The sequence below is a fragment of the Hydrogenophaga sp. genome (assembly GCF_031426985.1).
Classification (GTDB): Bacteria; Pseudomonadota; Gammaproteobacteria; order Burkholderiales; family Burkholderiaceae_C; genus Hydrogenophaga.
On sequence record NZ_JASJOY010000015.1, the window covers coordinates 1 to 55046 of the forward strand.

A 55046-nucleotide genomic window follows, 5' to 3' on the forward strand; every position below is an offset into this window, starting at 1 on the left:
AGAAGATGGAAGAGAGCGGCAAGGAATTCCTGTGCATCAAGACCACGCTGCTGGCGTCCATGCAAGGCTACGCGCCGTCCACCGCCATCGAATTCGGCCGCAAGGTGCTGTTCTCGGATGTGCGCCCGAACTTCGCCGAGCTCGAGAGCCACGTGAAAGGCAAGAAGTGAAACACCCCCTGCGCCGCTTCGCGTCTTCCCCCTCTCCTGCGGGAGGGGGACGCACCCTGTGGCCTGGCGAAGCCAGTTCCACGGTGGGTTCGGAACACCCCCCTGCGCCGCTGCGCGGCTCCCCCCCTCTGCTTCGCGAGGGAGGGCGCACCCAGTGGCCTGGCGAAGCCAGTTCCACGGGTGCTCTAGATGGCGCGCCACCGCTGCAGCTTGTTGTGCAGTACGTTCTTTCATCGATGCGCCGGACTATGCGCCTGAGGGGCCGTTGTTCCAGGGCACCGCGGAACCGGCTTTGCCGGGCCGCCAGTGCCGCCCCCTTGAGGGGGACGCGCGCAGCGCGGCAGGGGTGGGGAGGTTCATATGGCCGGTGATGGAAAAAAACTGCAGCCCATCATCGTCAAGCGCATCAAGAAGGGTGGGCACGCGGCGCACGGGGGCGCCTGGAAGATCGCCTACGCCGACTTCGTGACGGCCATGATGGCGTTCTTCCTGCTGATGTGGCTGCTGGGGTCCACCTCCAAGGGAGAACTCCAGGGCATCGCGTCGTATTTCGCCAGTCCGGCCAAGGTCTCGCTCATGGGCGGCGACGGCACCGGCAACAGCGATTCCATCCTGCCCGGTGGCGGGCGGGACCTGTCCAAATCGGCCGGTCAGGTCGATGGCGGCGACGCCGAGCGCGCGGCCAAGCTCATGGGCGCGCAGATGGCGCGCGCCGAACTCGCCCGACAGGACGCCGTGCGCATCGACGCGCTGCACGCCAAGATCAAGGATGTGATCGCCAACAACCCGGTGCTCAAGGACTTTGGCAAACAGATCCGGATCGACCGCACGCCCGACGGTCTGCAGATCCAGATCGTGGACGACCAGAGCCGCGCCATGTTCGACGTCGGCAGTGCACTGGTCAAACCCTATATGCGCGACATCCTGCGCGCCATCGGCGGCGCCATGAGCGATGTGGAGAACCGCATCGCGCTCTCGGGCCACACCGACGCCACGCCCTACGGCAGTGGCGACCGGGGCTACAGCAACTGGGAACTCTCCAGCGACCGGGCCAACGCCTCGCGCCGCGAGCTGGTGGCCGGTGGCCTGCCCGACGACAAGCTGGTGCGGGTCGAGGGGCTGGCGTCGAGCCGGCTGCTGGAAGCGCAGAACCCCGGCGCCCCGATCAACCGGCGCATCAGCATCCTGGTGCTCACGCGGGAGGCCGAGCAGCGCCTGATGCCCGCAGCGCTGGGCAGCGGCGGGGCGGTGGATCTCTCCGATCCCCCGCCCACCGAGGCCGCTCCCGCGACGGCGCCTGCGACGGCGCCCGCCGAAACCGCGCCGGCCGCGCAAGCCCCCAGCCAGGGCCGGCTTCAGAAATCGGCCGAAGTGACGAAATCCCATGCAGACGCGGGCGCGTGAGTGCCGCCCGCACCATTTTTTTTGATTCCCACCAGCGCCCCCGGAGGCATCCATGGCCACCCCGATGAAATTCCTGATCGTTGACGACTTCTCCACCATGCGCCGCATCGTGCGCAACCTGCTCAAGGAGATCGGCCATGCCGATGCCGACGAGGCCGAGGACGGCGTGATGGCGCTCAACAAGCTGCGCAATGGCACCTTCCATTTCGTGGTCAGCGACATCAACATGCCCAACATGAACGGCTTCCAGCTGCTGGCCGAGATCAAGAAGGACGAAACCCTCAAGCACCTGCCGGTGCTGATGGTGACGGCCGAGGCCCGCAAGGAAGACATCGTGCAGGCCGCCCAGGGCGGTGCGGCGGGCTACATCGTCAAGCCTTTCACCAAGGCGACGCTGGAAGACAAGCTCACCAATATCTTCAAAAAAATGGGTCTCTGATCCAGCCAAAGGGAGTGCAGCATGGATCAGAACGAAGCCCAACCGGGCCCCGCCAGCGACCTGATGTTCCAGCAACTGGGCACCATCACGCGCCAGCTGCATGACGCCCTCAAGGAGCTGGGCTACGCCGACAAGCTCAAAGGCACGGTCGAGCAACTGCCCGACGCGCAGAGCCGCCTGTCCTACATCGCCCGGCTGACGGGCGAGGCCGCCGAAAAAGTGCTCAACCATGTGGACGGCGCCAAGACCGAGCAGGCCCAGATCGTCCAGCGCGGTCGCCAGCTCAGCGACACCATCACCCGCGTGCCCGGCCTGGCCAAGGCCATGCCCGAGTTGCTGGAGTGGTCGCAGGACGTGGTGGCCCAGGCCGAACAGACCGACACGCGCCTGACCGAGATCATGCTGGCGCAGGATTTTCACGACCTCACCGGCCAGGTCATCAGCCGCGTGGTGCAGCTGGCCGGCACGATAGAAGAGCAGCTGCTGAGCCTGCTGCTGCAGTCCGCGCCCACAGGTACGCCGGGGCAGGACAAGGCCTTCGAGATGAAACCGCTGCAGGGCCCGGTCGTCGACCCCGAAGGCCGCACCGACGTGGTGAGCGGACAGAAAGACGTGGACGATCTTCTGGCGAGTTTGGGCTTTTAGCCGAGACTCTGGCCCACCCCCGCGCCGCCTTCGGCGTCACCCCCTCAAGGGGGCCATGCGAGTGGCCCGGCAAAGCCGGTTCCACCGCATGCTGGGCTCAGGCACTTCGCGCCGGCGGCGGGCGCAATTCCGCAGAACGCGCCGGGACTGCGACCCTCGCTCCGGTTGGCTTTTCTGCTCTCTGATAAGCGCGGTTCTGCACCGCCTTTTCTCCCCTTCATTTCGGGGCCCGACTTCCACAATCTGACTCAAGTTTCACCGAGTCAGACCGATGTCGTCCTCCGCCCAAGACAAGAACCTGCCAGCCACCGCGCAGCGCATGAAAAAGGCGCGCGAGGAAGGCAACATCGCGCGTTCCAAGGACCTGGGCAACCTCGCGGTGCTCGGCGGCGGTGCGGTGGTGCTCATGGCGCTGCTGCCCGCGGGCTTCGAGCAGCTGCTCACCGGCCTGCGCCAGCAGCTGCGCTTTGACCTGCAGACCCTGAGCCAGCCGGCCATGATGGCCGAGCGCCTGAGCGGCGCCGCCGCGCAGTGGATGCTGCTGGCCCTGCCGCTGGGCCTGCTGGTGCTGGCCATCGCGCTGGGCGTGGCCTTCGCCTCCGGCGGCTGGGCGCTGAGCACCAAGCCGCTGATGCCCGACCTCAACCGCATCAACCCGCTCAGCGGCATCGGCCGCCTGTTCAGCAAACAGCAGCTGGTGGAAACGCTCAAGCTGGTGTTCATGACCGGCATCGTCGGCCTGGTTGGCTGGCAGTTCCTCAGCGGCCATTTCCAGGCCTTCGGTTCGCTGCTGGTGCAGCCGCTCGAAGGCGGCCTGGGCCAGCTCGGGCAGTGGCTGATGGCCGGGGTTGGGGTGCTGCTGCTGGTGGTCACCGTGTTCGCGATGATCGATTTCCCGATCCAGAAATTCCTGCACGCCCAGCGGCTGAAGATGTCGCTCGAAGAGGTCAAGCGCGAGCACAAAGAGTCCGAAGGCGACCCGCACATGAGGGGCCGGCGCCGCCAGCGCCAGCGCGAGCTGGCCCAGCGCAACAGCGTGTCCGCCGTGCCGCGCGCCGACCTGGTGGTGATGAACCCGACCCACTACGCCGTGGCCCTGAAGTACGACGACGCCACCATGGCCGCCCCGCGCGTGATCGCCAAGGGCGCCGACCTGGTGGCGCTGAAGATCCGCGACGTGGCCAAGGCCAGCGACGTGCCGGTGCTGCAGTCGCCCATGCTGGCCCGCGCGCTCTACGCCCACACCGAGATCGACGGCGAGATCCCCTCGGCCCTGTACACCGCCGTGGCCCAGGTGCTGGCCTATGTCTACCAGGTCAAGGCCGCCCTGGCCGGCCGCGGCGCCATGCCCGGCCAGATGCCCACGCCTGAGGTGCCGCCCGAACTCGATCCGCACTGGACGCCACCCGCCACCGCAGCCTGAACACCATGAACGCGCAACTCAAGATCCTTCAGCAATGGTTCGGCCGCTACGCGCCCTGGGCCAACGGCCTGGCCGCGCCGCTGCTGGTCATCACCATCCTCTCGATGATGGTGCTGCCCCTGGCGCCCTGGGTGCTCGACACCTTCTTCACCCTCAACATCGCCATCGCCCTGGTGGTGATGATGGTGGCGGCCTACATGCGCCGCCCGCTGGACTTCTCGGTCTTCCCCACCGTGCTGCTGCTGACCACGCTGCTGCGCCTGTCGCTCAACGTCGGCTCCACCCGCGTGGTGCTGCTCGAAGGCCACACCGGGGCCGGCGCCGCCGGCGCCGTGATCGAGGCCTTCGGCCACTTCCTGATCGGCGGCAACTTCGCGGTCGGCCTGATCGTGTTCGCCATCCTGGTGGTGATCAACTTCGTGGTGATCACCAAGGGCTCCGAGCGCATTGCCGAGGTGAGCGCGCGCTTCACGCTGGACGCCATGCCCGGCAAGCAGATGGCCATCGACGCCGACCTCAACGCCGGCCTGATCGACGAGAAGGAAGCCAAGCGCCGCCGTGCCGAAGTGGGCGAAGAGGCCGAGTTCTTCGGCTCCATGGACGGTGCCAGCAAGTTCGTGCGCGGCGACGCCATCGCCGGCATCCTGATCCTGTTCATCAACATCATCGGTGGCTTCGCCATCGGGGTGCTGCAGCACGGCCTGTCGGTCGGGCAGGCGGCCGACAGCTACATCCTGCTGGCCGTGGGTGACGCGCTGGTGGCGCAGATCCCGGGCCTGCTGATCTCGGTGGCCGCGGCCATGGTGGTCTCGCGCGTGGGCAAGGACGAAGACCTGGGCGTGCAGGTGGTCGAGCAGATGTTCCTGTCCAGCAAGGTCATGGGCATCACCGCGGGGGTGATGGGCCTGCTGGGCATCGTGCCGGGCATGCCGCACACCGTCTTTCTGGTCTTCGCGGCGCTTTTCGGCGCCCTGGCCTGGTGGCGCCTGCAGCAAGAACGCCGGCCGCCGCCCGCGCCCGAAGCCCCGGCGCCCGCCAGCGACGGCGAAGCCAGCTGGGACGACCTGCAGCCGGTCGACCTGCTGGGTCTGGAACTGGGCTACCGCCTGATCGCCATGGTGGACAAGGCGCGCCAGGGCGACCTGCTCACCCGCATCAAGGGCGTGCGCAAGAAGTTCGCGCAGGAAGTGGGCTTTCTGCCGCCGGCCGTGCACGTGCGCGACAACCTGGAACTCAAGCCCAGCGGCTACCGCATCACGCTGCGGGGCGTGGTGGTGGGCGAGGGCGAGGTGTTCCCCGGCATGTTCCTGGCCATCGACCCCGGTGGCATCGGAACGCCGCTGATCGGTACCCCCACCAAGGACCCCGCTTTTGGCCTGCCCGCGCACTGGATCGAAGACAAGCAAAGGGAACACGCGCAAATGGCCGGTTTTACGGTGGTTGATTCCGAGACTGTGCTGGCGACGCATCTTTCACACTTGATGCAAGTCCAGGCCGCCAAGTTGCTGAGCCGGACGGAGACCCAGGACCTGGTCGAACACGTGACCCGCCTGGCCCCGAAACTGATCGAAGAAGTCGTGCCCAAGATGATCTCCATCGCCGCGTTCCAGAAAGTGCTGCAGCTGCTGCTGGAAGAGTCGGTGAACGTGCGCGACATCCGCACCATCATCGAAGCCATCGCCGAGCACGCCACCGCCACCACCGACCCGGCCGAGCTGGCCCGCCGCGTGCGCACCGCGCTGTCGCCGGCCATCGTGCAGCAGATCTACGGCCCGGTGAAAGAACTCGAAGTCATCGCCATCGAACCCGGTCTGGAGCGTCTGCTGATGCAGGCCCTGACCGGCGCCAACGGCACCGCGCTGGACCCCGGCGTGGCCGAGATGCTCAGCAAGTCGGCCACCGACATCGCCAACAAGCAGGAAGAAAAGGGCGTGCCCGCCTGCCTGCTGGTGCCCGACGCCATCCGCTCGTCCATGGCGCGCCTGCTGCGCCGTGCCGCGCCCCGCCTGCAGGTGCTCGCCCACAGCGAAATCCCTGAAACCCATCTCATCCGTATCGGCCCGATCCTTGGGGAACTTGCATCATGAACATCCAGCGATTCACCGCACCGACCTCGCGCGAAGCCATGGCCAAGGCCCGTCACGTTTTTGGTGACACGGCCGTGATCCTGTCCAGCCGGTCGACCGAAGAGGGATTCGAGGTGATGGCCGCGGCCGAAGAGAGCCTGGCCCAGGTGGCCCAGCCGGTGGCCCGCCCGATGCCGATCCGCACCCGCGCCACCCCCGGCCGCGAGGCGCTGCAGCTCGAAGACGACACGGTGCAAGGCGACACCGAGCAGATGGCCATGAGCACGCTGTCGTTCCAGGAATACGTGCGCGAACGCATGCTGCGCAAGCGCCGCGCATCGCTGAACGGCGACACCGACGCGGCCGACCTGCCCACGCAAGCCGCCGCCTCCGCTGCCCCGGCCGCGCCCGCCGCGCCGCGCGCCCAGCCCGCCGAAGCGCGCCGGCCGCAGCAGCAGGCCCGTGCCGAACAGATCCAGGTGCCGGTGCAGCGTTTCAACGCGCCGGCCCCCATCCGCACCCGCGCCGCCCAGCCCGCCTGGGAAGACTCGGTGCCGACCCAGCCGCCCGTGGTGCACCACGACGGCACCAACGTGGCGGTCGAACTCTCGGCGCTCAAGGAGATGATCGAGGAGCGCTTCAACACCCTGGCCTGGTTGGGCTCGTCCAAGCAGAACCCGATCCAGTCCAACCTGATGCTCAAGCTGATCCGCTCGGGCTACTCGCCGGCCATGTCGCGCGCCGTGCTCGAACGCGTGCCCACCGACAGCGGCGCCCCCGAAGCCGTGCGCTGGGTCATGGACGTGCTCAACCGCAACCTCAAGGTCGCCGCCCCCGGCGCCAGCCTGTGCGACGAAGGCGGCGTGATCGCCCTGATCGGCGCCACCGGCGTGGGCAAGACCACCACCGCCGCCAAGCTGGCCGCCCAGTGCGTCAAGCAGTACGGCGCCGGCAGCGTCGGCCTGATCACGCTGGACACCTACCGCGTCTCGGGCTACGAACAGCTGCGCGCCTACGGCCGCATGCTGGGTGTGGTGGCCCACCTGGCGCACGACCGCGCCGCGCTCAAGGACCTGCTGAACCTGCTGGCCAACAAGCGCATGGTCATCATCGACACCGCCGGCCTGGGCCAGCGCGACCAGCGCATCCAGGACATGCTCGACGTGCTGGACATGCCCAAGGTCAAGAAGTGCCTGGTGCTCAACGCCGGCGCGCACGGCGACACGCTGGACGAGGTGCTCACCTCCTTCAAGGCCAGCGCGCTGCACGGCGTGGTGCTCTCCAAGGTGGACGAGGCCGTCAAGCTCGGCCCCGCCATCGACGCCCTGATCCGCCACCAGGCGGTGCTGCGCGGCGTGGCCAACGGCCAGCGCGTGCCCGAAGACTGGCAGAACCCCGACGCCGCCGCCCTGGTGCGCGTGTCCATGGGCAGCGAAGGCAAGTCCGCCTACGACCCCCTGGCCACCGACATGGGCTTTTACTTCTCGCAAGCCTCCACGCGCGGCATCGACCTGGGAGCCTCCCATGTTTGAGGTCGGACACGACCAGGCCGCCGGCCTGCGCGCCGAGCCGCCCAGCGCCGGCACCGCCCTCATGCCCGTGGCCGCCCCGGCCCAGCCGGCGCGCGCCTACGAATGGCTGTGCACCCTGGCCGCGCACCTCACGTCCATGGGGCGCGACGTGGTCATCGTGGACGGCAGCGCCCCCGAAGCCAACCCCGGGCGCGAACGCAACGGCAGCCACCTGGGCCTGCTGCACACGCTGCAGGACCCGTCCATCGCCGGCCTGGGCACGGCGCCCGACGGCCACGAATGGCTGGTCATGCCCGCCGCCCTGGGCCTGCAGCACCTGCAGCAGACCGCCCGCAACGCCGGTGCCGGTGTCGCGCTCTCGCGCCTGCTCTCGCCTTTTTCGCCCGACGCCCTGGTGCTGCTGTTCGCCCCCGCGCCGGCGCTGACCGTCTTGCTCGCGGGCCTGACCGCCCGCGCCCTGGTGCCGGTGCTGCCGCAGGCCCAGGCCACGCTGGACGCCTATGGCGCGCTCAAGCTGCTGCACCAGGCCGGCCTGACGCCGGTGCTGGCTCCGCTGCAGACCGGCGCCGGTGCCGACGCGGCCCTGCAACCGGTGGTCGACAGCGTGGCCGACTGCGCCGAACGCCACCTGGGCCTGCCGGTGCAGGTCTGGCCCACCCACACCTGGGGTCTGCGCGTGCTCGACAGCGCGCTCACCCGCCACCACACCCCCACACGACAGCCGGGCCTGCGCCCCGCCGTCCAGGACGGCCGCCACACCGCTGCGACCGCCCAAACGCTCTGGAGTTGACGACGATGTACACCGCCAAAGGCACCCTCAACCGGGACGACCAGCTGCGCAAATACAGCCCGCTGGTGCGGCGTCTGGCCCACCACATGATCGCCAAGCTGCCGCCCAGCGTGGAGCTGGACGACCTGATCCAGGTCGGCATGATCGGCCTGACCGAAGCCATCGCGCGTTTCGAACCCGCGCAAGGCGTGCAGTTCGAGACCTTTGCCAGCCAGCGCATCCGCGGCGCCATGATCGACGAGCTGCGCGAAGGCGACTGGATGAGCCGCGGCTCCCGCAAGAGCCAGAAAGACATCGAACAGGCCGTGCACCGCCTGCAGCAGAAGCTGCACCGCGCGCCGATGGAAAGCGAGATCGCCAAGGAGCTGGGCATGAACCTGGCCGACTACCAGCACCTGCTGGCCAAGGTGCGCGGCACCCAGCTGGTGTACCTGGAAGACATCAGCGGCCACGGCGACGACGACGACGGCTTCCTGGACCGCCACATGGGCGACACCGAAGCCGACCCCTCGGCCGTGCTCGGCGACCAGCGCATGCGCATGGCCCTGGTGGCCGCCATCAAGGTGCTGCCCGACCGCGAACAGCAGATCATGTCGATGTACTACGAGCACGACATGAACCTGAAAGAAATCGCCGCCGTGCTGGGCGTGACCGAATCGCGCATCTGCCAGCTGCACAGCCAGTCCATCGCCCGCCTGCGCGCCAAGCTGCGCGAACACTGAACGCGGACCGTTCCCCAGAAGTCACGAGGCCACCCCAGCGGTGGCCTTTTTCATGCGGCGGTCGCCGCCCGATCGCAGGACAGGACAGGGATTCGCCGGAACGCTGCCGCGCGCGCAACGGGGCGACGTTCGGGCGTGCGGGCACCGCCGCGCCGCGGCAACGCAGCCGCAGGAAACGGAGAGGGGAGGGAGAGGGGAAAGGAAGGGACCTGCCGCTCAGGCGCGCAGGTAGCCTTGACCGGCGCCGCCGGTGCTGCCGTAGGCACGGCCGGCCATGGCGCCGTAGGTGGGCTGGGCCGTCTGGGGGAGGATGCTCTTGACCGCGCGCTGGCTTTGCGCCTGGGTGCGCAACACGGCCTGGCGCAGCTGGCCAAAACGCTGGGCGGCCTGCTGCATGTCGGTGCGCAGGGTGCCGGGCACCGCGAACTCGGCCGTTCGGGGGGCGTTCTGCAACACGCCCTGCACCTGGGCGCTGGCGCGTTCCACACCGGCCGCATCGCCGGCCAGCAACGCGACTTCAAGGCCATCCAGCCCGGTCTGCAGGGCAGCGATCCAGGGGTGGGGCTTGGGGGCGTTGGGTCTCATGGGGGGGCCTCGGTGTGGGTTGGGCCGATGGGCGGTGTTCAGCCGCGGCTGCCGCTGAGCATTTCGGCCGCGTTGGACAACATCTTGTCGGCGATGGCTTCGGCGTTGACCTGGAAGCTGCCATCGGCGATGGCGGCCTTCATGGCCTCGACCTTGTCGGCGTTGAACACGTCGCTGCTGCTGCCACCGGTGCCGGAAACGGCCTGGCTGGTGGCGGCGGACAGCGTGACGGTCACGCCAGCGCTGGGCTGGGGTTTGGCTGCTGCGCCGGCCGCTGCGGCGGCTTCAGCGCCCGCGGTGGGGCGCTGTTCGGCCGCCCTTTGCGGGCCACCGGCGACGGAACCGATGTACGAATCCGGTGAAGAATCGACTTTCATTTCACTCTCCAGGCCCCGTAGTTGGGGCGTTGTGAAAAGGCTATCGACACATCAGAGGGGTGACTTGAGCCCTTTTTTGTGGAGTGTTTCACGAAAGCGCCCCTGCATAGGGTCGTCAGAGGTCGATTTCGACTGTCTGGGCGTCGCGGACCAGGCCGTTGACCACTTTGCCACCTGGCAGGCGCACCCGGGTGGGCTGGCCTTCGATGCCCGGGCCCATGGCCTCGCCGGTCACCACGACCTGAAAGCCGGTGCCGGCGCTGCTGACCTTGACCAGGGCGCCGGCGGCAAAGGCCGGGGCGGCACGCACCATGTTCTGGCGCAGCGCCTGACCGGGCTGCAAGCTGTAGGCGGCCTGGCGGCCGACCCACAGCGCCGGACTGGCCAGCACACTGGCCGTTTGCGCGGCCCAGTCGATTTCGGCCATTTCGGCATCGTCTTGCGTGAGGGTGGCGCCGCTGGCCACCGGGTGCTTGAGCACCCAGGCCTGGCCCCAGGCCTTGACGGTGACCGGCACGAACACGTTCCAGCGGGTCGGACCGTCCACGCAACGCAGTCCGATGCGGCTGCGGCCCCACAGGCGGGTGCCGGCGGGCAGGTGGGGTTCCACCTTGTTGCAGGGCGCCAGGCGCAGGCGCGTGTCCAGCGTGCCCACCACCACTTCGGGGCGCAGCGGCGACTGGCCTGCGGGCGCGAGCGAACCGCCATTCAGTGAAGGGGCCACGAAGTCGCGCGCCAGCTGTTCCAGGCTGCCCAGCCCGGCGGTCTGGGTGCGGCCGGTCACGGGCCAGACCATCAGCGCACAGAGCACCAGGGTGGCCAGTGCCCAGGCGCTGGGCGGCGGGGGGGCGTGCAGGCGGCGCATGACGCGCAGGGTGGGGGTGGACATGGCGGTTCGGTCGGTGGGTTGGGGGCGTTTGCAGGAAGGGTCAACGGAGGTCCCAGGGCTGCGACATGCCGGTCACTGTAGGGGGCGGGGTCGCAGCACAAAGCAGGGAAATGCCCGCAAAAGCGGCGCTTGTTCCGGCCATTGGCGAGCCTCAAGTTTTTCCATACTTGTCCCCACACCGGTGAAAGCCCGCGCTTTTGCCGCCCCAACCACCCCTGCCAGGAGCCGACCATGCTGGACCAGTTGACCGCCGGACTGAACTTCCAGTCGAACGCGCTGCTGCTGCGTTCGCAGCGCCAGCAGGTGCTGGCCAGCAACATCGCCAACGCCGACACGCCGGGCTACATCGCCCGCGACTTCGACTTCGCGCAGGCGCTCAAGACCGCCGCCGGCGGCGTGCCGCGCTCGGCCGTGAGCACCACCGACGCGCGCCACCTGCGCCTGGGCCAGACCGACCCGCTGAACCCCGAGCTGGCCTACGCCGTGCAGACCTCACCGTCGCAGGACGGCAACTCGGTGGACCTGGACCGCGAGCGCGCCAACTTCGTGGACAACAGCATCCGCTACGAGTCCACGCTGCGGTTCATCAACGGGCACGTCAAGACGATGCTGTCCGCGATCAGCGGTCAGTGACGGTGCATTGAGAGGAGACCACCATGTCCATGTTTTCCATCTTCGGTGTCTCGGGCAGTGCCATCAGCTCGCAGGCGCAGCGCCTGAACGTGGTGGCCTCGAACCTGGCCAACGCCGACGCCGTGGCCGGCCCCGATGGCCAGAGCTACAAGGCGCGCCAGGTCGTGTTCCAGACCGTGCCGCTGAACGACCCGGGCAGCGCCGGCGTGAAGGTGCAGACCATCACCGAAAGCCAGTTGCCCGGCAAGCGCGTGCACAACCCCGGCCACCCCAATGCCGACGCCGAGGGCTACGTGACCCATTCCAACGTGAACCCGGTGGAGGAGATGGTCAACATGATCTCGGCCTCGCGCTCCTACCAGAACAACGTCGAGGTCATGAACACGGCCAAGACCCTGCTGATGAAAACGCTCCAGATGGGGCAATGAACCTCGCCTTGAAAGGGACTGAACCATGACCATGCTCGCCAGCCCGCTGGACCTCGGCAACCTCGGCACCACCGTGGGCAGCTCCACGGCCACCAAGACCAACAACGCGACGGACGCCCAGGCCTCGCAGGACCGGTTCCTCAAGCTGCTGGTCGCGCAGCTGAACAACCAGGACCCGCTCAACCCGATGGACAACGCGCAGATGACCACGCAGATGGCGCAGATCAACACGGTCAGCGGCATCCAGCAGCTCAACGACACGCTCAAGAGCATGGCCGACCAGTACAGCGCCATGCAGGCCATGCAGGGCACGGCGCTGATCGGTCGCCACGCCGTGGTGGACGGCAGCAGCCTCTACATCGACGGCGACGCCGCCCAGGGCGCGCTGGAACTGGACGCCGCGGCGACGAATGTGGTCGTGGACATCGTGGGCACCAACGGCGCCGTGATCGACAGCGTCGAGCTGGGCGCCCTCAAGGCCGGCCAGCACGCCTTCGGCTGGGACGCCACCGGCGTGGACACCAGCACCGTCAAGGGCTTTGCCATCCGCGCCACCGACAGCAGCGGTGCGGTCACCGCCACGCCCAAGTCGCTGGTGCCGGTCTCGGCCGTCAGCTTCCAGGACGGCGCCATGAAGCTGCAGCTGGCCAACGGCCAGCGCCTGGCCTACGACCAGGTCGACGCTTTCATGTGACGCCACCGCCACCCCCCGTTTCTGCAACCGCTCCCCCCATTCATTCTTCGAGGACAGCACCATGGCATTCCAGCAAGGACTCTCCGGCATCAACAGCGCCAGCCGCAACCTGGACGTGATCGGCCACAACGTCGCCAACGCTTCCACCGTTGGCATGAAAGCCTCGCGCGCCGAATTCGCCGAGCTCTACGCCAGCTCCATCAACGCCTCCGGAGGCGTCAACTCCGGCATCGGCGTGACGGTGGCCAAGGTCACGCAGCTGTTCACCCAGGGCAACGTCACCGTCACCGGCAACGACCTGGACGTGGCCATCAACGGCAGCGGCTTCTACGAACTGACCATGCCCAACGGCGGCATGGCCTACAGCCGCGCCGGCATGTTCAAGCTCAACAACGAGGGCGAGATCGTCAACAACCAGGGCTCCCAGCTCATGGGCTACCCCACGGACGAGTTCGGGACCCGCCTGAGCTTCACCACGCAGCCGCTGAGCCTGCCCACCGGCGGCCCCATCCCGGCGCGCAACACCAGCGAGATCACGGCCGAGTTCAACCTCGACGCGCGTGCCCCCATCGCCGCCACGGCCGTGCCGCCCACGCCGCTGTCGACCTACGGCACCTCGGTCATCGCCTACGACCCGCAGGGCCTGGAAATTCCGGTCGGTCTGGCGTTCCAGAAGACGGGCAACAACCAGTGGAACGTCTACACCAGCGTCAACGGCAGCGACCCGGCCGCGTCCACACCCTTCACCATCAACTTCCTGTCCGACGGCACGCTGGACCCGGCCACCACCATCCCGCCGCTGACCCTGACTTCGCCCAACGACCCGGCCGTGACCTTCCCGGTGGACATGTCGTTCGGCTCAGCCACCCAGTTCGGCATCGACTACGCGGTGACCAACCTCACGCAGGACGGCTACCGCCCCGGTGAACTCACCAGCCTGAAGATCGACGAGAGCGGTGTCATCACCGCCAGCTACTCCAACGGCCAGACCCGCGCGGCCGGCCAGATCGCGCTGGTGAACTTCCGCAACGTGCAGGGCCTGCAGCCCACCGGCAGCGGCAACTGGGAAGCCAACTACGCCACCGGCGAACCGGTGCGCGGCGCGCCGGGCGAAGGCAAGTTCGGCAGTCTGCGCGCCGGTGCGCTGGAAGATTCGAACATCGACATGACCGCCGAGCTGGTGGCCATGATGTCCGCGCAGCGCGCCTACCAGGCCAACGCGCAGACCATCAAGACGCAGGACCAGGTGCTGAGCACCATGCTGAACATGCGATGACCCCCGCCGCGCTGCGCGCGACCCCCTGTCAGGGGGCGGCACTGGCGGCCCGGCAAAGCCGGTTCCGCGGTGCCCCTGGACGAAGACACCTCGCGCGTCGCAACACCGGCTCCGTTACCGCCCTCTCTTTCACCCACCCTTCGGATCGCCCACCATGGACCGCCTGATCTACACCGCGATGACCGGCGCCAACGCGGCGCAGCACCGCCAGCAGTTGTTGTCGAACAACCTGGCGAACGCGTCCACGCCGGGCTTTCGCGCCGAGCTGGCCACCTTCCGGGCGGTGCCGGTGCGCGGCGACGGCGCCAGCTCGCGGGTGTTCGCGCTTGAAGCCACGGCCGGCCATTCGGACGCGCCCGGCCCGGTCACCAACACCGGCCGCAACCTCGACGTGGCGGTGCGCGGCGGCAGCTACCTGAGCGTGCAGGGTCTGGATGGCACCGAGGCCTACACCCGCGCCGGCGCGCTGGAAGTCAGCCCCGACGGCACCCTGGTCAACGCCCAGGGCCTGCCCATGCTCAGCGACGGGGGGCCGCTCACCGTGCCGTCCGGCGCGCAGGTGGAAGTCGGCGAAGACGGCACCGTCACCGCCCGCGTGCCCGGCCAGCCGGGCCAGGCGCTGGGCAAGCTCAAGCTGGTCACGCCCGACGACGAGAACCGTCTGCTGCGCGGCGCCGACGGGCTGTTCCGCGCGGCCGCGGGCGACACCCTCGACGCCGACGCCACGGCCCGCGTGCAGAGCGGTGCGCTCGAAGGCAGCAACGTGAACCCCATCGAAGCCATGGTTGGAATGATCGCCGTGGCGCGCCAGTTCGAGGTGCAGATGCGCATGCTGCAGAACGGCGAGAAGAACGACCAGACCGCAGCCCAGCTGCTCAGCCTGAATGGCTGATTTCCTTTCTGACCGGAGCACACCATGATCAATTCGCTGTGGATTTCCAAGACCGGCATGCAGGCCCAGCAAACCCAGCTGGACGTGATTTCCAACAACCTGGCCAACGTGTCCACCAACGGCTTCAAGCGCGCCAACGCGGTGTTTGAAGACCTGATGTACCAGAACCTGCGCCAGGTGGGGGCCAACAGCTCCGAGCAGAGCGAGCTGCCCACCGGCCTGCAGCTGGGCCTGGGCGTGCGCACCGTGGCCACCAGCCGCTCGTTCACGCAGGGCAGCCTGCAGCAGTCGGGCAACAACCTCGACCTGGCCATCAACGGCAGCGGTTTCCTGCAGGTCACCATGCCCGATGGCACCGTGGGCTACACCCGCGACGGCAGCCTGCAGCTCGACGCCCAGGGCCGCATGGTCACCAGCAGCGGTTACCCGCTCACGGCGGGCATCACCATCCCGGCCGAAGCGCAGAGCGTCACCGTGTCGGCCGATGGCGTGGTCTCGGCCAAGATGCCGGGCCAGGCCACCCCGCAGCAGGTGGGCAACATCGAACTGGCCAACTTCGTCAACCCGGCCGGCCTGGAGCCACGCGGCCAGAACCTGTTCAGCGAAAGCCTGGCCTCGGGCAACCCCATCAACGGCGCGCCCGGCAGCGCGGGCATGGGCAACCTGATGCAGGGTTTTGTCGAAACCTCCAACGTCAATGTGGTGCAGGAACTGGTGACCATGATCCAGACCCAGCGCGCTTACGAGATGAACTCCAAGGCCATCACCACCTCGGACCAGATGCTGCAGCGGTTGAGCCAGCTGTGATCCCCCCGCGCCGCAAGGATGAGTTCCCCCCCGCGCCGCCTTCGGCGTCACCCCCCAGGGGGCGGCGCTGGTGGCCCGGCGGAGCCGGTTCCACGGCGCCCTGGAACAAGGCACTTCAGGCACCGCAGCTGTCCCGTTCGTTGTGGCCTTGGCGCCAGCATTCACCAGGAAATGCCATGAAACGCACCCTTCTTTCTTCCTCCGCCGTGCTGGCCCTGGGCCTGTCGCTCGGGGGCTGCGCCACCTTGCGCAACAGCCCCGAGGTGGACGTGGCGCCCAGCCGCCCGGTGCACTACCGCGCCGAACCGGCGGCGCCCGCCGTCACGGGCAGCCTGTTCAGCCCGGTGGCCTACCGCCCGGCGTTTGAAGACCCGCGCGCGCGCCTGCCCGGCGACTCGCTGACCATCCAGATCACCGAGAACATCACGGCCAGCCAGAAGTCGTCGTCGACCATCGACCGCGCGGGCGATGTGTCGTCGTCCGTGGCGGCCGCGCCGTTCATGAAGGCGGCCCAGCTGGCCAAGCTCGACGCCACGGCCTCGTCCAGCAACACCTTCAGCGGCAAGGGCGGCACCGAAAGCGCCAACAAGTTCGAAGGGTCGATCACCGCCACCGTCATGGAGGTGCTGCCCAACGGCCACCTGCTGGTGGCCGGCGAAAAGCAGATCGGCGTGAACGAAAACGTGGACGTGCTGCGCTTCTCGGGCACGGTGGACCCGCGCAACATCCGCCCCGGCAATGTGGTGGCCTCGACCCAGGTGGCCAACGCGCGCATTGCATCCAGGAACCAGGGTGCGCAAGGTGAAGTGCAAGCAATAGGCTGGCTGGCACGGTTCTTTTTGAGCGTTATGCCCTTCTAAAGTTTTTTAACCTTGGGGGCATGAAGTTCCAACGCTCGGTGTTCCCCATGCCAGCCCCCTCACAACGCACCCTGTTCGTGGCCCGTGCCACGCGCGCCCACAGCCTGCGCCGCGCCCTGTGGTGGCTGCTGCTGGCGGCCGGCGGCCTGGTGTGGCTGGGGGTTCCGCTCGATGCGCAGGCCGTACGCATCAAGGAGATCGCCGCGGTCCAGGGCGTGCGCAGCAACCAGCTCACCGGCTACGGCCTGGTGGTGGGCCTGGACGGCACCGGTGACCAGACCACCCAGATGCCCTACACCGCCCAGAGCATGCAGAACTACCTGCAGCAGCTGGGCCTGAACCTGCCGGCCGGCGCGGCCATGCAGCTCAAGAACGTGGCGGCCGTGCTGGTCACCGCACAGCTGCCGGCCTTTGCCCAGCCCGGCCAGACCATCGACGCCACCGTCTCCTCCATTGGCAACGCCAAGTCGCTGCGCGGCGGCACGCTCATCACCGCCCCGCTCAAGGGCGCGGATGGTCAGATTTACGCGCTGGCCCAGGGCAACCTGCTGGTCGGCGGCGCGGGTGCGTCGGCCGGCGGCAGCAAGGTGCAGATCAACCACCTCAGCGCCGGCCGCATCCCGGGCGGCGCGCAGGTCGAACGCAGCGTGCCCACGCCGTTCGCGCTGGGCGAGACCATCGACCTGGGCCTGCAGTCCAGCGACTTCCAGACCGCGCGCCGCGTGTCCGACGCCATCAACCTGCAGATGGGCGAGGGCACGGCCTCGGCCATCGACGGCCGCGTGGTCCGCCTGCGCGCCCCGCAGAACCCCGACGCCCGCGTGCGCTTCCTGGCCCAGGTCGAGGACCTGGAGATCACCACCACCGCCCCGGCGGCCAAGGTCATCATCAATTCGCGCACCGGCTCCATCGTCATGAACCAGGCCGTCACCCTGGGCGCCTGCGCCGTGGCGCACGGCAACCTGTCGGTCAGCATCAGTTCCACGCCAGTGGTCAGCCAGCCCAACCCGCTGTCGGGCGGGCAGACCGTGCAGGCCGAGAAGGCCGACATTTCGATCGCCAAGGACAAGGGCGAGCTGATCAACGTCGAGGCCGCGCCCAAGCTGGCCGACGTGGTGCGCGTGCTCAACGCCCTGGGCGCCACGCCGCAGGACCTGCTGGCCATCCTGCAGGCGATCAAGGCCGCTGGCGCGTTGAACGCCGAGTTGGAGGTGATATGAACCACCCCCGTCGCTTGCTCACTGCGTGTAGCCGCTCCGCCCCTCAAGGGGCAGCAGCTGCGGCCCGGCAAAGCCGGTTCCGCGCTGCTCTGGAACGGTCGGCCTTCGCGCCGGACGCGTCCGTGGTGTCGGTCTGCCGCATGCGTTGCACCGTCAGCGGCATGCTGCGCGTGGAAGCCTCGACCCAGCGACGCCGTGCCAGTGCCAAGGCCGGGAGGCTGCTGTGAGCAGCAGCACGCAGTCGCTGTCGTTCCAGGGCCTGGCGGCCGATCCGTCGGCGCTCAATGCGCTGCGCTTCGGTGCGGGCGGCGGCAACGACAAGGCCGCGCTCAAGGAAGCGGCCAAGCAGTTCGAGTCGCTGTTCATGCGCGAGCTCATCAAGAGCATGCGCGAGGCGACCAGCAAGTCCGGCCTGATGGACAACGAAGGCAGCGACATGGGCACCGACCTGCTGGACCAGCAGTTCGCGGTGCAGCTCTCGGGCCTGCCCGGTGGGCTGTCCGAAGCCATCGAACGGCAACTGGGCCGCCAGATGGGCGGTGCCAGCGCCGCCCCTGCGGGCAGTGGCATCGGGTCCACCAGCGGTGCCACCCACGCCACGCCCAGCACGGTCAGCCGCGCCAGCACCGGCTCGCGCCAGGCCGGTTTTGTGAGCCAGCACACGCAGGCCGCCGAGGTGGTGGCGCGCGAGTCGGGCATTCCCGCCAGCTACATGATCGGCCAGGCCGGCCACGAGACCGGCTGGGGCAAGAGCGAGATCCGCCACCGCGACGGCTCGAATGCGTTCAACCTGTTCGGCATCAAGGCTACCAGCAGCTGGAAAGGCAAGGTCGCCGAGGTGGTGACCACCGAATACGTCAACGGCGTGCCGCGCAAGCAGGTCGCCAAGTTTCGCGCCTACGACTCGTACGCCGACTCGTTCCGCGACTACGCCAAGCTCATCGGCAACAGCCCGCGCTACGACAAGGCGATGGACCAGATCGGTTCGGTGCACGGCTTTGCCACCGGGCTGCAGAAGGCCGGTTACGCCACCGACCCGCAGTACGCCGCCAAGCTCAGCCGCGCCATCAACACCACGCTGCAGCTGCAGAGGGCACAGACATGACCGCCGCTCTGAACATCGGCGCGCGCGCCCTGAACGCCAACCTCGCGGCGTTGCAGGTCATCGGGCACAACATCGCCAACGTCAACACCGAGGGTTATTCGCGCCAGTCGGTGGAGATGATGTCCTCGGGCTACCAGGTCCTGGGCGGCAACTACTTCGGCAAGGGTGCCGAGATCGACACCGTCAGCCGCGCGCACAGCGCCTACCTCACGCGTGAAGCGCAGCTGGCCGGCTCGCTGGCCGCGGCCGACGGTGAGCGCTATACGCGCCTGCAGCAGCTCGAAACCCTGTTCCCCACCGGCGAAGACGGCCTGGGCGTCGCGCTCAACGACATGCTCAACGCCTGGTCCGACATCGCGTCCTCGCCCACCGACCTGTCGGCCCGCGTGGTCGCGCTGGCCGAAGGCGAGCAGATGGCCGCCCGCCTGCGCGACACCGCCGGCCAGCTCGACAGCCTGGCCCACAGCGGCGGCGAGCAGGCCCGCAGCACGGTCATCACCATCAACCGCCTGGCGCAGGACATCGCCAAGGCCAACCAGCGCATCATCGAAAACCAGGGCAGCGCCGGCGCCCCCAACGACCTGCTGGACCAGCGCGATGCGCTGGTCGCCGAGCTGAGCCAGCACATCCAGCTGAGCACCATCCCGGCCGACGACGGCAGCCTCAGCGTGTTCGTGGCCGGCAGCCAGCCGCTGGTGCTGGGCCAGCGCGCCAACAGCCTGGCCGTCACGCGCGACGTGGCCGACAGCGCGCAGATCCACATCTCTTTCCTGCAGGGCAGTGTGAAGACCGAGCTGGCCGACGCCACCCTCGGGGGGCAGCTCGGGGGCCTCATGACCTTCATGAGCGAAGACCTGACCGACATGCAGAACCTGCTGGGCCGCATGGCGCTGGCGCTGGGCACCACCGTCAACGCGCAGAACCGCCTGGGCGTGGACCTGGCCGGCAACCCGGGCGGCGACTTCTTCCTGCCCGCGGCCAACACCACCGGCCTGCCCGCCAGCACCAACACCGGCAGCGCCGAACTGCACGCCAGCGTGAGCGATCCGACCGCGCTGCAGGCCTCGGACTACGAGGTCCGCTTCGATGCCGGCGGCGTGAGCGTGGTGCGCCTGTCCGACGGCAACGCCACCAGCTTCGCCGGTCTGCCGGCCGAAGTGGACGGCCTGCGTTTCGAACTCGACGCCGGGGCGGGCAGCGCGGGCGACCGCTTCCGCGTCAAGCCCTTTGCCGACGCGGCGCGCAACATGCAGGTGGCCATCGGCTCGCCCACCCGGCTGGCCGCGGCCAGCCCGGTGCAGGTCACGCCCGGTGCCACCAACGCCGGTGGCCTGAGCATTGAAGGCCTGCACGCGGTGCAGGCTTCGGCCAACCTGACCGACCCGGTCACCCTCACGTTCCAGGCCGATGGCACCGTCACAGCGACCGCGACGGACACCGGACTGGACCTGGGCAGCGTCACCTACACGGCCGGCCAGCCGCTGATGTTCAACGGCTGGAGCCTGACGCTGCGCGGCAGCCCCGCCGCGGGCGACACGCTGGCCATCGCCGCGTCCACCACCGGCAGCACGCAGCAGAACGCCGGCAATGCCAAGGCCATGCTGGGCCTGCGCGACCTGGCCACCTTCGACGGCGTGGCCCTGGCCGACGGCTACGGCAGCCTGCTGTCGCACCTGGGCACCTCGGTGCAGGGCGCCAAGTTCGAATCGAGCTTCTCCAGCCAGGTGGCCAGCAGCACCGAAGACGCGCGCGCCGCGGTGTCGGGCGTGAACCTTGACGAAGAAGCCGCGCGCCTGTTGCAGTTCCAGCAGTCCTACCAGGCCGCGGCCAAGTTCCTGCAGGTGGCGCAGAGCACCTTCGACACCCTGCTGCAGACCCTTAGCTGAACATGAACCCCCCCGCGTCGCTTCGCGCCACCCCCCAGGGGACGACACCTGAGGCCCGGCAAAGCCGGTTCCTCGGTGTCACTGGAAGCTTGTGTATCACCCGCCATGTCTGTCGCTTCGGCAGCCTGGACAGCGGAGAAAGATCGTCATGAGAGTCGCCACCGCCCACAGCTACGACAGCACCATCGGCAACCTGAACAAGCGCCAGGCCGACCTGAGCGACCTGCAGGAACGCATCTCCACCGGCAAACGCGTGCTGCGCGCCAGCGACGACCCGGTGGCCGCGGTGCTGGCCGAGTCGGCGGCCAACAAGCTCTCGCGCGTGGCGGCCGACCAGCGCGCACTGGACCATTCGCGCACCAGCATCACGCAGGCCGAAAGCGCGCTGGGCGAGGCCGGCTCGCTGGTGCAGGACGTGCGGGACGTGCTGGTGGCGGCCGGCAACGCCACCTACGGCAGCAAGGAATTCGCCAACCTCGCGCAGGAGCTCGAAGGCCTGCGCGACCAGCTCATCGGCGTGGCCAACCAGCGCGACAGCGCCGGGCGCACGCTCTTTGGCGGCCTGGGCGGCTCGTCCACCCCGTTCGTCGAGGTCTACAGCCCCACCGGCAGTGCGGTGCGGTTCGACGGCCAGCGCGGCCAGGAGGTCGGCGGCAACCACGCGCTGCCCCAGGCCCTGGACGGTGACGCCGTTTTTCTCAAGGTGCCGCCCGGCAATGGCAGCTTCACCATCGACCTGGGTGCCAGCAACACCGGCGGCGTGCGCGCCGACACCGGCCGCGTGAGCAACCCCTCGGCCGTCACCGGCCACGACTACACCGTCAGCTTTGCCGACGTGGCCGGCGTCATGGAATACAGCGTGACCGACACCACCACCGGCGGCACCGTGGCCAGCGCGCCCTACACGCCCGGCGCCGCGCTCGAATTCGACGGCATCGCCTTCCAGGTGGCGGGCACACCGGCGAGCGGCGACAGCCTGGAGGTCAAGGCCGCGACCACCTCCACCGACCTGTTCCAGGTGGTGCAGAACGCCATCGACGCGCTCAAGGGCGCCACCACGGGCCAGAGCGCATCGCTGGTGCACACCCTGGGCCGCTCGCTCACCGAACTCGACGCCGGACACGACCGCCTGCTCGCCGCGCGCAGCCAGGCCGGGGCCTGGCTCAACCGGGGCGACCGCATCGACAGCCTGCTGTCCCGCAGCGAACTGGCCCACACCTCGGAGAAATCCGACCTGGAGGACCTGGACATGGTCCAGGGCATCTCCGATTTCCAGAACCAGCAGACCGGCCTGCAGGCGGCCATGGCCACCTATGCCCAGGTGCAGAAGCTCTCGCTGTTCCAGTACGTGTCATGACACACCCCCGCCCCGCTTCGCGTGACCCCCTCAAGGGGGCGACACCAGCCGTCCGGCAAAGCCGGCCCGGCGGTGCCTCTGGTCGGAACCTGAGCGTTCGACGCGCTAGGAGTCTGCGCGGCAGAAGGCATCGAAGCGAAACGGGTGGGAAAAGAGTCCAGTTTGTCCCTGCTTTTGAGGACTGTGGCCGGTGCCACAGCCGGAAAAACAGGGGCGAAATGGGACTTTTCTCCGCCCGTTGCAGCCGATGCGCTTCTGCCGCGCAGGCTCCTGGCTGCGACCACGTCTCTGCGCATCACATGAGAGGCCTCGCATGAGCCGCAGCACCGTCCTCGACAGCATCGCCCTGGGTTACCAGCCGGTGTGGAACCGCGCGCGCCAGCTCGCCGCCGTGCGCCTGAGCGTGCACACCGTGCAGCCCGAAGGCGTGGACGCCGAACACCTGCTGCAGATCCTCGAAGAAGACTGGCCGCTGTCGGCGCCGCCGCTGGTGCTGGCCTTCGACCACCCGACCCTGTGGCAACAGGCCATGACCTGCACCCCCGTGGCCAACACCTGGCTGCAGGTGCCGGGCGCCTGCTTCACCACCCCCGACGGGCTGGCCCATCTCTCGGTGGCCGCACGGCGCGGCCACACCCTGCTGCGGCAGGCCGCGCTGGCCGATGTGCGGGGCGAGATCATCGCGCCGCTGGACGCGCGCAGCCTGCTGAGCCTGAGCGCCGAAGAGGCCCTGCAAGCCCTGCAGGCCCGCCCCACCGAAGAGCAGCCTGTGCCGCCGCAGCGCAGCCCCATCGTGCCCGGGCAGATCTACGAGGGCGTGGGCGCGCGCGCGCTGGCCGACCATTGCCTGGACGAGGCCGGCGCCTGGGGCCTGCTCGAATGGCCCGACGAGGACGTGCTGCACAGCTGGCGCCACCGCCCCGTGCCCTGCGATCCTGCCGTCATCAGCCAGGTGCGCGAGGCCCTGGAAAAGGACGCCGCGCTGGAGCGCATCGAACGCTACGTGCGCCAGGACCCGGTGCTGGTGTACCGCCTGCTGATGCGCGTCAACTCGGCCGGCTACGGCGTCAGCCGCGAGATCGAATCGCTGCGCCACGCCCTCATGATGATCGGCTTCGGTGCGCTCGACGTCTGGCTGGCCGAGCAGCTGGCCGCGAGCGAAGTGGCCGACAACGCCCTGCACCCGGTGCGCTACGGCATGGTCATGCGCGCCCGCCTGGCCCAGCACCTGCTCGACAGCGGGTCCGACGACAACCTGCGTTCGGAGGTTTTCCTGACCGCGCTGTTCTCGCAGCTCGACCGCCTGCTGCACAAGTCCCTGCCCGAACTGCTGGGCAAGCTGCCGCTGCCCGGCCGCGCCTACGACGCGCTGCTGCGCGAAACCGGCCCCTACAACGCCTACCTCGAAGTCTCGCGCGCCCAGGGCCAGCCGGCCCAGCTGGCGCAACTGCCGCAGGTGTGTGAACACCACGGCATCAGCCTCGAACACGCCAACCGTGGCCTGCTGCGCATGCTCGGCACCAGCCGCGACCAGCGCCGAGGGTAGAAAGCACCCCCTGCGCCGCTGACGCGCGCCTTGCAGGCCGCGGCATCGTCAGAGCCGATGCCTCTTCGTCCCGTCCAAGCCTGCGCAGGCAGGCTTGGAGCCGCGGTCCTCAGCCCCCTCTGTGGCGCGCCTGCGGCGCTTCGAGGGGGACGCACCCTGTGGCCCGGCAAAGCCGGTTCCACGGGTGCACTGGACCAGACACGCGCGCCGAGTGGTTCCGTACACACCCCCTGCGCCGCTGACGCGGCTTCCCCTCTCTGGCCTGCGGCCGGAGGGGGACGCACCCTGTGGCCGGGCGGAGCCCGTTCCACGGGTGCGCTGGACTAGGCACGCGCGCCGGGTGGTGAGGCATGGATCTCACAGCTACCATTCCGGCATGAGCCTCCACACCAGCGCCCTCGTCCTGTTTTCCGGCGGTCAGGACTCCACCACCTGCCTCGCCCACGCCCTGGCCCGCTACCCGCGTGTCGAAACCATCGGCTTCGACTACGGCCAGCGCCACCACATCGAAATGCAGGCCCGCCTGACCGTGCTGCGCGAGCTGCGCGCGCAGTTCCCGCAGTGGGCCGAACGCCTGGGCGACGACCACGTGCTCGACCTCGGCGTGCTCGGCAAGGTCAGCGACACCTCGCTCACACGCGAGACGGCCTTCAAGATGGAAGCCAGCGGCCTGCCCAACACCTTCGTGCCCGGTCGCAACCTGCTCTTTCTCACGCTGGCTGCGGCGCTGGCCTACCGCCGCGGCATCCAGGTCATCGTCACCGGCGTCTGCGAAACGGATTTTTCAGGCTATCCCGACTGCCGCGACGACACCATGAAGGCGTTGCAGGTCGCGCTCAACCTGGGCATGGACCACCGCTTCCTCATCGACACCCCGCTCATGTGGATCGACAAGGCCCAGACCTGGCAGATGGCGCGCGAGCTGGGTGAGGCGTCGGGCGTGGCCGGCGGGGGCGATGCACTTGTGCAGCTGATCGTCGAACACACCCACACCTGCTACCTGGGCGACCGCGAGCACCGGCAGGACTGGGGTTATGGCTGCGGAACCTGCCCGGCGTGCGACCTGCGGGCCAAGGGGTGGGCGCGGTTCCGCGCGCAGGCCTGAATCACATGCCCCGGGCGAGCCGGTGCAGCCACTGGACGGAGCCCTGTCCCAGTTCCAGGCAGCGCCGGGTCAGCTGGCTGGATTCTTCCCATGCCCCGTTGGCGCGCAGGTGTTCCATCGCCTGGCTGGCCGTCTGGCCCAGCCGCATGCAGCCGATGGCGGGCGCGCTGCCGGCGATGCAGTGCAGCGCTTCCTTCAGGCCGTGGGCGTCCTGCGTGCCCAGCCGTTCCCGGGTGATGGACAGGTTCAGGTGCAGCTGATCGGCGGCGCTGATGACGAACTGCTTGAGGTCGTGCGGGCTCAGGCTGGCGAAGTTGTCCATCAGGACCTCCAGGTCGTTGCCGTCCTCGTCGAACGCCTGGGGATCGCTCACAGCTGTGCCGGGCTGCGCAAGGGCCGCGAGGGGGTGCACGCGGGCGATTTCGGCCATCAGTTCTTCGCGGCTGAAAGGCTTGGACACATAGCCGTCGAAGCCCATGGCGAGGTAGTCCTGCTTGTCCTCCTCCCGCGCATTGGCGGTGAGCGCGATGAAGGGACGGCCCGCCCACACGCCGCCCAGCCGGCGCATGGCGCGCATCGCGTCCGGGCCGTTCAGGTGGGGCATGCCGATGTCCAGCAGCACCACATCAAAGTCGGCCTGGCGCGCCGCGTGCAGCGCCTGGCGACCGTCTTCTGCCAGGGTCAGCTGGTGGTCGGTGCCCTGGAAATAGGCTTGGAGCAGGGTGCGGTTGATGCTGTTGTCGTCCGCCGCCAGCACCCGCAGCGCGGGCACCGCCGCAACGGACCCCGACGCATCGGGCAGCGGGATGGGGGCCGATTCCGGCGTCGGCAGATCGGCGGCGGGCGCATCGCAGGGCAAATCGACCGTGAAGGTGGTGCCCCGGCCCAGCTCGCTTTTCACAGAGATGGTGCCGCCCATGAGGGTGGCCAGTTCTTTGGAAATCGACAGGCCCAGGCCGGTGCCACTGACGTAGTGGATGTCCCCGTCCACCACCTGGTAGTACTTGTCGAAGATCTTGTCGCAGACCTCCGGGCCGATGCCCACACCGCTGTCCTGCACCTGGATGCGGATGCCCCGGCCCGCCTGCGGATGCCGCTGCTCGACCACGGTGAGCTTGACGAAGCCGCGGTCGGTGAATTTGATCGCGTTGCCCATCAGGTTGCTGATGATCTGGTTCACGCGGACGGGGTCCAGCGTCACCTCCAGCGCCGCGGACACGTCGGTGATCAGGATCAGGCCCTTGTCCTGGGCGGTCGCATTGAAACTGGCGGCCACGCGTTCCACCTCGGGGGCCATCGGGTAGCGCCGGGGCTGCAGCTGGAACTGCCCGCCTTCGAGTTTGGAGTGGTCGAGGATGTCGTTGAGCAGTTGCAGCATGTGGCGCGTCACGCCATCGAGCAGCACTGTGAGCTCGCGCACCCTCGGGTTCAGTTCCTGGCGCCGGATCTCGCCGATCAGGCCCATGATGCCGTGCATGGGCGTGCGGATCTCGTGGCTCATGTTCGACAGGAATTCGGAGCGCAGCTGGGCCAGCATCTCGGCCTTGTCCTTGGCTTCCTCGGCGACCAGCTTGCCCGCGTCCGCCTGGGTGCGCAGCGCGACCTCACGTTCGGCCAGCGCCTGGGATCGCAGGTACAGATCGCGGTAGCGCAGCAGCAGGTTGATGATCACCACAAAGACCACCAGGGCCACCAGCACCTTGGACATGGTCAGCACCACGGCCGAGACGGTGGCGACGCGCAACACCTCGCTGCCGGGTTCTTCCAGACCGATGAACCGGGTGGCCAGCATGGCCACGTAGTGCATGCCCGAAATGGCCAGGCCCAGCACCGCGCCGCCCACCACGTTCGAAATCCAGCGCAGGCCGGCAAACCGGGCGTGCAAGGCGCGGCGCACGAACAGCGACGCCACGGCCAGGCCAATGGCCACCACCAGCGACAACAGGAACAGCCACGGGTCGTAGCGCAGGCTGGGCGCCATGGTCATGGCGGCCATGCCGCCGTAGTGCATCAGCCCGATGCCCGCACCGATGAGCGAGCCGTTCACCACCATCCGCCGCGCGGAGTCCTGACCCGAGGTGCGGCTGAGCGCCAGCCACGAGGCCGCCAGTGCGGGCAGCAGCGACAGCGCGGTGATGGCGGGGTCGTACTGCACATCCACGCACAGCTGGAGCGACAGCATCCCGATGAAATGCATCATCCAGACCCCGGTGCCCATGACGATGCCGCTGGTGCCGATGCCCACGATGCGGTTGAGCCGCTCGCGTGACGCGTTGGCGAAGTCGGCGATGTAGTAGGCCAGCGCCGATGAGGTGATGGCCATGGCCACCGACAGCGCGACCAGGGCGTGGTCGTAGGTGCCGGTCAGCAGTCCGGAAGGGGCGACATCGGCGAGCAGAAAAAATCGGTCCAGCATGGAGGGCTGCTCGTCGAAGGGGAGGGAAGGGAAAGGCGCAGCTTCTCACATCGGCCGGCAAGGGGTGGCCCGGACCCCATCTAACCCCATCGGTCTGACCGGACTTCAGCCGCTCGCCAGTGCGGTCTTGATCTGGCGGATGGTGGCCACGTCGCCCAGGAACACCTGCAGCACGTCCCGCTCGTGCGGCGCCAGGTCGGGGCTGTCGAGCAGCTGGGTCTTCTTCACGATCAGCTCCAGCGCCTCGGCCAGGTGGCCGATCTGGCGGCCGTAGCTGCCCACCTTCTCCAGTGCCGCCTGCTCGACCGAAGGGTTGGACGAGGTGCCCAGGTGCACGTTGAACAGGTGGAACTGCCAGTTGGGCAGGATGGGCTGGGTCAGCGTGCTGGGCGCCAGCTGCCAGGACAGGGGAACGGAGACTTGCTGCATGGTGGGCTCCCTCGGGGTGGTGCCGCCGGGTGCACAGGCGCCCCGCGGTGCCCACACGGTACAAGAACCGTGCCACGCCGGGCGTGACATCCGCACTGGATGCGGATCAAATGTTCACCGGCGCAGGCGCCTGCAGTGAAAAAGCCATTCAACCCCGGAGACATCGCCATGAACACCTTGCCACGTTGCTTGAAAGTCCTGCCGGCCCTGGTGCTGACGGTGTGGGTGTCGACCGTCGGGGCGCAGCCCAGGACCACCGACGGCGTCGTCACCGACGAAAAGGGCATGAGCCTCTACGTGTGGGACAACGACCTGACCGTGCCGGGCAAGAGCGCCTGCACCGGGCCGTGCACCCTGACCTGGATGCCCATGCTGGCCCAGAAAGGCGCCCAGGCGTTTGGCGACTACACGCTGCTGGTGCGCGAGGACGGCCAGCCGCAATGGACCCACAAGGGCCGACCGCTGTACCGGTTTGCGAACGACAAGCAGCCCGGCGACCACAAGGGCGACGGCGCCCGCGGCATCTGGCACCTGGTCAAGCCCTGAAGGGCGGCATGTTCACGCCGTCTCAGCCGCCCATCGGCGTGCACAGCTCCACCAGCACACCGTCCGGGCAGCGCACATACGACACGATCTGCCCCCAGGGCTTGGACACCGGTGGCGCCATCTCGCGGGCACCGGCGTCCAGCGCTCTCGCATGGGCGGCCGGCACGTCGTCGGTCACCAGCGCGATCTCGAAACCCAGGGGCTGTGCCGACGTGTCGGCGTGCACATGGCCACCGGCGAAATTCAGGTCGCCCAGTGCGTGCGCGGCGAACGACCAGGTGGTCGCGCCCGTGTCCAGCTCGCCGTAGGTGCCGCTGTCGTGCAGGAACTTGCAGCACAGGCCGAAGGCCCGTTCGCAGAAGGCCAGCGAGGCCGCGACGTCGGGGACGTAGACGATGGTGTAGCCGAGTTGCATCTCATGTCCTCCGTGTGTTGAGGTCGGTCCGGACCAGGCGGCTTTGTACACCCGCCGTGCGGGCCTGTCACCGGGTGCCGTTCAAGGTGCCACGGCCCAGCCGAGTGCCGCACACCCCGCCACCACCCCCCAGGGCGGCCACTTCCACCGCATCAGCGCGAGCAGGGCCGCACCGGCCAGCAGCCCGTCGGCCAGGCCGCGGATGCCGCTGGTGATGACCGGGTTCCACAGCGCGGCCAGCAGCAGGCCGGCGACGGCGGCGTTGATGCCCATGAGCGCCGCGCGCACGCGCGGGCGGGCGCGCAGCCCGTCCCAGAACGGCAGCGCGCCGGCGATGAGCAGGAACGCGGGCGCGAAGATGGCCAGCAGCGCGATCAGGCCACCGGCCCAGCCGCTGGGCGCGCCCTGCAGGCTCGCGCCCAGGAAGGCCGCGAAGGTGAACAGCGGGCCCGGCACGGCCTGCGCGGCGCCGTAGCCGGCGAGGAAAGCGTCGCCCGCCACCCAGCCGGTGGGGACGACGCTGGCCTGCAGCAGCGGCAGCACCACGTGGCCGCCGCCAAAGACGAGGGCGCCGGCGCGGTAGAAGGCGTCCACCACCGCGAGCGCCTGCGATGGCCAGGCGGCCGCCAGCAGCGGCAGGCCCAGCAGCAGCGCGAAGAACAGCCCCAGCCAGGCCGCGCCCGCGCGGCGCGTGACGGGCACGGCCAGGGGGGCGTGCGGTGTGTCGGCCGCCGGCCGGAGCCCCGCCAGGCCGACCAGCCCGGCCACGCCGATGGCCAGCAGCTGCGCCATGGCGCCCGGCCAGGCGATCAGCAGCGCGGCGGCGGCCAGCATGAGCGCACGGCGGGGCCCGTCCGGGCAGAGGCTGCGCGCCATGCCCCACACGGCCTGCGCGACCACGGCGACCGCCACCACCTTGAGGCCGTGCAGCGCGCCGGCGGGCACGGCATCCCCCGCGTGCGCGAGGCCCAGCGCCAGCGCGATGAGCGCGAGAGCCGAGGGCAGGGTGAAGCCGGCCCAGGCGGCGAAGGCACCGCGGTAGCCGGCGCGCATCAGGCCCAGCGCCATGCCGACCTGGCTGCTGGCCGGACCGGGCAGGAACTGGCAGAGCGCGACGAGGTCGGCGTAGGCCGCTTCGCTCAGCCAGCGGCGGCGTTCCACGCATTCGGTGCGGAAGTAGGCGAGGTGCGCGACCGGGCCGCCGAAGCTGGTGAGGCCCAGGCGCAGGAAGACCAGGAAGACCTGCCAGGCGCTGCGGTCGGGCGGGGTGGGCATGGGGGTGGGCGTGGCCTGGGGCGTCAAGGCCCGCCGTCAGCGCACGCGCAGCTGCGCCTGCGCGGCCGGGGCCAGGGTGCTGCCGGGGTTCAGGTTGTCCACGAAGTCCAGCTGCAGCGCGTAGCCGCCCGCCGGAGGGGCCAACCAGGTTTCGGTCTGGCCGTTGCCGAAGTCCATCACCTGCGGCGCACCGCCGCCGCCCGGCTTGAGCGTGAGGCGGAAGTGGCCGGTGTTTGGGGCCTGCTGGGCGGCGTGCGCCACCTGCAGGCCCGAGGCGTGGAACTGCACCCGCAGCGGCGCGCGCGCCTCGGCCCCGGCCGGCAGCAGGAGCTGGATGGCGGGGGTCTTCTGCAGGCTTTTGGGATCGGTGGCCAGCTGCTGGCGCACGGTGATGCGCACCGGTTTGCTGAACACGAAATGCGGCAGGTGTTTCTGGTCGGCCAGCAGCATGCGCAGCGTGTAAGCCCCGGGGGCGAGTGCGAGCACATGCTCCATCTGGCCTTTGCCGAAGTGGATGTACTGCTCGTTGAAGGGCAGGGGCTGCTTGAAGTTCAGCGGCAGCTCGCGGTTGATCAGCAGGTGGTGGTGCCCGCTCTTGGCGCGGGCCGGCTGGGCAATGGGCGCCAGCCCCCAGCCGCCCGAGAGCCCGAACTTCAGCACGAAGGGGGTGTCGATCACGTCCCCGTCCTGCAGGTTGGTGAAGTAGGCCTCGGCGTTGGCGCGGGGCGTCGGGGCCTGCCAGGGGTGCAGCACCGGCGCATCGGCGGGCGCTGGAGGCAGGGCCAGCGCGGCCCCGGACAGCGCCAGCAGGGCGGCGGCGATCAGGCGGTGGAGGGCAGGCGTCATGGAATGGGCGTCAGAAGGAAGAGCGAAGAGCGAAGAGCGCCCGATTGTGCGGGGCGCGCGGCTCAGCCCGCTGCCGTGGGGTTGTGGGGGGTGGGCAGCGTGTACCGGGCCATGAAGGCGCGGTCGATGCGGTCTTTCCAGCGCCAGACCCAGCCGCCTTCGGCGTGCAGCGGCCCCCAGCTGGCGATGGCGTGGCCGGCGCCGCACGACAGCAGGTTGAGCGTGCGCCGCGGCGGGCGCCAGGCCTTGAGCGGCTGGCCGTGGTGCGCCGCCATCAGGTTGTGCGCCAGTGGCGGGCCGGCGCGCACCGCGTACACCCCGCTCCTGGGGTGCGGCGCGTCGGCGCGGCTGGCCACGTCGCCGGCGGCGAACACGTTGGGGTGGCTGGTGCTTTGCAGGCAGGCGTTGACCCGCACATGCCCGCTGTCCGACAGCGCCAGGCCGCTGCCCTGCAGCCAGACCGGCGCGTGCGTGCCGATGGCGAGCACGGGCACGTCGCAGGCCAGGCTGGCGCCGCTGGCCAGGTGCACCACGCCCTTGTCGACGCCGGTGCAGGCCTCGCGCAGCACGGTGATGCCGCGCCGCTTGAGCTGGCGCAGCACGCGCTGGCGCACGCCCTCGGGGTAGTTGGCGGCCGGTTCGGCACCGCCGGTGATGAGGGTGAAGCTGGCGCCGGCCGGGCAGGCGCCGCGCAGCCGCTGTTCGGCCGCGAAGACCAGTTCCAGCCCGGCGGCGCCGGCGCCGATGACGGCCAGCGACACCGCCTGTTTCTGCGCCAGTTCCAGCACCTGGGGCCAGAGCGCGGCAAAGGCTTCGATGGGCCGCACGATGAGGGCGCGTGCCGCGGCGCCGGGCATGCTCGCCTCCAGCAGGTGGCGGTCGATGATGGCGCCGGTGTCGATGGACAGGCGGTGGTAGGGCAGGTGGTCCGGGGCGCTCTTGTTGCCGCCGGCGGGCGCCACCTGCACCGTCTGCGCGGCGGCGTCCAGCGCCGTGACGCGGCCCTGCACCCAGCGCGCGCCCGCGGCCTTGAACAGCGGCTCCAGCGGGATCTGGCATTGCGGGGTGGTGTAGCGCCCCGCCACCAGGCCGGGCACCATGCCGCTGTAGGTCTGGAAGGGGTAGGGCGTGAGCACGGTCACGTCCAGGTCGGCCGGGCGGTGCTGCGCCAGCCGTGCGAGCACCTGCACATGGGCGTGGCCGGCGCCGAGCAGCAGCAGTTTCTGGATGCCTGAGGACATGCCCTGATGTTACGGGGTGTATCCGGCGGGATCTGGCGGGCTCAGGGTGGCCCGCCGCGCAGATCGGCCACCCAGCCGCTGCTGCGGCTGGCGGTGTTGTCGCTGTCGGCGCCGATCAGCACGGTGCGCACCGGCGGCACGGCGCTGCCGGCGGGCAGTTCGTCGGCGAACAGGGTGGCGAAGTCGCGCGCCAGGTCGCGGCTTTCGTTCAGCCACTGGCGGGTGGGCGCTTCGCTGCCGCGCAGGCTGATGTAGCGCACGCGCCGGGTGTAGGGGTTGGCGCCCTGCAAGCCGGCGGCGCGGCCGCTGTCCCACACGTAGCAGACCGTGGCGGCGGGCAGGGCTTCGCCGCTGACGCTGCGCGCGATGCGCAGCACGGTGCGCTCGGCAAAGGGCACGCGGTCCAGCGGGTGGTCGAACATGGCGCAGACCTTGAGCGCCGCGTCGTCGCCGGCCTTGGTGGTCAGGTCGGGCGGGGCCTTGCCGCCGGTGAGCGGCTGGTCCAGCCGCCAGCGCCACAGCAGGCGGGTGGGCGGGGCGTCCTTCAGGTCGTGCACCAGGCTGCCGTAGGACGCGGTGGTGACCACCTGGACCGCGGGCTGGCCATCGGCCTGGCCGGCTTCGATGACGGTCGGCGGGATCTCGGCCTTTTGCTTGGGAAAGCCGACATAGCGCCAGCCGGGGTGGAGCGCGCCATCGGCCTGGGTCAGCGGCGGCAGTGCCTGCGCCAGGGCGAGCGGCAGCACGCCGGCGCCGGACAGCGCGAGCAGGGTTCGCCAGGCGGGGTTCATCCACGCCTCCAGTCGTGGAACCGCTGCACCCAGGCCAGCAGCCGCTCGGGCTGGTGGGCGCGCTTCCAGGCGCCGGCCGCGTATTTGTTGGCCTCGGCCAGCGTGGGGTAGGTGTGGATGGTGCCCAGGATCTTGTTCAGGCCCAGGCCGTGTTTCATGGCCAGCACGTACTCGGCCAGCAGGTCGCCCGCGTGGGGGCCGACGAGGGTCACGCCCAGGATGCGGTCCTGGCCCGGCACGGTCAGCACCTTCACGAAGCCGTGCGCTTCGCTGTCCGCAATCGCGCGGTCCAGGTCGTCGATGCCGTACCGGGTGACCTCGTAGGGGATCTTCTTTTCCTTCGCTTCCTGCTCGTTCAGGCCCACGCGCGCCACCTCGGGGGCGATGAAGGTCGCCCAGGGGATGACCGAGTAGTCGGCTTTGAATTTTTTGAAGTCGCCGAACAGCGCGTTCACCGCCGCGTACCAGGCCTGGTGCGCCGCCACGTGGGTGAACTGGAACGGACCGGCCACGTCGCCGGCGGCGTAGATGTTGGGGTAGATGGTCTGCAGGTACTCGTTGGTCTCGACCGTGCGGTTCGTCGGGATGCCCAGGTCTTCCAGCCCGTAGCCGGTCAGGCGCGCCACGCGGCCCACGGCGCAGATGAGCTGGTCGAAGGGGACGCGCTTTTCGGTGCCACCGTGTTCCACCACCAGGGTCTTTTCGCCGTTCACCACCTCGCAACGCAGCGCCTTGTGCCCCGTGAGCACGGCCGCGCCGTCGGCTTCCAGCGCGGCCTTGGCGAGCGCGGAGACTTCTTCGTCTTCGCGGATCATGATGCGCGGCGCCATCTCCACCTGCGTCACCTGCGCGCCCAGGCGTGCGAAGGCCTGCGCCAGCTCGCAGCCGATGGGGCCGCCGCCCAGCACCACCAGGCGCTTCGGCACTGCGTCGAGCTGGGCGAATGCATCCCACAGCGTGTCGCTGGTGACGTAGCCGACCTCATCGAGACCCGGCAGCGGCGGCACAAACGGCCGGGCACCGGCGGCGATGACGATGCTGCGCGCGGTCAGTCGCTGGGTGCCGCCGCCGTTCAGTGCGATCTCCACCGTCCACGGGCTCACCAGCTTCGCGTGGCCCTGCAGCACCTCCACGCCCAGGCCGGTGTAGCGCTCGACGCTGTCGTGCGGTTCGATGGCGGCGATCACGTCGTGGATGCGCTGCATGACGGCTTTGAAGCTGAACGCGGGCGCGGCATCGGTGAGGCCGTAGTTCGAGGCGTGGCGCATCTGGTGCGCCAGCTTCGCGCTCTTGATCAGCGCCTTGCTGGGCACGCAGCCGTAGTTCAGGCAGTCGCCGCCCATCTTGTGCGCCTCGATCAGGGTCACCTTGGCTTTGACGGCGGCGGCGATGTAGGCCGACACCAGCCCGCCCGCACCGGCGCCGATCACGATCAGGTTGCGGTCGAACTTGGTGGGCCGCACGCCGGCCCATTTCGCGTACACCTTGCGCTTCTGCACCGCCTCGACCACCTTGCGTGCGATCAGCGGGAACAGGCCCAGCAGCACGAAGCTGCCCAGCAGGCCGGGGCTGACGATGCCTTTGAGTGAGCTCAGCTGGCCCAGCTGCGTGCCCGCGTTCACATACACGGCGGTGCCGGCCAGCATGCCGATCTGGCTGACCCAGTAATAGGTCCAGGTCTTCATCTTGGTCAGGCCCATCAGCAGGTTGATGACGAAGAAGGGCACGACCGGGATCAGGCGCAGCGTGAACAGGTAGAAGGCACCGTCTTTCTGGATGCCGCGGTCCACGTCGGCCAGGCGCTGGCCGAAACGGCTTTGCACCGCGTCGCGCAGCAGGAAGCGCGCGGTCAGGAAGGCCAGGGTCGCGCCGATGCTGGACGCGAACGACACGATCAGCAAACCCCAGCCCAGACCGAAGATGGCGCCGCCGGCCAGCGTGACGATGGTCGCGCCTGGCAGCGACAGCGCGGTGACCGCCACATACACGCCGAAATACACCAGAGCCAGTCGCAGCGGCTGCTCGGCGCGCAGCTCGGCAAAGCGCGACTGGCTCTCCTGCAGGAAGGCCAGGCTGAAATAGCGGTTGAGATCGAGGCCAAAAAACGCGACGATGGCCAGCAGCACGGCCACCAGCAGCAGGACTTTGCGGATGTTCACGACACGTTCCTTGGTTCGGTATGGGGCTTGGTCGTGTGGGGACCGCCATTCTTACACCTGGGGGTGTCCGGCATGAGGCAATGGATAGGGCATGCACTGGCGCGCTACCTCACGGCGCCTGGGCGTACCGCGACCATCGGGTATCCGACCGACAACGCGCTGCTGGCGGCCTGTGTGCGCCCGGGCGACGTGATCCTGGTGGACGGTGATTCGCGCGTGAGCGCGGTGATCAAGTACCTGACGCAGTCCACCTGGTCGCATGCAGCGCTGTATGTGGGGCCCATCGGTTCGGGTGCGGCGGTCGGCGCAGAGCCACCCAGCGTGGTCGAGGCCGACATGCACGATGGCGTGCGCGCGGTGCCGCTCGCGGCCTACACCGGGCGCCATTGCCGCATCTGCCGTCCGGCCAGCCTGAGCGCCGACGAAGTCCGCGCCGTGTGCGCCTTCGCGGTGCAGAGCATCGGCCACCGCTACGACCTGAAAAACATCGTCGATCTGGCGCGCTACCTGCTGCCCACGCTGCCCGTGCCCATGCACTGGCGGCGCCACATGCTGGCACTGGGCAGCGGCGACCCCACACGCGCCATCTGTTCGACCCTGATCGCCCAGGCCTTCGAGTCGGTGCGCTACCCCATCCTGCCGATCATCGAGGAGGCCGTGCTCAACGACCCGGGATGCGAGGTCTGCGTCCGCCAGATCCTCCACGTGCGCCACTACAGCCTGTACGCCCCGCGCGATTTCGACGTGTCGCCCTATTTCGAGGTGGTCAAACCGACCCTGTCCCAGGGCTTTGACCACCACGCGCTGGTCTGGGCCCCGGCGCCTGCGCAGGCGATCGCGCGCCCGGCTTGATCTGTGCGGGGTGGCGCGTCACCCGGCTCGGGTATGGTGGCGCGATGAACCCCGAGCCGCTCCCTACCGACGCCTGGCACGCGCTGAACACGGCCACCGCCCTGCAACGCCTGGGCAGCGCGGAAACCGGCCTGTCCGGCGCCGAGGCGGCCCGGCGCCTCGCGCAGCACGGCCCCAACCGCCTCGCCACCGCGCCGCGCCCGGGCGGGCTGCGCCGTTTCGCCGGGCAGTTCCACAACTTGCTCATCTACACCCTGCTGGCCGCGGCGGCCACCACCGTCTGGCTGGGCGACCACCTGGACGCGGCGGTGATCCTGGGCGTGGTGCTCATCAACGCGGTGATCGGCTTCCTGCAGGAAGGCAAGGCCGAGCGCGCGCTCGAAGCCGTGCACGCCCTGCTGGCCAGCCGCGCCATGGTGCTGCGCGACGGCGAGCGCCACGAAATCGACGCCGCCGCGCTGGTGCCCGGCGACGTGGTGCTGGTCGAGTCCGGCGCGCGCGTGCCGGCCGACTTGCGCCTGCTCTCGGCCAAGAACCTGCGCATCGACGAAGCGGCACTCACCGGCGAGTCCGTCCCGGTGGACAAAGACCCCGCGCCGGGCGCCGCCGCCGCGACCCTGGCCGAGCGGGCCGGCATGGCCTACGCCGGCACCGTGGTCGCCGTGGGCCAGGGGGCGGGCCTGGTGGTGGCCACCGGCGGGCACACCGAAATCGGCCGCATCGGGCGCCTGGTGTCCGAGGTGCAGAGCCTGGCCACGCCGCTCACGCGCCGGCTCGACCAGTTCGCGCGCCAGATCACCTTCTTCATCCTGCTGGTGAGCGTGGCCACTTTCCTCTGGGGCAGCCGCGTCGGCGGTCTGGCGCCGCTGGACATCTTCCTGGCCGTGGTCGGCCTGGCGGTCGCCGCCATCCCCGAATGCCTGCCCGCCGTGGTCACCATCACGCTGGCCATCGGCACCGCCAGCATGGCCCGCCAGCGCGCCATCGTGCGGCGCCTGCCGGCGGTGGAGACGCTGGGCTCGGTCGGCGTCATCTGCACCGACAAGACCGGCACGCTCACCCAGAATGAAATGACCGCGGTGCGCCTGATGGTGGTGGGCGACACGGTCGAGGTCAGCGGCGTCGGCTACGCCCCCGAGGGTGGTTTCCACGTCGACGGACAGGTGATCGACCCGGTGCGCCACGACGGCGTCTGGCGGCTGGCGCGCTGCGCCCTGCTGTGCAACGACGCGCAGCTGCACCACGGGCCCGACGGCTGGGCGTTGGCGGGCGACCCGACCGAGGGCGCGCTGCTGACGCTGGCGCTCAAGGCCGGCATGGACCCGTCCGACGCGCTGGCGCGCACGCCCCGGCTGGACAGCATCCCCTTCGAGTCCGCGCACCGCTACATGGCCACGCTGCACCACGACCACCACGGCCAGGTGTTCGCGCTGCTCAAGGGCGCGCCCGAACAGGTGCTCGCGCTGTGCGTACGCGACGCGGCAGGCCAGCCGCTGGACGCCCTGGCCTGGCACCACCGCATGCACGCCGCCGCGGCCGAAGGCCAGCGCGTGCTGGCGCTCGCCGAATGCGCGCTGCCCGCCGGCACGCGCGAGCTCAGCCTGACCGACATCACGCCGCGCTTCACCCTGCTCGGCCTGGTGGGCCTGATGGACCCGCCGCGCCCCGAGGCCCTGGCCGCGGTGGCCGAATGCCAGGCGGCCGGCGTGCGCGTGGTCATGATCACCGGCGACCACGCCGCCACGGCCGCCGCCATCGGCGCCCGCCTGGGCCTGCGCGATGGCCACCCCATCAGCGGCAGCGAGATCGACACGCTGGACGACGCGGCCCTGGCCGCGCGGCTGGCCCAGACCGACGTGATCGCCCGCGCCAGCCCCGAACACAAGCTGCGCCTGGTGGCCGCCCTGCAGGCCGGCGGCCAGTTCGTCGCCATGACGGGCGACGGCGTCAACGACGCGCCCGCGCTCAAGGCGGCCGACATCGGCGTGGCCATGGGCCGGCGCGGCACCGACGCCGCGCGCGAGGCGGCCGACATCGTGCTCACCGACGACCACTTCGCCACCATCGCCGGCGCGGTGCGTGAGGGGCGCACGGTGTTCGACAACATCAAGAAATCGCTGCTGTTCATCCTGCCCACCAACGGGGGCGAAGCCGGCCTGATCCTGGCCGCCGTGTTCGCCGGCCTGGCCCTGCCGGTCACGGCGGCGCAGATCCTGTGGGTCAACATGGTCACCAGCATCACGCTGGACCTGGCCCTGGCCTTCGAGCCGGCCGAGCCAGGCGTGATGCGCCGTCCGCCGCGCCCGGCCAGCGAACCCCTGATCACCCGGCTGCTGTTCGTGCGCGTGGTCTACATCACCGTGCTCATGGTGGCGGCCACCCTGGTGGTCTACGGCTGGGAGCTGTCGCGGGGCAGCCCCATCGAAGTGGCGCGCACCGCGGTGGTCAACATGCTGGTGATGAGCGAGGTGTTCTACCTCTTCAACGTGCGGCACTTCACCGCCAGCGCCTGGCGCTGGGAAACGCTGGCGGGCAACCGCATCGCCGTCTGGGCCTGCGCCATCACGCTGGCGCTGCAGGCCCTGTTCACCTATGCGCCGCCGATGCAGGCGCTGTTCGGCACGGCGGCGCTGGACGCCACGTCCTGGGCCCTCATCGTGGCCCTGGCGCTGGGCAAGTTCGTGATCGTGGAGGGGGAGAAGGCGGTGCTGCGGCGGATGGGCATCCGGCGGATGTGATGAGTCTCGTTGCGACTCACCCGTTCTTTGGTTCTGAAAACGAATCGGCCATGGCCACCAGGTCCACCAGGTGCGTTCCCGATGCCCCCTCAAGTTCGAAACGTTGGTGCTTCAGTTCGGAAACGACTTGCGAAAGCTGGCGAACCTGAACGCCCGCTTCGGTCAGCAGTTCGAGTTCCCTCAAATGCTTGACCTTGTGGACGATCAGCTCTCGCGACCAGGGGCCGGCTGCAAGACGGAGTCGAAGAGCCGCTTTGCGAGGGTGATCGAATTTTTTCTGAATCCACTCGTGCACGGCAGCGCGCAGTTCGACGTCATCCCGGACCTTGGCACTGCCAGGCGCACGCCCTGATCGCAGCTGTACGTCCTTGGGGACCTGTGTGATGTAGGCGACCGGATTCACGGAGGCCTGCACTTCTATGTGTCGGCGTTCGAGCCCCTGCGCCGAGGTGCGCAACGCCAGCAGATCCATCTCGTTGACACCCAGCTTGATGCCACGGATGGTGAAGTAGCCCTGACGATTGAGCCATTCTTCGACCAGTTCTTCTGCCAACAAAGCCATGCAAATCTCCAGAAGGTCTTATCGCAAACGCTGCCACCCCCACCCGATCCGCAGCGCGATCGTGACGCCGCACAGCGCCGCGAAGCCGTAGGCGATGGGCGCGAACCACTGGGGCCACAGGCACATGGCGGCGAAGGCCGCGATGGTCTCGGTCGCCTCCGTCAGGCCGCCCAGAAAGTAGAAGCTCTTGCCCGGCAGTGCGGTGTCGGTCAGGCCGCGTTTTTCGGCCACGGCGGCGAAGGCCAGGAAGCTGCTGCCGGTGCCCATGAAGCTGGCCAGCAACACCGCGGCGGGCAGGGCGTTGGTGGCTGGGTCGGCGATGGCGAAGGCCAGCGGGATGGCGGCGTAGAACAGAAAGTCCAGCGTGATGTCGAGAAAGCCGCCGCGGTCGGTGGGGGTGGTGGCGCGGGCGACGGCGCCGTCCAGCCCGTCGAGCAGGCGCGAGAGCAGCAGCAGGGCCAGGCCGGCCCCGTACAGCTGGAAAGCGATGGCGCCGGCCGCGGCCAGGCCGATGGCAAAGCCGGTGAAGCTGATCGCGTCGGCCCCCACACCCAGCCACACCAGGCCACGCGCGGCCTGCGACATGACCGGGCGCAGCGCCCGCTGCACGGCCTTATCCAGCATGGGGCAGCTCCACGACGAGTGTGGGGTCGGCGATGTCGGCCGCGTCGTGCGTGACCAGCACGGCCGGGATGCCGCGCGCGCGGAGGTGGTCGAACACGAAGGCGCGGAACTGCCCCCGCAGGGCGGCGTCGAGCTGGGCAAATGGCTCGTCCAGCAGTAGTGCCTGGGGTTGCGCCAGCAGGGCGCGCATCAGGGCCGCGCGGGCGCGCTGCCCGCCCGAGAGCGTGGCCGGGTCGCGCTCGCCATAACCGTCCAGCCCCGCGTCCGCCAGCGCCTGCTGCACCTGGGCCCAGCGCTGCGCGCGCGGGCCGGGCGGCACGGCGAACTGCAGGTTCTCGGCCACGGTCATGTGGGCGAACAGCAGCGGGTCCTGGAACAGCAGGCCGATGCCGCGCTGCGCCGTGGGCGTGTGGGTGAGGTCGGCGTCGTTGAGGCGGATCTGACCCTCGAATCGCAGCGCCTGCGCGCCCTCGGCCACGTGGCCCAGCGTGCCGGCGATGGCGCCCAGCACCGAACTTTTGCCGCTGCCGCTGGGCCCCATGAGGGTGAGGATGGCGCCCGCGGGCACGTCGAAATGCAGGTCGCGCAGCAGTGTGCGTTGCGCGCTGCGGAGGGTGGTGATGTGGACCGAAAGCGTCATGTGCCGGTGACTGTAAAGCGCCTGGGCCGGCCCACCCAGGCGGCCAGCGCAAAGCCCAGCGCCGGCAGCAGCCACTGCAGGCCGGCGTAGGCGCTGGTGAGCGAACGTTGCGCGCCGGCCGCCAGCGTGACCGCTTCGGTGGTGACGGTGGCCCAGCGCCCCGCGCCCAGGTAGAGCGTGGGCAGGTACTGCGCCACGCTGACGGCAGCACCCACCGCCGCGCTGGCGGCCAGGGCGCGGCGCAGCAGCGGCCATTTCACGCGCAGCAGGAAGTGCCAGCGGCCATGGCCCAGGCTGTCGCTGATGGCGCGGTAGCGCGGGTCGAAGCCGGTGTAGGCGGGCGCCAGCGCCAGCAGGGCGTAGGGCAGGGCCATGAGGGTGTGGGCCAGCAGCAGGGCGGGCCAGCGGCCTTCGATGCGCAGCCACAGCGCCAGGCCGTACAGGCCCACCACCCACAGCACGGCGGGCAGCAGCAGCGGCAGGTAGAGCAGGGGGCGCAGCGCGGCGTCCCAGGGGCGGGGCGCGCATTCGAGCCAGGCCACGGCCCAGGCCAGGGCCAGCGCCGACGAGGCGGCCGCCAGGCCCAGGGTGGTGAGCACGGTGCCGCGGCTGGCCCAGACGCTGTGCCAGGCCTGGGCGGTGAGCGCTTCGGGCCAGAGCGCGGGGAAGGGCCAGATGCCGGCGACGCTGCCGACGGCAAGGGCCAGCAGCACGGCGGCGTAGACGCCAGCCAGCAGCCAGGCGCCCCATGACAGGTCGCTGCGCCGATGGGCCGGGAGGCGCCCGCGTCGCCCGTCGGACCGCAGGGTCCGCCGCCGCGCCAGGGCCTGCACGCCTCGCCACAGCAGGACCGACAGGCCCACCGCCAGCACCAGCACACCCCCCGCTGCCGCGCCCTGCGCGTTGGTGGCGAGGTCGGCGTCCTGCAGCCATTGCCAGGCCAGCACGGCCAGCGTGGGTGGGCGGGCGGGGCCGATGACCAGGGCCATGTCCACGACGGTGAGGCCGTAGGCCAGCACGGCCAGCAGCGGGCCGGTCAGGCGCGGTGCCAGCTGCGGCCAGACCACGCGCGCGAACGCCCGCCGCGGCGTGTAGCCCAGGGTCTGGGCCAGGGTGTGTTCGGCGCGCCAGCGCCGGCGCAGGTCGTCGCGCTGCAGCTGGGTGGCGGCGGTCCAGAGCAGGAAGGGGATTTCCTTGAACACCAGCGCCGCGATCAGGCCCAGGCCCCAGGGGTCCTGCGTGGTGGGCCAGGGCGGTGGAAAGTGAAAGCCGGTGAGCCAGGGCGAGAGCGCCCGCAGCAGCCAGCCACTGGGCGCGAGCAGAAACGCCAGGCCGATGGCAAAGGCCGCGTGCGGCGTGGCCAGCATCACCGGCAGGCCGCGCAGCAGGCGGTCCAGCGAATGCTGCACAAAGCCCTGCGCCAGCAGCGCCCGCGTGGCCCACCAGGCGATGGTGGTGGCGGCCAGCCCGGTCCACAGGCTGTAGGCCAGGGCGGGCAGCAGCTGCGGGTCTTGCCACAGCGCGCGCCAGGCGCTGGCATCGAACAGGGCGCCCAGCGCCAGCGCCGCCGTGGCGAGCAGGGGCAGGCCGGCGAGCAGCAGCAGGGCCGTGGCCAGCAGACCGCTCGGGCGGATCATGGCGCGGGCCGGTTCAGGCGCCCGTGCCGTAGCGGCTGGTCCACGCTTTTTCCAGCGGCTCCACCCACGAGGCGTGCGGCTCCGGCAGGGCCGGGGCGGTCTGTTGCACCTGGCCGGGCCGCGGGGCGGCGCTGAACAGCGCGCGTTCCGCGGCGGGCAGCTTCGCCAGGTCCAGCACCGTCGGGTCGCCCCATTGGGCGATGTCGGCCTTGCGCGCCTGCGCGGCGGGCGAGAGCAGGAAGTTGGCCACCACCATCGCCCCGGCACGGGCCGGCGCGTTGTAGGGGATGGCGACGAAGTGCGTGTTGCCCACGGTGCCCTGGGTGAACTGCCAGCTGGTCACGCTGGCGGGCAGACGGTGGGCGGCGATCTCGTTGGCCGCGTCGTTGGGGTTGAAGGTGATGCCGATCAGCAGTTCGCCGTCGGCCACCATCTGGCGGATGGCGCCGGCGTTCTGCGGGAACTGTTTGCCGCCGCGCCACAGGTGGGGGTGCAGTGCGTCGAGGTAGGCCCACAGCGGGGCGGTGACGCCGGCGAAGGCGTCGGGCGTGACCGGGCGGGCCAGCGCAGCGGCGTCGCGCGTGTGTTCCAGCAGCGCCTGCTTGACGAAGGTGGTGCCGTGGAAGTCGGGCGGGCGCGGGTAGCTCAGGCGCCCGGGTTGCTGGCGCGCCAGGGCCAGGAGGTCGGCCGTGCTCTGTGGCGGCTGCGGCAGGCGTTTGCTGTCGGCAAAAAAGCTCAGCTGCGCCATGCCCCAAGGCGATTCCAGCCCGTCGGTGGGCACGGAAAAGTCGTTCAGCGTGGTGGGTTTGCCCACCGTGTCCACCAGGCGGAAGTTCGGCAGGCTGTGGGCAAAGGGCGCGCCCAGCAGGGCTTCGCGCTTCATGGCGGCGAAGTTCTCGCCGTTGATCCAGATCAGGTCCACCGTGCCGTCGCCCGCGCCGCGGCCGGCGGCTTTTTCGGCGCGCACGCGCTTGACCACATCGGCCGCGTCGCTGATCTTGACGTGTTCGAGTTTCACGCCGTGGGCGGCCTGGATCTGCGCCGCGGCCCACTGGATGTAGGCGTTGATCTGCTCGCTGCCGGCCCAGGCGTTGAAGCGCACGGTCTGGCCGCGGGCCGCCTTATCCACATCGGCCCAGACGGGCGTGGCGGTCTGTGCCCAGGCGGGGTGCAGGGCGCTGCCGGTGGCGGCGCCAGCGGCCAGCAACAGCTGGCGTCGGGTGAAAGCGGGGGTGGTCACGTGGGGGTCTCCAGCAAGGGGTGATCGAGCTTAATTCATGGGCCGACGGCGGGCGCCGTGCGGGGTCGGTCAGCGCGGCAGACGCGGCTGGAGCCAGGTGCCGTCCACCGACCACCGGCCCACGCCGTGGAGCGCCAGCGCGGCCAGCAGCACGCCCCAGGTGATGTGCTGCTGCAGGGCGGCGGGGGCGATCTCGGCCAGGCTGAGCACGGCCACCACGTTGACCACGCTCAGACCCAGTGCCGCGAAGCGGCCCGCCAGACCAACCAGCAGCAGCACGGGCAGCACCAGCTCGCCCGCGGTGCCCAGCACGGCCGCCAGATCGGGCGGGAGCAGGGGGACTCGGTATTCCTCGGTGAACAGCAGCAAGGTGGTGTCCCAGTCGCGGATCTTGGTCAGGCCGGAGAGGAAAAATACCTGCGCGAGGTAGGCGCGGGCCACCAGCGCGGCCAGCGGCCGGGCGCCATCGAGCACGGCGGTGACGGCGCGCCACGCGGCGAGGCCGTGGTGCAGCAAGGGGGTGTTCATGTCGGGGTCTCCTTTGGAGGGGTGGGGAGGGAAAGGGCCGTGGCCAGGCGGTGCACGCCGGTCACCAGTCCGTCGGCCACGGCGGCGCTGAGCCAGGCCGTGAAATCGAAGGCCCCGGTCGGGGTGGCGCGCACGCCGCGTCCAGGGCCTGGGGCAGATCGGCCCCCGCGAGCAGGGCCTGCACCAGGGCCGCTTCGGCCGGCGCGATGGCGGCGATGCGCGGGCGCAGGCCCTGGCGCCACACCAGGGCGTGTTCGCCCAGGCCCTCGCGCAGACGCTGCGCGGCGACGGCCAGGCCGGGCTCGCCCAGGCGGTGGGCGGTGACCAGGCTGGCCACGGGGTAGGGGCTGGTGATGACGGCGCTGCCGGGCGCGAGCGTGAGCGCCAGGCCCTGCGGGTCTTCCTGCGCCAGGCGCGCGAAGCTGGGCAGGTCGGGCGCGGCGTCGGCCGCGCCCGCGGCGCGGTGCAAGGCCCATTCGGCCCGCGCCACGTCGCCCAGGTAGGGCACATCGGCCAGCTGTTCGCTGGTGTCGAGAAATCCGGGCAGGGTGTCGCCCCATTGCGCCAGGTCGCCGCACTGCGGCGGGTGGCGCTGCCACAGGTCGCGCGCCAGCGGGGCGAAGTTGTCGCCACCGATCAGCGCCGCGATCACCGGGTAGGCTGCGCTCAGCGCACGTTCGGCCAGCGCGTGGCCGTTGGCCCGGTAGGCGGCCAGGCCGCGCGCGGCCTGCGGGTGGCGCGCGTCGAGCAGGTCCAGCAGCGGTGTCGCCGCGGCATCGGCAGTGGTCGCGCCGGGGCGGCCCAGCAGCGCCCGCAGCAAGGCCTGCTGCTGCAGCGCCAGCGAGGGTGGCGCGTGCGTGTTCATGCTGCCAGCTCCTCGGCGGCGAGGGCCTGCCGGGCCACCGCGCGGGCGCGATCGGCTTCGTCGAGCAGCACGCCGAGTGCGGGCACGTCGGTGTCCCACTCGATCAGCGTGGGTACCGCGCCAAAGCGCTGCACCGCGTGGCGGTACAGCGCCCACACCGCGTCCACCACGCGGCTGCCGTGGTCGTCGATCACGATGTCGCCGCAGTGCACGTGGCCGGCCAGGTGCAGTTCGGCCACGTGGGCGGGTGCGATGGCGTCGAGCCAGCGCCGGGCGTGCGCCAGCGGGTCCTGGGTGTCGCCGCGCAGCTGCGCGTTGAGCGCGTTCACGTAGAGGTTGTTCACGTCCACCAGCAGCTGGCCGCCGGTGCGCTGCGCCAGCGTGTTCAGAAAGCTCGGTTCATCCATCTCGGGGTCGCGCCACCGCACATAGGCCGAGAGGTTTTCCACCGCGATGGGGCGGCGCAGCCGGTCTTGCACACGGGCCACGTTGGCGCACATGGCGTCGAGCGCGGCGTGGGTCAGGGGCACGGGCAGCAGGTCGGCCGCGTGGCCGCCCGGGCCGCGCGCAAAGCTCGCGTGGTCGCTCACGCGCACCGGCTCGATGAGCCGCACCAGGCGGGCGAGCTGGTCGAGGTGCCAGGGATCGAGGCCCGTGGCCGAACCCAGCGACAGGCCCACGCCGTGCAGGCTGACGGGGTAGTGCGCGCGGCCTTCGCGCAGCACCGCGAGCGCGGCGCCGCCGGGGGCGAAGAAGTTTTCGGAATGGACCTCGATGAAGTCCAGGGCGGGCCGCTGCTCCAGCAGCGCCGCGTAATGGGGGTGCCGCCAACCGATGCCCACGGGCACACCGGCGGAGCAGGGCGTGTGGTGCAGCGGCGTGGCGGACAACATGGTGGATCAGCCCTTTTTCATCATCTCGTCTTTCTTCATCTGCTCGTCCATTTTCTGCATGTCGTCTTTCTTCATCATCCCGCCTTTGACTTCGTCCATGCTCATGCCTTTCATGGTCTTGCAGGTGCCGGCGGCCACGTATTTCCACTCGTCCTGGCCGTTGTCCACCTTGGCCTGACCGGCGCAGGAGTGCGAGCCCGAGAGGTTGGCGCAGTCGTTCTGGCCGGCTTTGGCGATGCCGAAGCATTTTTCCTTGGCGCCGTTCTGCGCCAGGGCCGGCGAAGAGAGCAGGGCGAGGGACATCAGCGACGTGGCGGCGGCGGTGATCATGGTGCGTTGGTTCATGGTGGTGGCTCCTGTTGGGGTTGAAACCGGGGCCTCGACATGAAACCGCACCGGTTGAACTTGAGTCTGGCGAGCCCTCGGCTTCTTACAGCGCGGTTGAAAAATAGTGGAGTCGCCACACTGGTGCGACGCGAAGACCGGCTTTGCCGAGGCCGCGGCCGGCGGGAACCCATCGCCGGATGGCGGCTCCACCCTACACTCGCCCCAACCCCCACCAGCCATGAACACCGCCATCCCCGACTTCAACACCCAGCTGGCCGATGCCCGCGGCTACCTGCTGAAGTTCGCCCGACTGCAGTTGCGCAACGAAGCCTGGGCCGAGGACGTGGTGTCCGAGACCCTGCTGGCCGCGCTGGCCAGACCCCAGGCCTTTGAGGCGCGCTCGCAGCTGCGCACCTGGCTGGTGGGCATCCTCAAGCACAAGATCGTGGACCTGCTGCGCCAGCGCGGGCGCGAGGTGGCGCTGGACAGCGGTTCGGACGACGACCGCGCCGACCCGCTGGAACACATGCCCTTCAAGGCCGAAGGCCACTTCGCCGAGAAGCCCGCCGACTGGGGCAACCCCGAGCAGGACCTGAAAAGCCGGCAGTTCATGGCGATCCTGGAGGCCTGCACCCACCAGCTGCCCGCCGCGCAGGGGCGCCTGTTCCTCATGCGCGAATGGCTGGAGATGTCGAGCGAGGAGATCTGTAAGGAGCTGGCACTGACCCCGACCAACCTGTACGTCCAGCTGCACCGCGCCCGCCTGCGCCTGCGCGAATGCCTGGAACTGAACTGGTTTCAAACGCCACAGACCCGATGAAAGCCACCTACCCGTTGCGCCGGACCTGCAAGGAAGTCACCGCCCTGGTGATCGCCCGGGAAGACCGTGCGCTCCCGCTGCTCGAACGCCTGGCCCTGCGGCTGCACATGGCCATGTGCCAGGCCTGCCCGACCTTCGAGCGCCAGGTGCTGACCATGCGCAACGCCATGAAGCAGTGGCGCGCTTACACGGAAGACGAATAAGGACCTGCGCCGCGGGTGATCGTGGGGCAGGTTTCAGTCGCCGGGCTGCCCCGAGCCTGAAACGCTCCCCTCGGGGGTAGCGACCCGCGCGGTGGCTGAGCGTGGGGGCAACGGGCCAGCCGCCGGGCCGCCCCAAGGCAGGCCCAGCCCCCTTGGGGGGCAGCGACCCGCGCAGCGGCGGAGCGTGGGGGCCATACCCTTCAGTTCAGCAGTGCCTGCGCGAATTCTTTCGCGTCAAAGGTTTCCAGGTCTTCCAGCTTTTCACCGACGCCGATGAAGTAGATCGGCACCGGCCGCTCGCGCGCGATGGCGCAGACCACGCCGCCCTTGGCCGTGCCGTCGAGCTTGGTGATGACCAGGCCGGTGAGGCCCAGCGCCTCGTCAAACGCCTTGACCTGCATCAGCGCGTTCTGGCCGGTGTTGCCGTCGATGACCAGCAGCACCTCGTGCGGGGCCGTGGCGTCGGCCTTCTGCACCACGCGCTTGATCTTTTTCAGCTCTTCCATCAGGTGCAGCTGCGTCGGCAGGCGGCCGGCCGTGTCCACCAGCACCACGTCCTTGCCGCGCGCCTTGCCGGCGCTCACCGCGTCAAAGCTCACGGCAGCCGGGTCGCCGCCTTCCTGCGTGATGATTTCCACCGTGTTGCGGTCGGCCCAGACGGCCAGCTGCTCGCGCGCGGCGGCGCGGAAGGTGTCGGCCGCGGCCAGCAGCACGCTGGCGCCTTCGTTGGCCAGGTGGCGCGTGAGCTTGCCGATCGACGTGGTCTTGCCCGCGCCGTTGACGCCCGCGACCATGATGACCGTGGGCTTGTGCTCGCCGATCACGAGCGGTTTCTGCAGCGGGGCCAGCAGCTCGGCAATGGCGTCGGCCAGCAGGCCCTTGACGGCGGCCGGGTCGGTGGTCTTGTTGTCCTTCACGCGCTTCTTCAGGTCGGCCAGCAGGTGTTCGGTGGCCTTGACGCCGGTGTCGGCCATCAGCAGCGCGGTCTCCAGCTCTTCGTAAAGCGCGTCGTCGATCTGCGTGCCGGTGAAGACGGTGGCGATGCTCGATCCGGTCTTGCGCAGGCCGGCCTTGAGCTTGTCCAGCCAGCCCTTGCGTTCGGGGGCTGGTGCGGGCGCGGCGGGCACTGGGGCGGGCATTACAACCGCGGCGACCGTCGGCGGGGCGATAGGTGCGGGGGCCGAAGTGGCAGGTACCGCCGCGGGTGCAGCGGCAGACACCGCAGCGGGTACTGGGGCGGCGCTGGGCTCGGCGGGTGGGGGGGCGGGGGGTTTCTTGCGGAAGAACGAGAACATGTGGGAATCTCTTGTATCGTCCCCATTCTATGAAACGCCCCTTTCACCTCGGTGTCGTGCGCGGTTGGGCGGCCGGCTTCCTGTTGCTGGGCACCACCGTCGCCCTGGCCGCCGCGCCCGGCCCGCAACGCTTCACCCTGTCCAACGGCATGACGTTGATCGTGCAGCCCGACCGCCGCGCACCCACGGTGGCCCACATGCTGTGGGTGCGGGTGGGCGCCATGGACGAGGTGGACGGCACCACGGGCGTGGCCCATGTGCTGGAACACATGATGTTCAAGGGCACGCCCGACCTGAAACCGGGTGAGTTCTCGCGCCGCGTGGCGGCACTGGGTGGGCGCGAAAACGCCTTCACCAGCCGCGACGCCACCGCCTACCACCAGCAGCTGGCCAGCCAGCACCTCGAAGCGGTGATGCGCCTCGAAGCCGATCGCTTTGCGCGCAACCAGTGGAGCGACGAAGAGTTCCGAAAAGAGCTGGCGGTGGTGAAGGAAGAGCGGCGCCAGCGCACCGAGGAGTCGCCCCGCGCGCGCTTCTTCGAGAGTTTCACCGCCACCGTGTTACAGACCAGTCCCTACCGCCGCCCCGTCATCGGCTGGATGAGCGACCTCGATGCGCTCACGCCGCAGGAGGCGCGCGACTTCTACCGCCGCTGGTACGTGCCGGCCAACGCGGCGGTGGTGATCGCCGGCGATGTGGACGTGGACCGCGTGCGCGCGCTGGCCGAGTCCCTCTACGGTCGCATCCCGGCGCGGGCCGTGTCCGGGCGCAAACCGCGCGACGAGGTGGTGCAGCAGGGGCCGCGCCAGATGGCGTTTCGCGCCGCCACCGAACAGGCTCTGGTGGCCCTGGCCTGGCAGATGCCGGTACTGGCCTCGCCCGAGGCACAGGACGCGGGCAGCCAGGACGCCCTGGCCCTGACGGTGTTGTCCGCCGTGCTCGACGGCTACGGTGTCAACCGGCTGGACCGGGCCCTGGTGCAGGGCAGCACCGGGCCGCGCCTGGCCGACAGCGTGGGCGCGTCCTATGGCCTCGGCGGCCGTGGACCGCAGGTGTTCACCCTGACGGCCGTGCCCGCCGCCGGTGTGGCGCCCGAGCAGGTGATCGCCGCGCTCAAGGCGGAGCTGGCCCGCGTCGCGCGCGAGGGCATCAGCGCGGCGGAGCTGCAGCGCGTGAAGACCCAATGGACCGCCAGCGAAACCTACAAGCTCGACTCCGTCTTCAACCAGGCCCAGGAGCTGGGCAGCCACTGGGTGGCCGGCTGGGACGTGGACGCCGGCCCGCAGCTCATGGCCCGCCTGCAGGCGGTGACGGCCGAGCAGGTGCAGTCGGTCGCGCAGCGCCTGTTCGGCGACGAACGCCTGACCACCGGCGTGCTGGTGCCCGACGCGACCCGCCCCCGCACCGGGGCACCCGCCGGCCCGCGCCCGGCGCTCTCGCGCCACTGAACCCGATCCCATGCCCATGTTCACAAAAGCCCTCGCGCTGCTGGCGCTGGTGATCCTGCCCGTGTGGGCACAGGCCGCCATCCCCATCCAGCACTGGATGCACGCCAGCGGCGCCCGCGTGTACCTGGTCGAGAGCCCGTCCATCCCCATGCTGGACGTGCAGGTCGACCTGGACGGCGGCAGCCGCCGCGACCCGGCCGCGCAGGCGGGTCTGGCCAGCGTCACCGCCGACCTGCTGACCGCCGGCGTGGCCGCGCAGGGCACCGCGCCCGCGCTGGACGAAAACCAGCTGTCCGAAGCCTGGGCCGACCTGGGCGCCAGTTTCGGCGCCAGTGCCAGCGGCGAGCGTTTCAGCCTGTCGCTGCGCAGCCTCACCCGGCCCGACCTGCTGCAGCGCGCGGTGGCCCTGGCTGCGCGCCAGCTCGCGGCCCCGGCCTGGCCCGACGCGGTCTGGCAGCGCGACCGCGCACGCATGTTGGCCGCCTGGCAGGAAGCCCAGACCCAGCCCGCCACCCACGCCGGCCGCGCCTTTGCTCGGGCCGTGTACGGCGACCACCCCTATGGCCGCGAGACCACGCCGCCAACGCTGGCGGCCATCGACACCGCCGCCATGCAGGCCTTCTACCGCCGCCACGTGGCCGCCTGCCGCGCGCAGGTGGTGCTGGTCGGCGCCACCGACCGCGCGGGTGCCGAACGCATCGTGGCCCAGCTCATGGCGGCGATCGCGCCACACGGCTGCGAGACCCTGCCCGCGGTGCCCGATGTGGCGCCGCTGGCGGCCGCGGTCGAGCAACGCATCCCCTTCGACGCGGCGCAGGCCCAGGTGCTGGTGGGCCAGCCCGGCATGGCCCGCAACGACCCGGACTTTTTCCCGCTTTTCGTGGGCAACTACATCCTGGGCGGCGGCGGGTTCGTGTCGCGCCTGACGACCGAGGTGCGCGAAAAACGCGGCCTGAGCTACAGCGTCTACAGCTACTTCGCGCCCGGCCTACAGGCCGGTGCCTTCCAGCTCGGGCTGACGACCCGGCCCGACCAGGCCGAGCAGGCCCTGGCCGTTGCACGCGAGGTGGTGCAGCGCTTCGTGGTCGACGGCCCGACCGAGGCCGAGCTGCAGGCGGCCAAGGCCTTCCTGGTCAACGGTTTTGCGCTGCGCATCGACAGCAACCGCAAGCTGCTGGACAACGTTGCCAACATTGCCTGGTACGGCCTGCCGCTGGACTACCTGGACGGCTGGACCGCACAGGTGCAGCGCGTGAGCACGGCCGACATCCGCCGCGCCTTCCAGCGCGTGCTGCAACCCCAGCGCATGGTCACGGTGGTGCTGGGCGCGCGATGAGCAGCGCTTGTGAAACGTCATCTTCCCGACGGCCTGGCCGCGTTACAGTCCACGCCATGAAGATTTGTGCCCCCCCACGCTCCACCGCTTCGCGGGTCGCTGCCCCCCAGGGGGCGTTTTTCATCTTGGGGGCGGCCCTGCGATGAAAAAGCCCGCCATCACCCGCCGCCCGACCGTGAACGCCCCGCAGGAGGTGCGCATCATCGGCGGTCAGTGGAAGCGCACGCCGCTGCCGGTGGCCGCGTTGCCGGGCCTGCGCCCCACGCCCGTCCGCGTGCGCGAGACCCTGTTCAACTGGCTGGGCCAGGACCTGACGGGCCTGCGCTGTGTGGACGCGTTTGCCGGCACTGGCGCCCTGGGTCTGGAAGCCGCGTCGCGCGGCGCGGCCGAGGTGCTGCTGGTGGAAAACGACGGCGCGCTGGTCAAGACCTTGAGCGCCCTCAAGACCCGCCTGAAAGCCGATGCCGTGCGGGTGGAGCGCGGCGACGGCGTGGCCGCGCTGCAGCAGCGGCGCGGGCAGGCGCTGGACGTGGTGTTCCTCGACCCGCCGTTTGGCGACGACGGCAATCCGGCCCTGTTCAACGCCGCGCTGCTGGCCGCGCGCCAGGCCCTGGGCGAGCAGGGCCTGATCTACCTCGAAGCCCCACGCGCCTGGACCGGCGACGAACTCGCCCAGCTGGGCCTGCAGCTGCACCGCCAGGGCAAGGCGGGCGTGGTGCATTTCCACCTGCTGCAGCCCCTGCCGCCGCAGTGACTTGCACCCGCGCTGCGCGGGTGGACGCGGGCCTTGGCCGATAATCCCGGCCATGTCCGCTCCCGCCGCCTCCGCCCGCCGCATCGCCGTCTACAGCGGCACTTTCGACCCGCTCACCTTGGGCCATGAAGACGTGGTGCGCCGCGCCGCCGGCCTGTTCGACGAACTGATCCTGGCGGTGGCCATTGCCCACCACAAGAAGACGCGTTTTGCGCTGCAGGAGCGCATGGCCATGGCCGCCGAGGCGCTGAGCGGTTTGCCCGTGCGCGTGCTGCCCTTTGACGGCCTGATCATGGATTTCTGCCGCCAGCAGGGCGCCTGCGCCGTGGTGCGCGGCATCCGCAACCTGACCGACTTCGATTACGAGGCCCAGATGGCGGCCATGAACCGCAAGCTGCTGCCGTCGGTGGAAACCGTGTTCCTGTTGCCGCAGGCCGAGCTGCAATGCATCTCCAGCACTCTGGTGCGCGAGATCGCCACGCTCGGCGGCGACGTGTCGCAGATGGTCAGCCCGGGTGTGGCCGTTCGCCTGACCCCACGTCCTCTGCAGGCCTGAGGAGCAACCATGGCCCTGATGATCACCGCCGAGTGCATCAACTGCGACGTCTGCGAGCCCGAGTGCCCCAACCAGGCGATCTCGATGGGCGAGGACTTCTACCAGATCGACCCCCACCGCTGCACCGAATGCGTGGGGCATTTCGACGAGCCGCAGTGCGTGCAGGTCTGCCCGGTCGAGTGCATCCCCGTCGATCCGGCCCACACCGAAAACCACGAGACGCTGTGGCAGAAGTACCAGCGCCTGCAGGCGGCCGGTCAGTCGCTGGCGTCGCCCGGTCCGGTGCTGTTGCCGCCTTCCGACGCCTGAGCGGGTGCGGCCGCCGCCACCGGCTTGGGTGGCTTGGGGCGCGGCGGTTTGCTGGTGTGGATCAGCGCCGTGGCCTTGTCCATCTCGCCGGCGATCAGCTGCGGCAGCGCCTTGAGGGCGCGGTCCAGCGACTGCGCAATCGCGATGCGGTCGTCGGGTGACGGCTTCTTGAGCACCCAGTTCGCCACCTCGTTCTTGTTGCCCGGGTGGCCGATGCCGATGCGCAGCCGCCAGTAATCCGGGCTGCCCAGCTGGGCGTGGATGTCGCGCAGGCCGTTGTGGCCCGCGTGCCCGCCACCCTTCTTGAGCTTGGCTTCGCCGGGGGGCAGGTCCAGTTCGTCGTGCACCACCAGCACTTCTTCGGGCGCGATCTTGAAGAAGCGCGCCAGCGAGGCGACCGACTTGCCCGAGAGGTTCATGAAGGTCTGGGGCTCGACCAGCCACACGCTCTGACCGCCCACGTTGGCGCGCGCCACCAGGCCGAAGTGGCCGCGCTCCATCTGCAGCGAGGTCTTGAGGATGCGCGCCGCCTCGTCCACAAACCAGAAGCCGGCGTTGTGGCGGGTCTGTTCGTATTCAGGGCCGGGGTTGCCCAGGCCTGCGATGAGTTTGATCATGGCGTCGGATTATCGGGGGCGTGTCGATGGGCGCCCCAAAGAAAAAGGGCCCGCACAGCGGGCCCTTGGGCAGGCAGACCGGGTGGCTGAGCACCCGGCAGCAAGAATCACTTCTTGCCCTTGCCCTTTTTCTTGTCGTCCGCAGCGGCGACCACGGGAGCGGCCACCACTTCTTCCACCGGCTCGACGACGGTGGCGATGGTGATGCTCTTGCGACCGTGCGTCACGATCTTCACGCCGGCAGGCAGCTGGATGTCGCCGGTGTGCAGGGTTGCGCCCTTTTCAACCGCGCTCAGGTTCACTTCGATGAACTCGGGCAGCTGCATGGCCAGGCATTCGATTTCGATTTCGGTCACGACGTGGTTGATCACGCAACGGTCGTTCTTGACGGCCGGCGAGTTCTCTGCGCCCACGAAGTGCAGCGGCACCTTCTTGTGCAGGCGGGTCTTTTCGTCCACGCGCTGGAAGTCCACGTGCAGGACCATGGGCTTGTAGGGGTGGTACTGCACATCGCGCAGCAGCACTTTCTCGACCTTGCCGTTCACTTCCATGTCCAGGATGGAGGCGTGGAAGGCTTCCTTCTTCAGGGCGTGCCACAGGGCGTTGTGATCGAGTTCGATCGTGGCCGCGGCGGCAGCGCCACCAAAAACGATACCGGGCGCGCGACCGGTGATGCGCAGACGGCGGCTCGCACCCGTACCCTGCTTGGCGCGCTCAAAAGCGACAAATTGCATGACTGACTCCTGTTGAGGGGTTCCGCGACCAGAACGCCTCGGTTTGAAAAAGGCCGCACCACACGGTGCAGCCTGCTTTTTGTTGCGTCAGAACAGACCGTCCTGATCGGCGAACAAACTCATGACCGACTCGCCCGAAGCGATGCGCGCGATGGTTTCGGCCATCAGCGACGCCACGGAGAGCTGGCGGATCTTGTTGCAGGCCTGGGCGGCCTGCGACAGGGGAATGGTGTTGGTCACGACCACCTCGTCCAGCGCATTGCCCTTGGCGATGCGGTCGATGGCGGGGCCGGAGAAGATGGGGTGCGTGCAGTAGGCGTACACGTGCTTGGCACCGCGCTCCTTGAGCACCTCGGCGGCTTTGACCAGCGTGCCGGCGGTGTCGATCATGTCGTCCATGATCACGCAGTTGCGGCCTTCGATGTCGCCGATCACGTGCATCACTTCCGAGACGTTCGGCTTGGGGCGGCGCTTGTCGATGATGGCCATGTCGCAGCCCAGCTGCTTGGCCAGCGCGCGGGCGCGGACCACGCCGCCGACGTCGGGCGACACCACCATCAGGTCGTTGTAATTTTTCTCGCGCAGGTCGCCCAGCAGCACCGGCGAGGCGTAGATGTTGTCCACCGGGATGTCGAAGAAACCCTGGATCTGGTCGGCGTGCAGGTCCATGGTCAGCACGCGGTCCACGCCCACGGTCTGCAGCATGTTGGCCACCACCTTGGCGGTGATGGGCACGCGGCTCGAACGCGGACGGCGGTCCTGGCGGGCGTAGCCGTAATAGGGGATGACCGCGGAAATGCGCTCGGCCGAAGCGCGCTTGAGCGCGTCGACCATGATCAGCAGTTCCATCAGGTTGTCGTTGGTCGGCACACAGGTCGACTGGATCACGAACACGTGGCGGGCACGCACGTTCTGGGTGATCTCCACCGTGACCTCACCGTCGGAGAAACGGCCAACATTGGCCGAACCGAGCTGGGTGTTGAGGTGTTGCGCGATCTCGGCGGCCAACACGGGGTTGGCGTTGCCGGTGAAGATCATGAAATCCGGTGGCTGGACGTTGGATGTGTTCATGTCGTGCATGGCGATCCCGGCGGCGTCA

55 protein-coding genes and 1 pseudogene are annotated in these 55046 nt (G+C 69.7%); 32 read left to right on the forward strand and 24 right to left on the reverse strand.

Annotation, left to right across the window (positions count from 1 at the left end):
- The 9 genes and pseudogenes from RMP09_RS02225 to RMP09_RS02265 form a co-directional block, all read left to right on the forward strand.
- Window positions 1-170: pseudogene (locus RMP09_RS02225) on the forward strand (flagellar motor stator protein MotA); the annotation flags it as partial.
- 360 nt (window positions 171-530) lie between these two features.
- Window positions 531-1574, forward strand: coding sequence for a flagellar motor protein MotB (gene motB, locus RMP09_RS02230; RefSeq protein WP_310564377.1), 1044 nt, complete (start codon window positions 531-533; stop codon window positions 1572-1574).
- Window positions 1575-1626: 52 nt separating this feature from the next.
- The gene (gene cheY, locus RMP09_RS02235) at window positions 1627-2013 is read left to right on the forward strand and encodes a chemotaxis response regulator CheY (RefSeq protein WP_310564378.1); all 387 of its coding nucleotides are present in this window, start codon (window positions 1627-1629) and stop codon (window positions 2011-2013) included.
- A 21-nt stretch (window positions 2014-2034) separates the two neighbouring features.
- Window positions 2035-2658, forward strand: coding sequence for a protein phosphatase CheZ (locus RMP09_RS02240; RefSeq protein ID WP_310564379.1), 624 nt, complete (start codon window positions 2035-2037; stop codon window positions 2656-2658).
- Between the two features lie 271 nt (window positions 2659-2929).
- The gene (flhB, locus tag RMP09_RS02245) at window positions 2930-4081 is read left to right on the forward strand and encodes a flagellar biosynthesis protein FlhB (RefSeq protein ID WP_310564380.1); all 1152 of its coding nucleotides are present in this window, start codon (window positions 2930-2932) and stop codon (window positions 4079-4081) included.
- Between the two features lie 5 nt (window positions 4082-4086).
- Window positions 4087-6168 (forward strand): flagellar biosynthesis protein FlhA, encoded by a 2082-nt coding sequence (flhA, locus tag RMP09_RS02250; protein ID WP_310564381.1) that lies wholly within the window; start codon window positions 4087-4089, stop codon window positions 6166-6168.
- Window positions 6165-7679, forward strand: coding sequence for a flagellar biosynthesis protein FlhF (gene flhF, locus RMP09_RS02255; RefSeq protein ID WP_310564382.1), 1515 nt, complete (start codon window positions 6165-6167; stop codon window positions 7677-7679). Before flhA ends, flhF begins: the two co-directional genes overlap by 4 nt.
- The gene (locus tag RMP09_RS02260; protein WP_310564383.1) at window positions 7672-8469 is read left to right on the forward strand and encodes a hypothetical protein; all 798 of its coding nucleotides are present in this window, start codon (window positions 7672-7674) and stop codon (window positions 8467-8469) included. The genes flhF and RMP09_RS02260 overlap by 8 nt, the downstream gene beginning before the upstream one ends.
- Window positions 8470-8474: 5 nt before the next feature.
- On the forward strand, window positions 8475-9191 hold the full coding sequence (locus tag RMP09_RS02265) for an RNA polymerase sigma factor FliA (protein WP_310564384.1): 717 nt from the start codon (window positions 8475-8477) through the stop codon (window positions 9189-9191).
- Between the two features lie 216 nt (window positions 9192-9407).
- Here the strand turns inward: RMP09_RS02265 and RMP09_RS02270 are convergent, their stop codons facing one another.
- From RMP09_RS02270 to flgA, 3 genes are all read right to left on the reverse strand, one after another.
- Complete coding sequence (locus tag RMP09_RS02270; protein ID WP_310564385.1) at window positions 9408-9776, reverse strand: hypothetical protein; 369 nt, start codon at window positions 9774-9776, stop codon at window positions 9408-9410.
- Window positions 9777-9814: 38 nt separating this feature from the next.
- Window positions 9815-10153, reverse strand: a complete 339-nt coding sequence (gene flgM, locus RMP09_RS02275; RefSeq protein ID WP_310564386.1) for a flagellar biosynthesis anti-sigma factor FlgM — start codon at window positions 10151-10153, stop codon at window positions 9815-9817.
- A 115-nt stretch (window positions 10154-10268) separates the two neighbouring features.
- Entirely contained in the window at window positions 10269-11042 is a 774-nt protein-coding gene (flgA, locus tag RMP09_RS02280) for a flagellar basal body P-ring formation chaperone FlgA (protein WP_310564387.1), read from the reverse strand.
- A gap of 231 nt (window positions 11043-11273) precedes the next feature.
- Between flgA and flgB the strand changes: the two genes are divergently transcribed.
- The 13 genes from flgB (at window position 11274) to queC (ending at window position 24851) form a co-directional block, all read left to right on the forward strand.
- Complete coding sequence (flgB, locus tag RMP09_RS02285; protein ID WP_310564388.1) at window positions 11274-11675, forward strand: flagellar basal body rod protein FlgB; 402 nt, start codon at window positions 11274-11276, stop codon at window positions 11673-11675.
- Between the two features lie 23 nt (window positions 11676-11698).
- Complete coding sequence (flgC, locus tag RMP09_RS02290; RefSeq protein WP_310564389.1) at window positions 11699-12103, forward strand: flagellar basal body rod protein FlgC; 405 nt, start codon at window positions 11699-11701, stop codon at window positions 12101-12103.
- Between the two features lie 25 nt (window positions 12104-12128).
- Window positions 12129-12797: a flagellar hook assembly protein FlgD gene (locus tag RMP09_RS02295; RefSeq protein WP_310564390.1), complete on the forward strand. Its 669-nt coding sequence runs from the start codon at window positions 12129-12131 to the stop codon at window positions 12795-12797.
- Window positions 12798-12858: 61 nt separating this feature from the next.
- The gene (gene flgE, locus RMP09_RS02300; RefSeq protein WP_310564391.1) at window positions 12859-14073 is read left to right on the forward strand and encodes a flagellar hook protein FlgE; all 1215 of its coding nucleotides are present in this window, start codon (window positions 12859-12861) and stop codon (window positions 14071-14073) included.
- A 154-nt stretch (window positions 14074-14227) separates the two neighbouring features.
- Entirely contained in the window at window positions 14228-14965 is a 738-nt protein-coding gene (flgF, locus tag RMP09_RS02305) for a flagellar basal-body rod protein FlgF (protein ID WP_310564392.1), read from the forward strand.
- A 24-nt stretch (window positions 14966-14989) separates the two neighbouring features.
- Window positions 14990-15772, forward strand: coding sequence for a flagellar basal-body rod protein FlgG (gene flgG / locus RMP09_RS02310; RefSeq protein ID WP_310564393.1), 783 nt, complete (start codon window positions 14990-14992; stop codon window positions 15770-15772).
- Window positions 15773-15948: 176 nt separating this feature from the next.
- Window positions 15949-16632, forward strand: a complete 684-nt coding sequence (locus RMP09_RS02315; protein WP_310564394.1) for a flagellar basal body L-ring protein FlgH — start codon at window positions 15949-15951, stop codon at window positions 16630-16632.
- Between the two features lie 47 nt (window positions 16633-16679).
- Window positions 16680-17852 (forward strand): flagellar basal body P-ring protein FlgI, encoded by a 1173-nt coding sequence (locus RMP09_RS02320; RefSeq protein WP_409559673.1) that lies wholly within the window; start codon window positions 16680-16682, stop codon window positions 17850-17852.
- A 223-nt stretch (window positions 17853-18075) separates the two neighbouring features.
- Complete coding sequence (gene flgJ, locus RMP09_RS02325; protein ID WP_310564396.1) at window positions 18076-18957, forward strand: flagellar assembly peptidoglycan hydrolase FlgJ; 882 nt, start codon at window positions 18076-18078, stop codon at window positions 18955-18957.
- Window positions 18954-20843: a flagellar hook-associated protein FlgK gene (flgK, locus tag RMP09_RS02330; protein ID WP_310564397.1), complete on the forward strand. Its 1890-nt coding sequence runs from the start codon at window positions 18954-18956 to the stop codon at window positions 20841-20843. The genes flgJ and flgK overlap by 4 nt, the downstream gene beginning before the upstream one ends.
- Before the next feature lie 148 nt (window positions 20844-20991).
- Entirely contained in the window at window positions 20992-22200 is a 1209-nt protein-coding gene (gene flgL, locus RMP09_RS02335; RefSeq protein WP_310564398.1) for a flagellar hook-associated protein FlgL, read from the forward strand.
- Between the two features lie 313 nt (window positions 22201-22513).
- On the forward strand, window positions 22514-23746 hold the full coding sequence (locus RMP09_RS02340) for an HDOD domain-containing protein (protein ID WP_310564399.1): 1233 nt from the start codon (window positions 22514-22516) through the stop codon (window positions 23744-23746).
- Window positions 23747-24122: 376 nt separating this feature from the next.
- The gene (gene queC / locus RMP09_RS02345; protein ID WP_310564400.1) at window positions 24123-24851 is read left to right on the forward strand and encodes a 7-cyano-7-deazaguanine synthase QueC; all 729 of its coding nucleotides are present in this window, start codon (window positions 24123-24125) and stop codon (window positions 24849-24851) included.
- A gap of 1 nt (window position 24852) precedes the next feature.
- Here queC and RMP09_RS02350 read toward each other — a convergent pair whose 3' ends face one another.
- On the reverse strand, window positions 24853-27267 hold the full coding sequence (locus RMP09_RS02350; protein WP_310564401.1) for an MHYT domain-containing protein: 2415 nt from the start codon (window positions 27265-27267) through the stop codon (window positions 24853-24855).
- A gap of 105 nt (window positions 27268-27372) precedes the next feature.
- Window positions 27373-27696: a hypothetical protein gene (locus tag RMP09_RS02355; protein WP_310564402.1), complete on the reverse strand. Its 324-nt coding sequence runs from the start codon at window positions 27694-27696 to the stop codon at window positions 27373-27375.
- A gap of 168 nt (window positions 27697-27864) precedes the next feature.
- Here RMP09_RS02355 and RMP09_RS02360 point away from each other — a divergent pair, with 168 nt between their 5' ends.
- Window positions 27865-28242 carry a hypothetical protein gene (locus RMP09_RS02360; RefSeq protein WP_310564403.1) on the forward strand — a complete coding sequence of 126 codons (378 nt, stop codon included), beginning with the start codon at window positions 27865-27867 and terminating at the stop codon, window positions 28240-28242.
- A gap of 22 nt (window positions 28243-28264) precedes the next feature.
- Here the strand turns inward: RMP09_RS02360 and RMP09_RS02365 are convergent, their stop codons facing one another.
- The 6 genes from RMP09_RS02365 to RMP09_RS02390 form a co-directional block, all read right to left on the reverse strand.
- Window positions 28265-28657 carry a VOC family protein gene (locus tag RMP09_RS02365; RefSeq protein ID WP_310564404.1) on the reverse strand — a complete coding sequence of 131 codons (393 nt, stop codon included), beginning with the start codon at window positions 28655-28657 and terminating at the stop codon, window positions 28265-28267.
- An 81-nt stretch (window positions 28658-28738) separates the two neighbouring features.
- Complete coding sequence (gene chrA, locus RMP09_RS02370) at window positions 28739-29932, reverse strand: chromate efflux transporter (protein ID WP_310564405.1); 1194 nt, start codon at window positions 29930-29932, stop codon at window positions 28739-28741.
- Between the two features lie 36 nt (window positions 29933-29968).
- Window positions 29969-30778 (reverse strand): DUF4399 domain-containing protein, encoded by an 810-nt coding sequence (locus RMP09_RS02375; protein WP_310564406.1) that lies wholly within the window; start codon window positions 30776-30778, stop codon window positions 29969-29971.
- 62 nt (window positions 30779-30840) lie between these two features.
- On the reverse strand, window positions 30841-32019 hold the full coding sequence (locus RMP09_RS02380) for an FAD-dependent oxidoreductase (protein ID WP_310564407.1): 1179 nt from the start codon (window positions 32017-32019) through the stop codon (window positions 30841-30843).
- 41 nt (window positions 32020-32060) lie between these two features.
- Entirely contained in the window at window positions 32061-32810 is a 750-nt protein-coding gene (locus RMP09_RS02385) for a DUF3047 domain-containing protein (protein ID WP_310564408.1), read from the reverse strand.
- Window positions 32807-34969 carry an FAD-dependent oxidoreductase gene (locus RMP09_RS02390; RefSeq protein ID WP_310564409.1) on the reverse strand — a complete coding sequence of 721 codons (2163 nt, stop codon included), beginning with the start codon at window positions 34967-34969 and terminating at the stop codon, window positions 32807-32809. Before RMP09_RS02390 ends, RMP09_RS02385 begins: the two co-directional genes overlap by 4 nt.
- A gap of 72 nt (window positions 34970-35041) precedes the next feature.
- On the opposite strand from RMP09_RS02390, the gene RMP09_RS02395 reads away from it, so the two are divergent.
- Together RMP09_RS02395 and RMP09_RS02400 are read left to right on the forward strand one after the other, a co-directional pair.
- Window positions 35042-35821, forward strand: a complete 780-nt coding sequence (locus RMP09_RS02395) for a YiiX/YebB-like N1pC/P60 family cysteine hydrolase (RefSeq protein WP_310564410.1) — start codon at window positions 35042-35044, stop codon at window positions 35819-35821.
- A 44-nt stretch (window positions 35822-35865) separates the two neighbouring features.
- Window positions 35866-38559 carry an HAD-IC family P-type ATPase gene (locus tag RMP09_RS02400; RefSeq protein ID WP_310564411.1) on the forward strand — a complete coding sequence of 898 codons (2694 nt, stop codon included), beginning with the start codon at window positions 35866-35868 and terminating at the stop codon, window positions 38557-38559.
- A gap of 16 nt (window positions 38560-38575) precedes the next feature.
- On the opposite strand, the gene RMP09_RS02405 is transcribed toward RMP09_RS02400, so the two are convergent.
- The 9 genes from RMP09_RS02405 to RMP09_RS02445 form a co-directional block, all read right to left on the reverse strand.
- A complete protein-coding gene (locus RMP09_RS02405) occupies window positions 38576-39121 on the reverse strand; it encodes a hypothetical protein (RefSeq protein WP_310564412.1) in 546 nt (181 codons plus the stop codon).
- A gap of 18 nt (window positions 39122-39139) precedes the next feature.
- On the reverse strand, window positions 39140-39745 hold the full coding sequence (locus tag RMP09_RS02410; protein ID WP_310564413.1) for a CDP-alcohol phosphatidyltransferase family protein: 606 nt from the start codon (window positions 39743-39745) through the stop codon (window positions 39140-39142).
- On the reverse strand, window positions 39735-40385 hold the full coding sequence (locus RMP09_RS02415) for an ATP-binding cassette domain-containing protein (protein ID WP_310564414.1): 651 nt from the start codon (window positions 40383-40385) through the stop codon (window positions 39735-39737). The genes RMP09_RS02410 and RMP09_RS02415 overlap by 11 nt, the downstream gene beginning before the upstream one ends.
- A complete protein-coding gene (locus RMP09_RS02420; RefSeq protein WP_310564415.1) occupies window positions 40382-42022 on the reverse strand; it encodes an ABC transporter permease subunit in 1641 nt (546 codons plus the stop codon). Before RMP09_RS02420 ends, RMP09_RS02415 begins: the two co-directional genes overlap by 4 nt.
- A gap of 13 nt (window positions 42023-42035) precedes the next feature.
- Entirely contained in the window at window positions 42036-43262 is a 1227-nt protein-coding gene (locus tag RMP09_RS02425) for an ABC transporter substrate-binding protein (protein WP_310564416.1), read from the reverse strand.
- 69 nt (window positions 43263-43331) lie between these two features.
- Complete coding sequence (locus RMP09_RS02430) at window positions 43332-43790, reverse strand: DoxX family protein (protein ID WP_310564417.1); 459 nt, start codon at window positions 43788-43790, stop codon at window positions 43332-43334.
- A gap of 61 nt (window positions 43791-43851) precedes the next feature.
- Window positions 43852-44655, reverse strand: coding sequence for a DNA-binding domain-containing protein (locus RMP09_RS02435; RefSeq protein WP_310564418.1), 804 nt, complete (start codon window positions 44653-44655; stop codon window positions 43852-43854).
- A complete protein-coding gene (locus RMP09_RS02440; protein ID WP_310564419.1) occupies window positions 44652-45548 on the reverse strand; it encodes a DUF692 domain-containing protein in 897 nt (298 codons plus the stop codon). Before RMP09_RS02440 ends, RMP09_RS02435 begins: the two co-directional genes overlap by 4 nt.
- Before the next feature lie 6 nt (window positions 45549-45554).
- Window positions 45555-45893 (reverse strand): DUF2282 domain-containing protein, encoded by a 339-nt coding sequence (locus tag RMP09_RS02445; RefSeq protein WP_310564420.1) that lies wholly within the window; start codon window positions 45891-45893, stop codon window positions 45555-45557.
- Window positions 45894-46113: 220 nt separating this feature from the next.
- Between RMP09_RS02445 and RMP09_RS02450 the strand changes: the two genes are divergently transcribed.
- Entirely contained in the window at window positions 46114-46695 is a 582-nt protein-coding gene (locus RMP09_RS02450) for a sigma-70 family RNA polymerase sigma factor (protein ID WP_310564421.1), read from the forward strand.
- Complete coding sequence (locus RMP09_RS02455) at window positions 46692-46898, forward strand: zf-HC2 domain-containing protein (protein ID WP_310564422.1); 207 nt, start codon at window positions 46692-46694, stop codon at window positions 46896-46898. The genes RMP09_RS02450 and RMP09_RS02455 overlap by 4 nt, the downstream gene beginning before the upstream one ends.
- A 200-nt stretch (window positions 46899-47098) precedes the next feature.
- On the opposite strand, the gene ftsY is transcribed toward RMP09_RS02455, so the two are convergent.
- Window positions 47099-48193: a signal recognition particle-docking protein FtsY gene (gene ftsY / locus RMP09_RS02460; RefSeq protein WP_310564423.1), complete on the reverse strand. Its 1095-nt coding sequence runs from the start codon at window positions 48191-48193 to the stop codon at window positions 47099-47101.
- 29 nt (window positions 48194-48222) lie between these two features.
- Between ftsY and RMP09_RS02465 the strand changes: the two genes are divergently transcribed.
- The 5 genes from RMP09_RS02465 to RMP09_RS02485 all read left to right on the forward strand — a co-directional run bounded on the left by RMP09_RS02465 (window position 48223) and on the right by RMP09_RS02485 (window position 52596).
- Complete coding sequence (locus RMP09_RS02465) at window positions 48223-49641, forward strand: pitrilysin family protein (RefSeq protein WP_310564424.1); 1419 nt, start codon at window positions 48223-48225, stop codon at window positions 49639-49641.
- Window positions 49642-49657: 16 nt separating this feature from the next.
- Window positions 49658-50977, forward strand: a complete 1320-nt coding sequence (locus RMP09_RS02470) for a pitrilysin family protein (RefSeq protein WP_310564425.1) — start codon at window positions 49658-49660, stop codon at window positions 50975-50977.
- Window positions 50978-51119: 142 nt separating this feature from the next.
- Window positions 51120-51731: a 16S rRNA (guanine(966)-N(2))-methyltransferase RsmD gene (gene rsmD, locus RMP09_RS02475; protein ID WP_310564426.1), complete on the forward strand. Its 612-nt coding sequence runs from the start codon at window positions 51120-51122 to the stop codon at window positions 51729-51731.
- 52 nt (window positions 51732-51783) lie between these two features.
- Complete coding sequence (gene coaD / locus RMP09_RS02480; RefSeq protein WP_310564427.1) at window positions 51784-52287, forward strand: pantetheine-phosphate adenylyltransferase; 504 nt, start codon at window positions 51784-51786, stop codon at window positions 52285-52287.
- A gap of 9 nt (window positions 52288-52296) precedes the next feature.
- Window positions 52297-52596 (forward strand): YfhL family 4Fe-4S dicluster ferredoxin, encoded by a 300-nt coding sequence (locus tag RMP09_RS02485; RefSeq protein ID WP_310564428.1) that lies wholly within the window; start codon window positions 52297-52299, stop codon window positions 52594-52596.
- On the opposite strand, the gene pth is transcribed toward RMP09_RS02485, so the two are convergent.
- The 3 genes from pth to RMP09_RS02500 all read right to left on the reverse strand — a co-directional run bounded on the left by pth (window position 52545) and on the right by RMP09_RS02500 (window position 55018).
- Window positions 52545-53213: an aminoacyl-tRNA hydrolase gene (gene pth, locus RMP09_RS02490; protein WP_310564429.1), complete on the reverse strand. Its 669-nt coding sequence runs from the start codon at window positions 53211-53213 to the stop codon at window positions 52545-52547. The two genes, RMP09_RS02485 and pth, sit on opposite strands and share 52 nt — an antisense overlap.
- A 107-nt stretch (window positions 53214-53320) precedes the next feature.
- The gene (locus RMP09_RS02495; protein WP_310564430.1) at window positions 53321-53947 is read right to left on the reverse strand and encodes a 50S ribosomal protein L25/general stress protein Ctc; all 627 of its coding nucleotides are present in this window, start codon (window positions 53945-53947) and stop codon (window positions 53321-53323) included.
- A gap of 87 nt (window positions 53948-54034) precedes the next feature.
- The gene (locus RMP09_RS02500) at window positions 54035-55018 is read right to left on the reverse strand and encodes a ribose-phosphate pyrophosphokinase (protein ID WP_310564431.1); all 984 of its coding nucleotides are present in this window, start codon (window positions 55016-55018) and stop codon (window positions 54035-54037) included.
- Between the last annotated feature and the right edge of the window lie 28 nt (window positions 55019-55046).

Bases quoted from the DNA above. Each gene is read 5' to 3' on its own strand.
- RMP09_RS02365 (WP_310564404.1), bottom strand. From the start codon at position 28,657: ATGCAACTCGGCTACACCATCGTCTACGTCCCCGACGTCGCGGCCTCG.
- flhF (WP_310564382.1), top strand. From the start codon at position 6,165: ATGAACATCCAGCGATTCACCGCACCGACCTCGCGCGAAGCCATGGCC.
- RMP09_RS02400 (WP_310564411.1), top strand. From the start codon at position 35,866: ATGAACCCCGAGCCGCTCCCTACCGACGCCTGGCACGCGCTGAACACG.
- RMP09_RS02360 (WP_310564403.1), top strand. From the start codon at position 27,865: ATGAACACCTTGCCACGTTGCTTGAAAGTCCTGCCGGCCCTGGTGCTG.
- flgL (WP_310564398.1), top strand. From the start codon at position 20,992: ATGAGAGTCGCCACCGCCCACAGCTACGACAGCACCATCGGCAACCTG.
- RMP09_RS02445 (WP_310564420.1), bottom strand. From the start codon at position 45,893: ATGAACCAACGCACCATGATCACCGCCGCCGCCACGTCGCTGATGTCC.
- RMP09_RS02455 (WP_310564422.1), top strand. From the start codon at position 46,692: ATGAAAGCCACCTACCCGTTGCGCCGGACCTGCAAGGAAGTCACCGCC.
- flgM (WP_310564386.1), bottom strand. From the start codon at position 10,153: ATGAAAGTCGATTCTTCACCGGATTCGTACATCGGTTCCGTCGCCGGT.
- RMP09_RS02260 (WP_310564383.1), top strand. From the start codon at position 7,672: ATGTTTGAGGTCGGACACGACCAGGCCGCCGGCCTGCGCGCCGAGCCG.
- RMP09_RS02500 (WP_310564431.1), bottom strand. From the start codon at position 55,018: ATGAACACATCCAACGTCCAGCCACCGGATTTCATGATCTTCACCGGC.
- flgE (WP_310564391.1), top strand. From the start codon at position 12,859: ATGGCATTCCAGCAAGGACTCTCCGGCATCAACAGCGCCAGCCGCAAC.
- ftsY (WP_310564423.1), bottom strand. From the start codon at position 48,193: ATGTTCTCGTTCTTCCGCAAGAAACCCCCCGCCCCCCCACCCGCCGAG.
- RMP09_RS02410 (WP_310564413.1), bottom strand. From the start codon at position 39,745: ATGCTGGATAAGGCCGTGCAGCGGGCGCTGCGCCCGGTCATGTCGCAG.
- flgG (WP_310564393.1), top strand. From the start codon at position 14,990: ATGATCAATTCGCTGTGGATTTCCAAGACCGGCATGCAGGCCCAGCAA.
- RMP09_RS02380 (WP_310564407.1), bottom strand. From the start codon at position 32,019: ATGTCCTCAGGCATCCAGAAACTGCTGCTGCTCGGCGCCGGCCACGCC.
- RMP09_RS02270 (WP_310564385.1), bottom strand. From the start codon at position 9,776: ATGAGACCCAACGCCCCCAAGCCCCACCCCTGGATCGCTGCCCTGCAG.
- RMP09_RS02355 (WP_310564402.1), bottom strand. From the start codon at position 27,696: ATGCAGCAAGTCTCCGTTCCCCTGTCCTGGCAGCTGGCGCCCAGCACG.
- RMP09_RS02495 (WP_310564430.1), bottom strand. From the start codon at position 53,947: ATGCAATTTGTCGCTTTTGAGCGCGCCAAGCAGGGTACGGGTGCGAGC.
- RMP09_RS02450 (WP_310564421.1), top strand. From the start codon at position 46,114: ATGAACACCGCCATCCCCGACTTCAACACCCAGCTGGCCGATGCCCGC.
- RMP09_RS02470 (WP_310564425.1), top strand. From the start codon at position 49,658: ATGTTCACAAAAGCCCTCGCGCTGCTGGCGCTGGTGATCCTGCCCGTG.
- flgB (WP_310564388.1), top strand. From the start codon at position 11,274: ATGCTGGACCAGTTGACCGCCGGACTGAACTTCCAGTCGAACGCGCTG.
- cheY (WP_310564378.1), top strand. From the start codon at position 1,627: ATGGCCACCCCGATGAAATTCCTGATCGTTGACGACTTCTCCACCATG.
- motB (WP_310564377.1), top strand. From the start codon at position 531: ATGGCCGGTGATGGAAAAAAACTGCAGCCCATCATCGTCAAGCGCATC.
- RMP09_RS02385 (WP_310564408.1), bottom strand. From the start codon at position 32,810: ATGAACCCCGCCTGGCGAACCCTGCTCGCGCTGTCCGGCGCCGGCGTG.
- RMP09_RS02350 (WP_310564401.1), bottom strand. From the start codon at position 27,267: ATGCTGGACCGATTTTTTCTGCTCGCCGATGTCGCCCCTTCCGGACTG.
- RMP09_RS02315 (WP_310564394.1), top strand. From the start codon at position 15,949: ATGAAACGCACCCTTCTTTCTTCCTCCGCCGTGCTGGCCCTGGGCCTG.
- RMP09_RS02435 (WP_310564418.1), bottom strand. From the start codon at position 44,655: ATGAACACGCACGCGCCACCCTCGCTGGCGCTGCAGCAGCAGGCCTTG.
- flhA (WP_310564381.1), top strand. From the start codon at position 4,087: ATGAACGCGCAACTCAAGATCCTTCAGCAATGGTTCGGCCGCTACGCG.
- RMP09_RS02320 (WP_409559673.1), top strand. From the start codon at position 16,680: ATGCCAGCCCCCTCACAACGCACCCTGTTCGTGGCCCGTGCCACGCGC.
- RMP09_RS02430 (WP_310564417.1), bottom strand. From the start codon at position 43,790: ATGAACACCCCCTTGCTGCACCACGGCCTCGCCGCGTGGCGCGCCGTC.
- RMP09_RS02375 (WP_310564406.1), bottom strand. From the start codon at position 30,778: ATGACGCCTGCCCTCCACCGCCTGATCGCCGCCGCCCTGCTGGCGCTG.
- queC (WP_310564400.1), top strand. From the start codon at position 24,123: ATGAGCCTCCACACCAGCGCCCTCGTCCTGTTTTCCGGCGGTCAGGAC.
- chrA (WP_310564405.1), bottom strand. From the start codon at position 29,932: ATGCCCACCCCGCCCGACCGCAGCGCCTGGCAGGTCTTCCTGGTCTTC.
- RMP09_RS02240 (WP_310564379.1), top strand. From the start codon at position 2,035: ATGGATCAGAACGAAGCCCAACCGGGCCCCGCCAGCGACCTGATGTTC.
- RMP09_RS02420 (WP_310564415.1), bottom strand. From the start codon at position 42,022: ATGATCCGCCCGAGCGGTCTGCTGGCCACGGCCCTGCTGCTGCTCGCC.
- RMP09_RS02265 (WP_310564384.1), top strand. From the start codon at position 8,475: ATGTACACCGCCAAAGGCACCCTCAACCGGGACGACCAGCTGCGCAAA.
- RMP09_RS02295 (WP_310564390.1), top strand. From the start codon at position 12,129: ATGACCATGCTCGCCAGCCCGCTGGACCTCGGCAACCTCGGCACCACC.
- RMP09_RS02465 (WP_310564424.1), top strand. From the start codon at position 48,223: ATGAAACGCCCCTTTCACCTCGGTGTCGTGCGCGGTTGGGCGGCCGGC.
- flgK (WP_310564397.1), top strand. From the start codon at position 18,954: ATGACCGCCGCTCTGAACATCGGCGCGCGCGCCCTGAACGCCAACCTC.
- RMP09_RS02485 (WP_310564428.1), top strand. From the start codon at position 52,297: ATGGCCCTGATGATCACCGCCGAGTGCATCAACTGCGACGTCTGCGAG.
- flgC (WP_310564389.1), top strand. From the start codon at position 11,699: ATGTCCATGTTTTCCATCTTCGGTGTCTCGGGCAGTGCCATCAGCTCG.
- RMP09_RS02415 (WP_310564414.1), bottom strand. From the start codon at position 40,385: ATGACGCTTTCGGTCCACATCACCACCCTCCGCAGCGCGCAACGCACA.
- flgA (WP_310564387.1), bottom strand. From the start codon at position 11,042: ATGTCCACCCCCACCCTGCGCGTCATGCGCCGCCTGCACGCCCCCCCG.
- coaD (WP_310564427.1), top strand. From the start codon at position 51,784: ATGTCCGCTCCCGCCGCCTCCGCCCGCCGCATCGCCGTCTACAGCGGC.
- RMP09_RS02340 (WP_310564399.1), top strand. From the start codon at position 22,514: ATGAGCCGCAGCACCGTCCTCGACAGCATCGCCCTGGGTTACCAGCCG.
- RMP09_RS02405 (WP_310564412.1), bottom strand. From the start codon at position 39,121: ATGGCTTTGTTGGCAGAAGAACTGGTCGAAGAATGGCTCAATCGTCAG.
- RMP09_RS02395 (WP_310564410.1), top strand. From the start codon at position 35,042: ATGAGGCAATGGATAGGGCATGCACTGGCGCGCTACCTCACGGCGCCT.
- RMP09_RS02440 (WP_310564419.1), bottom strand. From the start codon at position 45,548: ATGTTGTCCGCCACGCCGCTGCACCACACGCCCTGCTCCGCCGGTGTG.
- pth (WP_310564429.1), bottom strand. From the start codon at position 53,213: ATGATCAAACTCATCGCAGGCCTGGGCAACCCCGGCCCTGAATACGAA.
- rsmD (WP_310564426.1), top strand. From the start codon at position 51,120: ATGAAAAAGCCCGCCATCACCCGCCGCCCGACCGTGAACGCCCCGCAG.
- flhB (WP_310564380.1), top strand. From the start codon at position 2,930: ATGTCGTCCTCCGCCCAAGACAAGAACCTGCCAGCCACCGCGCAGCGC.
- flgF (WP_310564392.1), top strand. From the start codon at position 14,228: ATGGACCGCCTGATCTACACCGCGATGACCGGCGCCAACGCGGCGCAG.